Raw genomic sequence first — 57,671 nt, forward strand, 5'->3', positions numbered from 1 at the left:
TGACCCGTTCCACGTTGCTCAACTGCGCCAACAACTCGCGGCCGTGCAGGTGGGTGTTCATTTCCCGCCGCGCCGAACACGAGGTGTGCAGCGCCACTTTGACCGGCTCGCCGCTGTCCTTGAGCTGCACCTTGCAGACGAACAGCAGGAACTCGGCCAATTCATAGGTGCGGGCCGCGAGGGCCTGAACCTGTTTCAGCGTTTGCGGCTCGTCCTTGAACAAGTCGGCGTAATGCTCGCGGATCATCCCGGCGCACGAACCCGATGGCACCACCACCGGAAAATCCCCGGCAAACAGCGCCAGTTGCGAGCGCGCCACCGTGCGTGCCTGCTCGGTGTAACCCGAGGTGTAGGCCGGTTGTCCGCAGCAGCTCTGCCCTGGCGGGTAGTCGACCCGGATGCCTTCGCGTTCCAGCAAGTGGATCGCGTCCATCCCGGCTTCCGGGTAGAACAGGTCGACCACGCAGGTGCCGAACAGGTAGACCCGCGACGGTTTCTCGCTGGGGTATTGCCGGGGTTCGGGCAGTGGCGGTGCGACGCGAGTGGCGTTGGGCACAGCGTTGTAAAAAAGCTCGCTCATCAGGCGTGTCTCCGGGTGGGCCCGGTTATCCGTCTGTTGAGGCTGCCGAGTATAGAGCGCGTTGCTTTCAGCAGCCTTACAGACCGGGTTGTGAATTGCTGACGCCGGAATCACGAACCGGCGTCGGTTATTTCCATGCTTCTTGTAGGTTTCTTGCAGTTATCAGTGCACCAGCATGCCGGTGAACCAGTAGGCCTGGGCCAGGGTGATCAGGCCGACGATCGTGGCAAAGAATAGGCTGTGCTTGAGGGTGAAGCGGAACAGATCGGATTCCTTGCCCACTAGACCGGTCGCTGCGCAAGCCACGGCGATCGATTGTGGCGAAATCATCTTGCCGGTCACGCCGCCGCTGGTATTGGCCGCTACCAGCAAGGTGTCGTTGACGCCGATCTGGTGTGCGGTGGTCGCTTGCAGCGAACTGAACAGGGCGTTGGACGAGGTATCGGAACCGGTCAGGAACACGCCCAGCCAGCCGAGGAACGGCGAGAAGAACGGGAATGCCGCGCCGGTTGCCGCCAGCACCAGAGCCATGGTCGAAGACATGCCGGAATAGTTGGTAACGAAGGCAAACGCCAGCACCATGCCGATGGACAGGATTGGCCAGCGCAGTTCGTAGAAGGTCTCTTTCAAAGTGGTCAGACCAGTTTTGATATTGATCTTCAGCACCAGCATCGAGATCAGTGCGGAGAAGAAAATCGCTGTACCGGTCGCGGAAATCGGGTCGAGTTTGAACACGGCCGGAATCGCCGTCGGGGCGGCAACGATCGGTGCGGTTTTGATCACCAGTTGATCAAGGTGCGGGATCGCGAAGTTGAACACCCAGGCGTACATCGAACCGCCGGCGGCGAACATGGCCTTGAAAGGCTTGAGGGTCCAGATGGTCACCAGCACGGTGAGGATCAGGAACGGCGACCACGCCTTGAAAATTTCCCCGAGGCTGTAAGGCGAAGCGACGGTGGTGCGCTTCTGGCCGAAACCGCCGGCGCTGGCGGTTACCACCGAAGCAGAAACGGCACCGGCAATGTGCTGGCCGGCGGCACGTTTTGGCTGCCAGACCTTGAGGAACAGGGTCAGCGAAATCAGGCTGGCCAGGGCTGACGTGATGTCCGGCAGTTCCGGGCCGATGAAGTTCGAGGTGAAGTACTGGGTGACGGCAAAGCTCAAGCCTGCAACCAGCGCCGCCGGCCAGGTTTCACGCACACCGCGCAGGCCATCCATCATGAACACCAGCCAGAACGGCACGAACAACGACAGCAGTGGCAACTGGCGGCCGGTCATTGCGCCGATCTTGAACGCGTCGATACCGGTGACTTGCCCGGCCACGATGATCGGAATCCCCAATGCGCCGAACGCCACCGGTGCGGTGTTGGCAATCAGGCACAGGCCGGCGGCGTACAGCGGATTGAAGCCGAGTCCCACCAGCAGCGCAGCGGTAATCGCCACTGGCGCACCGAAACCGGCGGCACCTTCCAGGAATGCTCCGAAGCAGAAACCGATCAGCAGCACCTGCAGACGCTGGTCGTCAGTGATCGACAGTACCGAGCTGCGGATGACCTCGAACTGACCGCTCTTGACCGTGAGTTTGTACAGAAACACCGCCGCCACAATGATCCAGGCAATCGGCCACAGACCATAAGCGAAGCCGTAACCGGCGGCGGCGAACGCCATGTCGACCGGCATCTGGAACGCGAAGATCGCCACGGCGATGGCCAGTGCGAGCGTGATGCTGCCGGCCACATGACCTTTGAGGCGGAACACCGCCAGGGCGAGGAAGAAGAAAACGATGGGGATGACGGCCGCGAGTGCGGACACGCCGAGACTGCCGAGCGGGCTGTAGAGCTGTTGCCAGGTTTGCATATGGGGTGGCCCCTAATTGTTGTTGGTCAGGCACTGTCAGCGTACTTGGGTAATTGGTAAGACCAATTTACAAGTGCTGTCGGCTAGGGTAAAAGCCTTGATATCGGTGTGTCAATTTGCCGCCCTAAAACTTTTGTCGAACAACCGGACGGCAAGTCGGAGTGCACCGGTTGAATTGGCGTCATCTGGCAGGTGTCGGCGCAGCGTCGATAGGCCAGAATAGAGAGCCCGGCGAGCGGTCGGGATGGTGGAGAGTTGAGTGATGGGGTTTGATCAGATACGTCAGCGCCGTTTGTCTGACGACATTGTCGAGCGACTGGAAGGGATGATTCTCGAGGGCACGCTGAAGTCCGGCGAACGTCTGCCGGCCGAGCGGACTTTGGCGGAACAGTTCGGCGTTTCCCGGCCCTCGTTGCGCGAGGCGATTCAGAAACTGGCGGCCAAGGGTTTGCTGGTGAGCAAGCAGGGCGGCGGCAACTATGTTGTGGAAAGTCTCGGTTCAACCTTCAGCGATCCGCTGCTGCAATTGCTGGAAAGCAATCCCGAGGCGCAGCGCGATCTGCTGGAATTTCGCCACACGCTGGAGGCATCGTGCGCCTATTACGCGGCATTGCGCGCCACGGATGTGGATCGTGAGCGGTTGACGACTGCGTTCGAAGAATTACAGGACTGCTATTCGCGGCATGACGAAGTGAGCCGGGCGGAAGAGGGCGCGGCGGATGCGAAATTCCATCTTGCGATTGCCGAGGCCAGTCACAACGCGGTGTTGCTGCACACCATTCGCGGGCTGTTCGACCTGCTCAAGCGCAACGTGGTGACCAACATCGGTGGCATGTACAAACAGCGTGCGGAAACCCGCGACATGCTGATCACACAGCATCGGGAATTGTATCTGGCGATTATCGAGGGGCGCGCGGAACAGGCGCGTGAGGTATCCAGCCGACACATTCTTTATGTACAGGAAGTGCTGGAAGAGGTGCGACAGGAAGTACAGCGCATGGCTCGCGCCGAACGACGCAAGGGAATGTAGGCATGACCGTTCCCGCGGCGGGCGCGGGAACGGTCATTCAGGCAGAGGAATCAGTCTTCCTTGCCCTTGTTGCGCACCGCACGCTGCAACTCGCGACCAGCATCGCGTTCGCGTTCGGTATCACGCTTGTCGTATTCCTTCTTGCCCTTGCCCAGTGCGATCTCGCACTTGACCATGTGCTTGCTCCAGTACCAGGACAGGCACACGCAGGCGTAACCCTTTTGCTGCACGGCGGCGGCGAGCTTGTCCAGCTCGCGGCGGTTGAGCAGCAACTTGCGGGTACGCACCGGGTCGGCAATGACGTGGGTGCTGGCGGTCATCAGAGGCGTGATGTGGCTGCCGAGCAACCAGGCTTCGCCATCCTTGAGCAACACGTAACTGTCGACCAGTTGCAGTTTGCTTGCCCGCAGACTTTTTACTTCCCAGCCGGCCAGGACCAGACCAGCCTCGAACTTGTGCTCGATGAAGTAATCGTGTCGCGCCTTTTTGTTTTGCGCGATGGTCCCTGTTGGGTGTTTCTTCTGTTTAGCCATAGGGGCGGCATTATATGGAGATAAACGGCTGTCGGCTACGGTGATGCTGCGTGCTTGAGCAGGTTGTGTGAATCCCGGACAATGCGGCCTCTTTTTCTAACGCTTGGGCGTGATAAACGATGTCGACAGACAAGGTTTCTGTCCACGGCAGTTGGGCTAGCCGCTGGGTTTTCATTTTCGCCGCGACCGGCTCGGCCGTGGGACTGGGCAGCATCTGGAAGTTCCCCTACATGGTCGGGGTCTACGGTGGCGGCGCCTTCGTGCTGATGTTTCTGGCGTGCATCGCGCTGATCGGCATCCCGGTCATGCTCGCCGAGACCCTGATCGGCCGACGTGCCCGCCAGAGTCCGGCAAATGCCCTGAAGGCGCTGGCGCTGGAAGCCGGTCACTCGGGCAAATGGTCGTGGGGCGCATTCGCCGGGATGATCACGGCGTTGCTGATCCTGTCTTTCTACAGTGTGGTCGGCGGCTGGTCGCTGGATTACATCATTGATATGGGACGCGGCGACTTTCAGGGCGCGACGGCCGATCAAGTCGGGGCGTACTTCGGTAATGTCATCGCCGATCCGTGGCGCCTGACTCTCTGGCACACGGCCTTCATGCTGCTTTCGGCCGTGGTCATCGCCAAGGGCGTGGTCGCAGGGCTTGAGCGCAGCCTGCGGATCATGATGCCGCTGCTGTTCGTGATGGTGCTGGTGCTGCTGGGTTACAGCATGACCACCGGGCATTTCATGGAGGGCGTGCATTTCATGTTCGACTTCCATCCGGAGAAAGTCCTCGACGGCTTGCTGCCGGCCATGGGGCACGCGTTTTTCTCGCTGAGTGTGGGCGTGGGCTCGATCATGATCTACGGCGCCTACATGACCAAGGAAGCCTCGCTGTCCGGCACGGTCGTGGGTGTGGCGCTGCTCGATACTTTTGTTTCGCTGGTGGCCGGCCTGGCCTTGTTTCCGATTGTGTTCGCCGGTGGTTTGAACCCGAGCGAAGGCCCGGGGCTGATGTTCGTCAGCCTGCCATTTGCTTTCGGTAACGTGCTTTTCGGCCAGTTGATGGGCGTGGTGTTCTTCGTTTTGGTGGCCATTGCGGCCTGGAGCTCGGCGATTTCCCTGCTGGAGCCAATGGTCGCCTATCTGGTCGAGCGGACTAAAATCAGTCGTGCCTGGGTGACGTTCTGGTTGGCATTTACTTGCTGGTTCGTCGGCCTGGGTACGGTGTTTTCCTTCAATATCTGGAAGGAAGCCAAATTTTTCGTGAACGATGGCGGGGTGTTCCATCTCTACCAATGGGGTGCGGCCGGTGGTCTGGACTTCTTTGGGGTGATCGACTTCTTCACCTCGCGGATCATGTTGCCGCTCGGCGGGCTGTGCTTCGTGCTGTTTGCCGGTTGGGTGATGGGGCGTGAAGCGGTGCGTGACGAGTTGTCGATTCGCAGCCCGGTGCTGTTCGCCCTGTCTCTGTTCTTGATGCGCTATGTGGCGCCCATCGGCATTCTTGTAGTGTTTGCCACCCAGCTCTGGAAGTGACGCTTACATGACGACACATATTCAACGATCGGCACTGCTGCCTTACCCGGCGCAATTTCTCTACGACCTGGTCAATGACGTGGCGCGTTACCCCGAGTTTTTGCCGTGGTGCTCGTCTGCTGAGGTTCTGGAAAGCTCGCCTGAGCATATGCGCGCCAGTGTCGGCGTGGCCAAGGGTGGTCTCAGTCAGCATTTCGTGACGCGCAATACGCTGGTGCCGGGACAGTCGATTGAGATGAATCTTGAGGAGGGGCCGTTCAATCAGCTGCATGGCGTCTGGGTGTTCAAGGCGCTGAACGAGAAGGCCTGCAAGATCAGTCTGGATCTTTCTTTCGACTATGCCGGCCCGTTGGTCCGGGCGACGCTCGGTCCGTTGTTCAATCAGGCGGCCAATACATTGGTGGATGCGTTCTGCCAGCGCGCCAAGCAGATGCATGGTTGAGCCGGTGATCGAAATCGAAGTGGTGTATGCCGCCGTTGATCGTCAGGTTTTGCGGGTGGTCAGCGTCGTCGAAGGTGCGACGGTGCGGGCGGCGCTGATGGCTTCCGGGATTGATGCTGAATTTCCGGAGCTGGATCTGCAGAGCTGTCCCTTGGGGATCTTCGGCAAAGTGATCGCTGATCCGGATACTCGACAGGTTCAGGAGGGCGATCGCATCGAGATCTATCGACCGCTGTTGGCTGATCCGAAAGAAGTGCGCCGTCTGCGTGCCGCGAAAGCCGCCGAGGCCAAGGCGCGAAATCAGTAGGCTGGCCAAACGACAGGCAATAAAAAAACCCGGAATTTCCGGGTTTTTTTATTGCGTCGCAAATTATTGCGGCGAGGTATCCAGCGGTTCTGGCGTTGGAACCGGAACGGTTTCCACACCATCGACGTCCTTCTGGATCTGATCCAGCAGGGAGCCCGGCTTGGCTGGTTTTTCCGGTTTTGGCTGCTCGACGTTCTCGGCAGGAGCGGTCACGCTGGTTCCACTGTCCTTGCCGAGAATGGCTTCGTCACGGCTGACGCCTGGCATGAAGTCACCGGATAGGGCGGCAAGGCGGTCATTCGAGTCGAAAATGACACTCACGCGTTCCTGCTGGCGTTCACCGCCACCCGGTTGCAGGCTGTACAGATAATCCCAGCGGTTGGCATGGAACGTGTCGGCAAGCAGAGGGTTGCCCATGATAAACCGTACTTGCGGCCGGGTCATTCCCGGGCGTAACTGGTCTATCATGTCCTGCGTGACGACATTGCCCTGCTGGATGTCGATTTTGTAAACCCCGGGGAATGAACAACCGGCGAGTGCGAGCAGTCCCACAAAGGTGAAACTGGTTAGCAAGAGCTTGGTGTTTTGCATCGGTGGGCGACTTCCACTATCTTGGCTGGGACAACGTAAACGCCGATCATACCCGCATTAAGAGAAGCTGCGAAGCAGCATCGCGAGAAAGCTGACCATGGTTGAAAATAGCGAACTACGCAAAGCCGGCCTCAAAGTGACCCTGCCACGGGTCAAGATCCTGCAAATGCTCGACTCTACCGAGCAGCGTCACATGAGTGCCGAGGACGTCTACAAGGCGTTGATGGAAGCTGGCGAGGACGTCGGTCTGGCCACGGTTTACCGTGTACTGACCCAGTTCGAAGCGGCTGGCCTCGTGGTCCGTCACAACTTCGACGGCGGTCACGCGGTATTCGAATTGGCCGACAGTGGCCACCACGACCATATGGTCAACGTGGACTCCGGCGAGGTTGTCGAATTCGTCAGCCCGGAAATCGAGAAGCTTCAGAAGGCAATCGCCGAGGAGCATGGTTTTGATCTGGTGGATCACAACCTGGTGCTGTACGTACGCAAGAAAAAGTAAGCATGTCGCGCGAATTTCAGGTTCGCGAAACGAACGAAGGCGACCCGAGGGTCGCCTTCGTGCTTTCTGCGGTGCTTAAACCTTTGCGGTAACGACCATCTTTTTCGCGTGCGCCAAGGACTCTTTGGTTAGATCGATGCCGCCAAGCATTCGCGCGACTTCTTCTATACGGTCATTCTTGCTCAGCTTCGAAACGGCCGTGTGAGTGGCCTGTTCACCACGCACCTTGTGGACGAACAAATGCTGATGCCCCTGAGCCGCGACCTGCGGCAAGTGCGTGACCGTCAATACCTGCCCGCGATCACCGAGGCGGCGCAACAACTGGCCGACGATTTCGGCCGTCGGACCGCCAATGCCCACGTCCACTTCGTCGAACACCAGCGTCGGTACGCGAGAGGTCTGGGCGGTAATCACCTGGATGGCCAGGCTGATCCGTGACAGCTCACCACCGGACGCCACTTTGGCCAGGGCCTTCAAAGGCTGGCCCGGGTTGGCGCTGACCAGCAGCTCGACTTGCTCCAGGCCATTGGGTTGCAGTTCGCTGCTGTTGTTGGCGCGCAACTCTATAGTGAAGCGACCGCCGGGCATGCCCAAGCGCTGAATCTCCTGCTCCACAGCGCTGGCCAGGCTGCCGGCCGCCTGATGGCGCAGCTCGCTCAGTTCCCGAGCCTTTTCCTGATAGTGGCGGGCATAGGATGCGAGTTCTTCGGAGAGACGCTCGATGGATTCATCGTTGGCGTCCAGGGCTTCAATTTCATCGAGCAGCTTCTGCTGCATCTCCGCTACTTCCGTCGGCTGTATGCGGTGTTTGCGTGCCAACGTGTAGATGGAATCCAGACGTTCTTCCAGATATTGCAGGCGCGCCGGATCGGCATCGAAATTGTCGAGAAAGCGATTGAGTTCGCCGACGGCTTCTTCGACCTGGATCTGTGCACTGGTCAGCAGGCTGCTCGCCTCACCCAGTGCGCCGACCGAGTTGTTCACGCTCGACAGGCGATTGAGACTGGCCGTCAGGGCATTCAGCACATTGCCAGAATCGCTTTCACTGCATTGCTCGACCACTTGTCGGCAAATACCGAGCAGGGTTTCGGCGTTGGTCAGGTTCTTGTGTTCCTGCTCCAGTTCTTCCAGCTCATTTTCACCGAGGCCGAGGTTTTCCAGTTCTTCGAGCTGGTAGCTGAGCAACTGATGGCGTGCACGCTGTTCGTCGCCGGAGTTGGAAAGGCGTTCCAGCTCCTGGCGAGTCTGACGCCAGCGCTGGGCGGCCAGATGCACCTGGCGCGCCAGATCGGTGGCCCCGGCGTACTCGTCGAGCAGGCGTCGGTGGGTGTCGGTCTTGAGCAGGGATTGGTGTTCGTGCTGGCTGTGGATATCGATCAGCAACTCGCCGAGCGCCTTGAGATCGCCGAGCGGGCAGGGCGTGCCATTTATATAGCCGCGTGAGCGACCTTCGCAGGTGATGACCCGGCGCAGGATGCACGGGCCGTCGATTTCCAGGTCGCGCTCCGCCAGCCAGGCGCTGGCCTCGGGGATGTCGGCCAGATCGAAGGTCGCCAGAATATCGGCCTTGTCGGCGCCCGGTCGAACCACGCCGCTGTCGGCGCGATCGCCGAGCGTCAGGCCCAGGGCATCGAGCATGATCGACTTGCCGGCGCCGGTTTCCCCGGTAATCACGCTCATGCCGCGATCGAGTTCGAGATCGAGATGTTCAACGATGGCGTAGTTGTGTACGGACAGGTGCACCAGCATAAAGGCCGCTCCCAGGCTTCAGGTCTGGTTATTTATACAGTGTTTTGTTTCGGGCTGACAATGCCCTCACTCGGTTCGATGGGAATGATCCGATCAAATGCCTGTCGCGCCCTGGAATGACAATGCAGCACTTTTTTGTAGGGTTAATCGTTGTCAGCCCTTGAAGCCTGATTTTGCGGCCCCATATACCGGGGCAGAAGCGCGAATCGAACTCGCGGACGATATTGAAAGGAGAATTCTATGGCTGACGAACAGACAGTAGATACGCAAAATCCAGAAGCCAATCAGGCGCCCGAGGCTTCGGGTGATGACCTGGCGACCCGTGTACAAGTGCTCGAAGAGCAATTGGCCGCCGCGCAGGATCAATCGCTGCGCGTAGCTGCCGATCTGCAGAACGTCCGCCGCCGTGCCGAGCAGGATGTAGAAAAGGCGCACAAGTTTGCGCTGGAAAAATTCGCCGGCGACCTGCTGCCGATCGTCGACAGCCTGGAGCGCGGCCTTGAGCTGTCGAGCCCGGACGACGAAAGCATCCGTCCGATGCGCGAAGGCATCGAGCTGACCCTGAAAATGTTCCAGGACACCCTCAAGCGCTATCAGCTTGTAGCTGTCAGTCCGCAGGAAGGCGAGCCGTTCAACGCCGTGGAACATCAGGCAATGGCCATGCAGGAAAGTGCTGACCTGGAACCGAACAGCGTTCTGAAAGTATTCCAGAAGGGCTACCAGCTCAATGGCCGCCTGCTGCGTCCGGCGATGGTTGTGGTCAGCAAGGCGCCGGCACCGGTTTCGCCTTCGATTGACGAGAAGGCTTGAAATTAGCCGCAAGGCCCCCATTTAGAAGTCAAGCGTTTAAGTATTACCGCAGTTAGCCACCACTGCTGCGGCAACAAAATCCAAAGTTTCGGGAGAGTGAACATGGGCAAAATTATCGGTATCGACCTGGGGACTACCAACTCCTGCGTCTCCGTGCTGGAAAACGGCGTAGCCAAAGTTATTGAAAACGCCGAAGGCGCGCGTACCACGCCGTCGATCATCGCTTACGCCAACGACGGTGAAATCCTGGTGGGTCAGTCCGCCAAGCGTCAGGCTGTGACCAACCCGCACAACACACTGTTCGCGGTGAAGCGCCTGATCGGCCGCCGCTTCGACGAAGAAGTCGTGCAGAAAGACATCAAGCTGGTGCCTTACAAGATCGTCAAGGCCAACAATGGTGACGCTTGGGTTGAGGCCTCTGGCAAGCAGATGGCTCCGCCGCAAATCAGCGCCGAAGTCCTGAAGAAGATGAAGAAGACCGCCGAAGACTACCTCGGCGAAGCTGTGACCGAGGCGGTGATTACCGTTCCGGCCTACTTCAACGACAGCCAGCGTCAGGCGACCAAAGATGCTGGTCGCATCGCCGGTCTGGACGTAAAACGTATCATCAACGAACCAACCGCAGCTGCTCTGGCTTACGGCATGGACAAGGCCAAGGGCGATCACACCGTGATCGTTTATGACCTGGGTGGTGGTACCTTCGACGTTTCCGTGATCGAAATCGCTGAAGTTGACGGCGAGCACCAGTTCGAAGTACTGGCCACCAACGGTGATACCTTCCTGGGTGGTGAAGACTTCGACATGCGTCTGATCGACTACCTCGTCGACGAGTTCAAGAAAGAGTCCGGCATGGATCTGAAGAACGATCCTCTGGCGCTGCAGCGTCTGAAAGAAGCCGCTGAGAAAGCCAAGATCGAGCTGTCTTCTTCTCAGTCGACCGACGTCAACCTGCCGTACATCACAGCAGATGCGACTGGTCCTAAGCACCTGAACGTGAAGATCTCTCGTGCCAAGCTCGAGTCGCTGGTCGAAGATCTGGTGAACCGTACCATCGAGCCATGCCGCATCGCTCTGAAGGATGCCGGTATCGACGCCAGCAAAATTGACGACGTGATTCTGGTCGGTGGTCAGACTCGTATGCCACTGGTGCAGAAGGCAGTTACCGATTTCTTCGGTAAGGAAGCACGTAAAGACGTGAACCCGGACGAAGCCGTTGCCATGGGTGCAGCCATCCAGGGCGCCGTTCTGGCTGGTGACGTGAAAGACGTTCTGCTGCTCGACGTCAGCCCGCTGACCCTGGGTATCGAAACCATGGGTGGCGTGATGACCGCGCTGATCGAGAAAAACACCACGATTCCTACCAAGAAATCGCAAGTGTTCTCGACTGCCGACGACAACCAAGGCGCTGTGACCATTCACGTCCTGCAGGGCGAGCGCAAGCAAGCCGCACAGAACAAGTCTCTGGGCAAGTTCGACCTGGCCGACATTCCACCAGCTCCACGTGGCGTGCCGCAGATCGAAGTGACCTTCGACATTGACGCCAACGGCATCCTGCACGTAGGTGCGAAGGACAAGGCTACCGGCAAGACCCAGTCGATCGTGATCAAGGCCAACTCCGGTCTGTCCGACGAAGAAATCGAGCGCATGGTGCGTGATGCCGAGGCCAACGCCGAGGAAGACCGCAAGTTCGAAGAGCTGGCCGCTGCCCGTAACCAGGGTGATGCACTGGTTCACTCGACTCGCAAGATGATCGCTGATGCTGGCGACAAAGTGACTGCAGAAGAGAAGACTGCAATCGAAGCAGCCGTGGTTGCCCTGGAAGCTGCCGTAAAAGGCGACGACAAGGCTGCCATCGACGCCAAGGTTGAAGAGCTGTCGAAAGTCTCCGCACCGGTTGCCCAGAAGATGTACGCCGAACAGGCTCAGCCTGCCGAAGGCGCGGCGCAGCACGACGAGAAAGCTGAAAAGGCTGACGATGTCGTCGATGCCGAGTTCGAAGAAGTAAAAGACCACAAGTAAGTTGTTGGTCGCCCGGTTGACTGCCTTGCGGCGGTGACTGGTAGGATGTCGCCGCGCGGGAGCTTGCTCCCGCGTTGGCGTATCTGGAATACGCGAATTTTTACAGCATGCGACAAGCTTCGTGTGTTGGCGGTATGGCCGGGAATGCTCCTGCTTTTCGCGCTGCAAATACCGCATGAACCAAAGACCAGGATCGTTGAATTGACGTGAGTTGGGTCCGGGCCTGTATTGGGGCTCAACGAGTTTGGCGAAGCTCAGGAGGGGTTTGCCGAACGTCCTCAAGAGTATGAAGAACTTATGGCAAAGCGTGACTATTACGAAGTGTTGGGTGTTGAGCGCAGCTCAAGCGAAGCAGACCTGAAAAAGGCCTATCGCCGTTTGGCAATGAAGCACCACCCGGACCGTAATCCCGGTGACAAAGCGTCGGAAGATCTGTTCAAAGAGGCCAACGAAGCCTACGAAGTGCTCTCCGATTCAAGCAAGCGTGCAGCGTACGACCAGTACGGTCATGCCGGCGTCGACTCAAGCATGGGCGGCGGTGGTGCAGGCTTCGGCGGTCAGAACTTCTCCGACATCTTCGGTGATGTCTTCAGTGATTTCTTCGGTGGCGGTCGCGGCGGTTCCCGCGGTGGCGCACAGCGTGGCAGCGATTTGCGCTACACCCTGGAGCTGAACCTGGAAGAAGCGGTGCGCGGCACGACCGTGAATATCCGCGTTCCGACATTGGTCAACTGCAAGCCATGCGATGGTTCGGGCGCCAAGAAAGGCTCGTCGCCGTCGACTTGTCCGACTTGCGGCGGCATCGGCCAGGTGCGCATGCAGCAAGGCTTCTTCTCGGTGCAGCAGACCTGCCCGCGCTGCCATGGCCAGGGCAAGATCATTTCCGACCCGTGCGATTCCTGCCACGGCGACGGTCGCGTCGAAGAATACAAAACCCTCTCCGTCAAAGTGCCGGCCGGTGTCGACACGGGTGACCGCATCCGTCTGTCCGGCGAAGGCGAGGCGGGTACTCAGGGTGGTCCGACCGGCGACCTGTACGTCGTGATCAACGTCCGCGAACACGACATCTTCCAGCGTGACGGCAAGCACCTGTTCTGCGAAGTGCCGATCAGCTTCGTCGATGCAGCCCTGGGTGGCGAGCTGGAAATTCCGACCCTCGACGGTCGCGTCAAACTGAAGATTCCGGAAGGGACTCAGACCGGCAAGCAGTTCCGTGTACGCGGCAAGGGTGTTGCGCCGGTACGTGGCGGTGGTGCGGGCGATCTGATGTGCCGTGTGGCAGTCGAAACGCCGGTCAATCTGAATCGTCGTCAGCGTGAACTGCTGGAAGAGTTCCGCAGTTCCCTGGCGGACGACAACAGTCACTCCCCGAAAACCACCGGTTGGTTCGACGGTGTGAAACGCTTCTTCGGCGATCTGTAAGGAGTCGGCATGCGACGTATAGCTGTGATGGGCGCTGCCGGGCGCATGGGCAAGATTCTGGTCGAGGCGGTGCAGCAGCGCGCGCCGCTGACCGGTCTGACGGCTGCGATTGTCCGCCCTGGCAGTACGCTGATCGGTGTGGATGCCGGTGAGCTGGCTTCGCTCGGTCGAATCGGTGTGCCGCTCTCCGGGAATCTGGAGTCGGTGGCGGAAGAGTTCGATGTGTTGATCGACTTCACCCTGCCGGAAGTCATGCTGAAAAACCTGGCCTTCTGCCGCAAGGCCGGCAAGGCGATGGTGATCGGCACGACCGGGCTGGATGCTGCGCAGAAGCAGTTGCTGGCCGAGGCGGGCAAGGATATTCCGATTGTCTTCGCTGCCAATTTCAGTGTTGGCGTCAACCTGTCGTTGAAGCTGCTCGACATGGCAGCGCGGGTATTGGCGGAAGATGCGGACATCGAAATCATCGAAGCCCATCACCGCCACAAGATCGATGCGCCGTCGGGTACGGCCCTGCGCATGGGTGAGGTGATTGCCAATGCGCTGGACCGTGATCTGCAGAAGGTCGCGGTCTATGGTCGTGAAGGTCACACCGGTGCCCGTGCGCGTGAAACCATCGGTTTCGCCACTGTTCGAGGTGGTGATGTGGTGGGTGATCACACGGTGCTGTTTGCCTGTGAGGGCGAGCGCCTGGAAATCACGCACAAGGCTTCGAGTCGCATGACCTTCGCCAAAGGCGCGGTGCGTGCAGCGTTGTGGCTGGATGCTCGCGAGCCTGGTTTGTACGACATGCAGGACGTGCTTGACCTGCATTGAGATGTTCTGAAGCCGGCGCAAACGCCCTGTTTGTGCCGGTTTTGCTCCACCCGGCGACGCCCTGTCGCATTCTCCGGCCTTTCGGGCTCATTGGCGGTAGACCAAAAATCCCTTTTTCTGTAAGCTACAGCTTTAGTGTGTCCACTAAAAGCGCGCAGAATAATTCAGTGAAGAAGCGGGGTGACGTGTCCATACGTCACTCCGCTTTTTTACAACCTGCGATTGCCCTTTCATGCGTTATTTACGGGAGGTCTTCTTGACTAAGCCAGCCATACTCGCCCTTGCTGATGGCAGCATTTTTCGCGGCGAAGCCATTGGAGCCGACGGTCAGACCGTTGGTGAGGTGGTGTTCAACACCGCAATGACCGGCTATCAGGAAATCCTTACCGATCCTTCCTACGCCCAACAGATCGTTACCCTGACTTACCCCCACATCGGCAACACCGGTACCACGCCGGAAGACGCCGAGTCCGACCGCGTCTGGTCCGCTGGCCTGGTCATCCGTGACCTGCCCCTGGTAGCGAGCAACTGGCGTAACACGATGTCTCTGTCCGATTACCTGAAAGCCAACAATGTTGTGGCAATCGCTGGTATCGACACCCGCCGCCTGACCCGCATTCTGCGTGAAAAAGGCGCACAGAACGGCTGCATCATGGCCGGCGACAACATTTCCGAAGAAGCGGCCATCGCTGCGGCGCAAGGCTTCCCGGGCCTGAAGGGCATGGACCTGGCGAAAGTCGTCAGCACCAAGACCCAATACGAATGGCGCTCCACTGTCTGGGATCTGAAAACCGACAGCCACGCGACCATCGAAGCCTCCGAACTCCCTTATCACGTGGTTGCCTACGACTACGGCGTCAAGGTCAACATCCTGCGCATGCTGGTCGAGCGCGGCTGCCGAGTGACCGTTGTGCCGGCGCAAACCCCGGCTGCCGACGTACTGGCCTTGAAGCCGGACGGCGTGTTCCTGTCCAACGGCCCTGGCGATCCGGAGCCTTGCGACTACGCGATCAAGGCAATCAAGGAAGTGCTGGAAACCGAAATTCCGGTCTTCGGCATCTGCCTCGGTCACCAACTCCTGGCCCTGGCCTCTGGCGCCAAGACCCTGAAAATGGGTCACGGCCACCACGGTGCCAACCACCCGGTTCAGGATCTGGACACGGGCGTCGTGATGATCACCAGCCAGAACCACGGTTTCGCGGTTGACGAAGAAACCCTGCCAGCCAACGTCCGCGCGATCCACAAATCGCTGTTCGACGGCACCTTGCAAGGTATCGAGCGCACCGACAAGAGCGCGTTCAGCTTCCAGGGTCACCCTGAGGCGAGCCCGGGCCCGAACGATGTGGCCCCTCTGTTTGACCGCTTCATCAACGAGATGGCCAAGCGACGCTAAGCGCTCGCCTTGAGACTGTAGCGAGAAGCCTCTTGAGGGCGGCCCCGGAACCGGCGGCCCCCTCGGGACTTCAGAAATCGATCAAGACGGCTTGCCGACTGACCTGCGGATTTGAGTGACAAACCCATGCCAAAACGTACAGACATTAAAAGCATCCTGATTCTCGGCGCTGGCCCGATCGTTATCGGCCAGGCTTGCGAATTCGACTACTCCGGCGCCCAGGCTTGCAAAGCCCTGCGCGAAGAGGGTTACCGCGTCATCCTGGTGAACTCCAACCCGGCCACCATCATGACCGATCCGGACATGGCCGACGCCACCTACATCGAGCCGATCAAATGGCAGACCGTTGCCAAGATCATCGAAAAAGAGCGTCCGGATGCCGTGTTGCCAACCATGGGCGGCCAGACTGCTCTGAACTGCGCCCTGGATCTGGAGCGCGAAGGCGTTCTGGAGAAGTTCGGCGTAGAGATGATCGGGGCCAACGCCGACACCATCGACAAGGCTGAAGACCGTTCGCGTTTCGATAAGGCGATGAAAGCCATCGGCCTGGAATGCCCGCGTTCCGGTATCGCCCACAGCATGGAAGAAGCCAACGCAGTACTCGAGCGCCTGGGCTTCCCGTGCATCATCCGTCCGTCCTTTACCATGGGCGGCACCGGTGGCGGTATCGCTTACAACCGTGAAGAGTTCGAAGAAATCTGCGCCCGCGGTCTGGACCTGTCGCCGACCAAGGAGCTGCTGATCGACGAATCGCTGATCGGCTGGAAAGAGTATGAAATGGAAGTTGTCCGCGACAAAAAGGACAACTGCATCATCGTCTGCTCGATCGAAAACTTCGACCCGATGGGCGTGCACACTGGTGACTCGATCACTGTTGCCCCGGCCCAGACCCTGACCGACAAGGAATATCAGATTCTGCGTAACGCCTCGCTGGCGGTACTGCGCGAGATCGGCGTCGAGACCGGCGGTTCCAACGTTCAGTTCGGTATCTGCCCGGACACCGGCCGCATGGTCGTGATCGAAATGAACCCGCGCGTATCGCGCTCTTCGGCCCTGGCTTCGAAAGCCACCGGTTTCCCGATCGCCAAGGTTGCGGCCAAACTGGCAGTCGGCTACACCCTCGACGAGCTGTCGAACGACATCACCGGCGGCAAGACCCCGGCGTCGTTCGAACCGTCCATCGACTACGTCGTCACCAAGATGCCGCGCTTCGCTTTCGAGAAGTTCTCCAACGCTGATGCGCGTCTGACCACCCAAATGAAGTCCGTAGGCGAAGTCATGGCCATCGGCCGTACCTTCCAGGAATCCCTGCAGAAAGCCCTGCGCGGTCTGGAAGTGGGTGTTTGCGGTCTGGACGAGAAAGTCGACCTGAGCAACCCGGAAAGCATGAGCGTGCTCAAGCGCGAACTGACCGTGCCTGGCGCCGAGCGTATCTGGTACGTGGCGGACGCCTTCCGCGCCGGCATGACCGTCGAAGAAATCTTCGGCATGAACATGATCGATCCGTGGTTCCTGGTACAGATCGAAGATCTGATCAAGGACGAAGAGAAGGTCAAGACCCTTGGTCTGTCCGCTATCGACCGCGACCTGATGTTCAAGCTCAAGCGCAAAGGTTTCTCCGACCAGCGTCTGGCCAAGCTGTTGGGCGTCACCGAGAAGAACCTGCGTACTCACCGCCACAAGCTGGAAGTGTTCCCGGTCTACAAGCGCGTCGACACCTGCGCGGCCGAGTTCGCCACCGACACCGCCTACCTGTACTCGACTTACGAGGAAGAGTGCGAAGCCGCGCCGTCCGGTCGCGACAAAATCATCATCCTTGGCGGTGGCCCGAACCGTATCGGTCAGGGCATCGAGTTCGACTACTGCTGCGTACACGCGGCACTGGCGCTGCGCGATGACGGTTACGAGACCATCATGGTCAACTGCAACCCGGAAACCGTTTCCACTGACTACGACACTTCCGATCGTCTGTACTTCGAACCGGTCACTCTGGAAGACGTGCTGGAAATCTGCCGCGTCGAGAAGCCGAAAGGCGTGATCGTCCAGTACGGCGGCCAGACGCCTCTGAAACTGGCTCGTGCCCTGGAAGCGGCCGGCGTGCCGATCATCGGCACCAGCCCTGACGCCATCGACCGTGCCGAAGACCGTGAGCGCTTCCAGCAAATGGTCGAGCGTCTGAACCTGCGTCAGCCGCCAAACGCCACCGTGCGCAGCGAAGACGAAGCTGTTCGTGCTGCTGCGAAAATTGGTTACCCGCTGGTGGTGCGTCCGTCCTATGTGCTGGGCGGCCGGGCGATGGAAATCGTCTACAAGGAAGAAGAACTCAAGCGTTACCTGCGTGACGCGGTGCAAGTGTCGAACGACAGCCCGGTGCTGCTCGACCACTTCCTCAACTGCGCCATCGAGATGGACGTGGATGCGGTCTGCGACGGCAAGGACGTAGTGATCGGCGCGATCATGCAGCACATCGAACAGGCCGGCGTTCACTCCGGTGACTCGGCGTGCTCGCTGCCGCCGTACTCGCTGCCGGCGCACATCCAGGACGAGATGCGCGAACAGGTCAAGAAAATGGCCCTGGAACTGGGCGTGGTCGGCCTGATGAACGTTCAGTTGGCGCTGCAGGGTGAAGACATCTACGTCATCGAAGTCAACCCGCGTGCTTCTCGTACCGTTCCGTTCGTGTCGAAGTGCATCGGTGTTTCCCTGGCGATGATCGCGGCTCGCGTGATGGCTGGTAAAACCCTGAAGGAAATCGGTTTCACCAAGGAAATCATTCCGAACTTCTACAGTGTGAAAGAGGCGGTGTTCCCGTTCGCCAAGTTCCCTGGCGTTGACCCGATCCTCGGCCCTGAGATGAAATCCACCGGTGAAGTGATGGGCGTCGGTGACACCTTCGGCGAAGCCTTTGCCAAAGCCCAGATGGGTGCCAGCGAAGTGCTGCCGACCGGCGGTACCGCATTCATCAGCGTGCGCGACGATGACAAGCCACTGGTTGCAGGCGTGGCCCGTGATCTGATCAACTTGGGCTTCGAAGTCGTAGCCACTGCCGGCACTGCCAAGCTGATCGAAGCCGCAGGTCTGAAAGTGCGTCGCGTGAACAAGGTGACCGAGGGTCGTCCACACGTGGTCGACATGATCAAGAATGACGAAGTCACCCTGATCATCAACACCACCGAAGGTCGTCAGTCGATCGCCGATTCCTATTCCATTCGTCGTAACGCCTTGCAGCACAAAATCTACTGCACCACCACCATTGCTGCTGGCGAAGCTATCTGTGAAGCGCTGAAGTTCGGTCCTGAGAAGACCGTACGCCGCTTGCAGGATCTACACGCAGGATTGAAGGCATGAATAAATACCCAATGACCGTCCAGGGCTCCAAAGCCCTGGAAGAAGAGCATGCTCACCTGACCAAGGTCGTTCGTCCGAAGCTCAGCCAGGACATCGGTACGGCCCGCGAGTTGGGTGACTTGAAAGAAAACGCTGAATACCATGCCGCGCGCGAACAGCAAGGCATGGTCGAGGCGCGGATCCGTGACATCGAAGGTCGCCTGCAGAACGCGGTGATCATCGACGTGACGACCATTCCGCACACCGGCAAAGTGATTTTCGGCACCACCGTCGAAATCGCCAACGTCGAAACTGATGAAAGCGTCACTTACCAGATCGTGGGTGAGGATGAAGCGGACATCAAACTCGGCAAGATTTCCGTCGGCTCTCCGATCGCTCGCGCCTTGATTGCCAAGGAAGAGGGCGACACGGTCGTCGTGAAAACGCCGGGCGGCGATATCGAGTACGAGATTGTCGAAGTCCGTCACATCTGAGAGTGGGCGCCCGCTGCATGCGGGCGCGATGCTCTGGCAACTGGCCCAGATGTTGTGGGTTGGTGGCTTGTGGCTGGTTCATCTCAGTCTGCGACCGGTGCTGGGTCAAATCGGCCTGGCACCGCTGTTGATCGATGAAGTTGCAAGTACGTTTGAAGTGGCGGTGGTGGGTTTCGCCGTCGCGTGCGTGATATTTCAGGCTTTGGTGCTGGTACAGGCCGAAGGCCTTGCCAGTCTATGGCGGGATTTTCGCGGACAGGTGTTGCTGATGGCGTTGTATGCGTGTGCGATGTTTGTCGCAGTGCGTGTCGGCTGGCCGGATGCGCAGCGCTGGCAGGAGTTCAGCTTTCTTGTACTGGGTTTCTCCGGGTTGGTGCTGGTTTTGCAGTCGGTGCCGGGATGGAGTGGCAGGGTGCGCGAAGCACACCCTTGACCCTGGCCATCACTTGAAGCGATGGACGTTCGACAGCTGCTTGTTGACGCTGAAGTTCTTGCGGTAAATCAGTGCCATCTTGCCGATGACTTGAACCAGATCGGCTTTGCCGACCTTGCACAGCTCTGCAATGGACGCCAGGCGCGCCTCACGATCGAGGATGTTGAGCTTGATCTTGATCAGCTCGTGATCCGCCAATGCGCGTTCGAGTTCGGCTAAAACACCCTCAGTCAAACCGTTGTCAGCCACAGTCAGAACTGGTTTCAGGTGGTGGCCAATGGATTTGTACTGTTTCTTCTGCTCGGGAGTGAGCGGCATAATCTGACCCTTTCGTCTGGATTCTGTAAAATGGCGGCCATTTTACCCGAGGGCTCGTGGATCCGCCCAATTAATCACGACCCTAATCAACGAGGTGCCCAATGGCGCGTTCCAAGACAAGCCTTGGTTGGCTGAAAAGACATGTCAATGACCCCTATGTGAAGCAGGCGCAGAAGGACGGTTACCGTTCGCGTGCGAGTTACAAGCTTCTGGAGGTCCAGGAAAAATACAAACTGATCCGGCCCGGCATGAGCGTTGTCGACCTGGGCGCCGCGCCCGGCGGCTGGTCGCAGGTCACCAGTCGGTTGATCGGTGGTCAGGGGCGTCTGATCGCTTCGGACATCCTGGAAATGGACAGCATTCCGGATGTGACCTTCATTCAGGGGGATTTCACTCAGGATGAAGTCCTTGCTCAAATCCTTGAGGCGGTGGGTAATTCACAGGTGGACCTTGTGATTTCCGATATGGCCCCCAATATGAGTGGTACGCCCGCCGTAGATATGCCGAAAGCCATGTTTCTTTGCGAACTGGCGCTTGACCTGGCGGAGCGGATTCTCAAGCCGGGCGGTAATTTCCTGATCAAGATTTTTCAGGGTGAAGGGTTCGATACTTATCTGAAGGACGCTCGTCGGAAATTCGACAAGGTCCAGATGATTAAACCGGACTCTTCCCGCGACAGTTCCCGCGAGCAATATATGCTGGCTTGGGGCTATCGCGGTCACAGTGAGTAAAACGAGGTTTTTTGCCGGGGTGATAGGTTTTTCGTATTTCGCCCCGCGTGCATAAGCGAATATTGTGTAGAAAGTGTTTCACAAAGGGTTACAGACGGCGCCTGCCAGAGCTGTAGGTAATGTAGTAAGTTAGGCCGGTGAATATCATGCGAAGCGCGCGCCAGTAGCGGAGCTTGCTTCAGAGGGTAGTTAATTGAACGATATGGCAAAGAATCTGATCCTGTGGTTGATCATCGCGGCTGTCCTGGTGACGGTGATGAACAACTTCTCCAGCCCTAACGAGCCGCAGACCCTCAACTATTCCGACTTCATCCAGCAGGTCAAGGATGGCAAGGTCGAGCGCGTGGCCGTCGACGGCTACGTGATTACCGGCAAACGCAACGATGGCGATAGCTTCAAGACCATTCGTCCGGCAATCCAGGACAATGGCCTGATCGGCGATCTCGTCGACAACCACGTTGTGGTCGAAGGCAAGCAGCCTGAGCAGCAAAGTATCTGGACCCAGCTCCTGGTAGCCAGCTTCCCGATCCTGGTGATCATCGCGGTGTTCATGTTCTTCATGCGCCAGATGCAGGGCGGCGCGGGCGGCAAGGGCGGGCCGATGAGCTTTGGAAAGAGCAAGGCGCGTCTGCTGTCCGAAGATCAGGTGAAAACCACTCTGGCTGACGTTGCCGGTTGCGACGAAGCGAAGGAAGAAGTTGGTGAGCTGGTTGAATTCCTTCGTGATCCGGGCAAGTTCCAGCGCCTGGGCGGCCGCATTCCTCGTGGCGTGCTGATGGTCGGTCCTCCGGGTACCGGTAAAACCTTGCTGGCCAAGGCGATTGCCGGCGAAGCCAAAGTGCCGTTCTTTACCATTTCCGGTTCCGACTTCGTCGAAATGTTCGTCGGTGTTGGTGCCAGCCGTGTTCGTGACATGTTCGAACAGGCCAAGAAACACGCTCCGTGCATTATCTTCATCGACGAGATCGACGCCGTTGGTCGCCATCGTGGCGCCGGCATGGGCGGCGGTCACGATGAGCGCGAGCAGACTCTCAACCAGTTGCTGGTGGAGATGGATGGCTTCGAAATGAATGACGGCATTATCGTCATCGCTGCGACCAACCGTCCTGACGTGCTCGACCCTGCATTGCTGCGTCCTGGTCGTTTCGACCGTCAAGTTGTGGTCGGTCTGCCGGACATACGTGGTCGTGAGCAGATCCTCAAGGTTCACATGCGTAAAGTGCCAATGGGTGACGATGTCGCTCCGGCCGTTATTGCGCGTGGTACTCCGGGCTTCTCCGGTGCCGATCTGGCGAATCTGGTCAACGAGGCTTCGCTGTTTGCTGCTCGCGCCGGCAAGCGCATCGTCGAGATGAAAGAATTCGAACTGGCCAAAGACAAAATCATGATGGGCGCCGAGCGCAAATCCATGGTCATGTCCGAGAAGGAAAAGCAGAACACTGCTTATCACGAAGCAGGCCATGCCATTGTTGGTCGTGTCGTGCCCGAGCATGATCCGGTCTACAAGGTATCGATCATCCCGCGCGGTCGTGCGCTGGGTGTGACCATGTTCCTGCCGGAAGAAGATCGTTACAGCCTGTCCAAGCGTGCGCTGATCAGTCAGATCTGCTCGTTGTACGGCGGCCGAATTGCCGAAGAAATGACTTTGGGCTTCGATGGTGTGACCACGGGTGCTTCCAACGACATCATGCGCGCGAGTCAGATTGCGCGGAACATGGTGACTAAATGGGGTCTGTCGGAAAAGCTCGGTCCGTTGATGTATGCCGAAGAAGAGGGTGAAGTATTCCTCGGTCGCGGTGGTGGGGGTCAGAATGCCAGCTTCTCCGGTGAGACAGCCAAGCTGATCGACTCCGAAGTGCGCAGCATCATCGACCAGTGCTACGGCACGGCCAAGCAAATTCTCACGGACAACCGCGACAAGCTCGATGCCATGGCGGATGCCCTGATGAAGTACGAAACGATCGATGCCGAACAGATCGACGACATCATGGCCGGACGTACACCTCGCGAGCCTCGCGACTGGTCGGGCGGCACCGGTACTGGCACGCCTCCTGTCATTCAGGGTGAGCGTCCGGAAACACCGATTGGCGGTCCTGCTGCCGACGTTTAAGGTTTGAAATGACTTCTGTACAGTCCCTGACCCGGTTGCCTTGCGGCAACCGGGTTCTTGATTTGGCCCGGACTCATGTCATGGGCATTCTCAATGTCACTCCCGATTCCTTTTCCGACGGTGGCCGATACAGCCAGCTCGACGCGGCCTTGCGTCATGCCGAAGCCATGGTTGCGGCGGGTGCGACGCTGATCGATGTGGGCGGCGAGTCGACCCGGCCAGGCGCGCGGGCGGTTTCTCCCTTGGAGGAGCTGGAGCGTGTCGCGCCCGTTGTCGAGCTGATCAATCGCGAACTGGATGTGGTCATATCCGTCGATACATCTACTCCGGCGGTCATGCGCGAAACGGCTCGCTTGGGTGCCGGCTTGATCAACGACGTTCGTTCGCTACGGCGCGATGGCGCACTTGATGCGGCGGCCGCCACGGGATTGCCCGTGTGCCTGATGCATATGCTCGGCGAGCCTGGTGATATGCAGGACGATCCGCGTTATCAGGATGTCACCCGTGAGGTAGGTGAGTTTCTTGCTGAGCGCATGGTTCAGTGTGAGAGGGCAGGAATTCCCGCCGAGCGGATCATTCTCGATCCGGGCTTCGGCTTCGCCAAAACCCTGCAGCACAATCTAAGCTTGTTCAGGCATATGGAGGCCCTGCATGCGCTGAGGCGGCCTCTGTTGGTGGGTGTTTCACGCAAAAGCATGATCGGTCATGCATTGAATCGCCCTGTGGGTGAGCGTCTTTACGGTGGTCTGGCTTTGGCCGCACTGGCATCAGTGAAAGGTGCGCGTATATTGCGCGTCCATGATGTGGCGGAAACGGTGGACGTGGTGCGAATGCTCGCGGCCGTGGAATCAGCCGAATAAGAATGATGGAGCACTTATGAGCAAGAAATACTTTGGTACTGACGGTATTCGTGGTCGTGTCGGGGAATACCCGATCACTCCTGACTTCATGCTCAAGCTCGGCTGGGCTGCCGGTATGGCATTTCGCAAGATGGGTGCCTGCAAGGTGCTGGTCGGCAAGGACACGCGGATTTCCGGCTACATGTTTGAATCGGCCCTTGAGGCTGGCCTGACATCTGCGGGCGCCGATGTCATGCTGCTCGGCCCGATGCCGACTCCGGCCATCGCCTATTTGTCGCGTACATTCCAGGCTGAGGCCGGGATCGTGATCAGTGCATCGCACAATCCGCATGACGATAACGGCATCAAGTTCTTCTCCGGAAAGGGCACCAAGCTGCCCGATGAGCTGGAGTTGATGATTGAAGAGTTGCTCGATACACCAATGACCGTTGTCGAGTCGAGCAAGATCGGCAAGGTGTCGCGAATCAATGATGCGTCCGGCCGCTATATCGAATTCTGCAAGAGCTCCGTGCCGACTGGTACCAGTTTTTCCGGGCTGAAGATCGTCATCGACTGCGCACACGGTGCTACCTATAAAGTGGCGCCGAGTGTTTTTCGTGAGCTGGGCGCCGAGGTCGTCGTTTTGTCGGCGCAGCCTAACGGCCTGAACATCAATGACAACTGCGGCTCCACGCATATGGGGCAATTGCAGGCGGCGGTGTTGTCCGAACATGCGGATCTGGGTATCGCCTTCGATGGCGATGGTGACCGGGTGCTGATGGTCGACCACACGGGTGCGATTGTTGATGGTGACGAACTGTTGTACATCATTGCGCGCGATCTTCATGAGCGCGACAAGTTGCAAGGCGGTGTAGTCGGTACCTTGATGAGTAACCTTGGACTTGAGCTCGCGCTCGCGGATTTGGGTATTCCTTTTGTGCGCGCCAATGTCGGTGACCGCTATGTGATCGCCGAACTGCTGGAGCGTAACTGGCTGGTCGGTGGAGAAAACTCGGGGCATGTCGTGTGCTTCAACCACACCACCACGGGTGATGCGATCATCGCGGCCTTGCAAGTGCTGATGGCGCTGAAGACGCGTAACGAGGGGCTTGCTCAAACTCGCCAGGCATTGCGCAAATGTCCGCAGGTGCTGATCAACGTGCGTTTCGGTGGGGGCGAAAGCCCGTTGGAGCACCCGGCTGTCAAGGAAGCGAGTGCGCGCGTGACCCAGGCGATGGCGGGTCGTGGTCGCGTGCTTTTGCGCAAGTCCGGAACAGAGCCTCTGGTGCGGGTGATGGTCGAAGGCGAGGACGAAACTCAGGTTCGTGACTATGCCGAAGAGCTGGCAAAACTGGTAACTGAAGTTTCTGCCTGATTCGGCTTGCCAGCCATGATTGTGTTGGGTAACATCTGCGCCCACTTTGACCGACGAGGTACAGCATGCGTCGCCCTATGGTAGCTGGTAACTGGAAGATGCACGGTACCCGCGCCAGCGTCGCTGAGCTGATCAACGGCCTTCGTCATCTGGCCTTGCCAAGCGGTGTTGATGTCGCGGTGTTCCCGCCTTGCTTGCATATCAATCAGGTGATTGATGGCTTGAAAGGCAAATCGATTTCGGTCGGTGCGCAGAACTCTGCGGTGGAATCCATGCAAGGTGCGTTGACAGGCGAGATTGCGCCGAGTCAGTTGGTGGATGCAGGTTGTTCCCTGGTGCTTGTCGGGCACTCCGAACGCCGCCAGATAATGGGCGAGCAAGACGGAATGCTGAATCGCAAGTTCGCAGCGGCACAGGCATGTGGCTTGATTCCGGTATTGTGTGTGGGGGAGACCCTGGAGCAGCGTGAGGCCGGAAAAACTCTTGAGATTGTCGGGCGTCAGCTGGGCAGTATCATAGAAGAGCTGGGTGTCGGTGCTTTTGCCAACGCAGTGATCGCTTACGAGCCGGTCTGGGCGATTGGTACCGGGCTGACTGCGACGCCGCAACAGGCTCAAGATGTGCATAAAGCCATTCGTGAGCAGTTGGCGGCAGAGAATTCTGAAGTGGCACGAGGTGTGCGGCTTCTATACGGCGGCAGCGTGAAGGCGGCCAATGCGGTCGAACTGTTCGGCATGCCGGATATCGATGGGGGGCTCATTGGTGGAGCTTCCCTGAATGCAGATGAGTTCGGTGCGATCTGTCGCGCCGCGGGAAACTGAAAAAATGCTGGAAACAGTCGTAGTCGTTTTTCATCTGCTGGGTGCGTTGGGCGTAGTTGCTCTGGTTTTGCTGCAGCAGGGTAAAGGTGCGGACGCTGGCGCGTCTTTCGGAGCAGGTGCTTCAAATACTGTGTTCGGAAGCCAAGGTTCCTCTACCTTTCTTAGTAAGTTTACTGCTATACTTGCCGCCGGTTTCTTCATAACCAGCTTGGGGTTAGGTTACTTTGCTAAAGAGAAGGCTCATCAGCTGACTCAAGCAGGTTTGCCAAACCCGGCAGTATTGGAAGTTCCAAAGCAGCAACCGGCTTCTGATGATGTCCCGGTGCTTCAAGAGCAAAAGTCGGCTACCCCAGCGACTGACGTACCTCCAGCTCAAGAGCAGAAGTAAGAAGGGTTTCAAACGTAGTATTGCCGAGGTGGTGGAATTGGTAGACACGCAACCTTGAGGTGGTTGTGCCCATAGGGTGTAGGGGTTCGAGTCCCCTTCTCGGTACCAATTAGTCAGGAGAGCCCGCTGTTGCGGGCTTTCTTGCAGGTGGAAGGTTACATTGACCCTAAAGGGGATCGGTCGTATACTTCCGCCCCAGCTTTGTCGCGGGGTGGAGCAGTCTGGTAGCTCGTCGGGCTCATAACCCGAAGGTCGTCGGTTCAAATCCGGCCCCCGCAACCAGTTTAAGGAGCCCCTTTTAAGGGGCTTTTTGTTAGCTGGACACTTTCAACGCCGCTGTTCGACGGCGTTTCAAGGATGGGCGTTTCGCCCATTTTTTTATTTTGCATAGCATGCACATACATGCACGAGGGGGTTCAGGTGTCGAGCAAGCTAGAAGAGTTGCAGGCCTTGCTGGCCCCGGTGGTCGTGGCCCTAGGCTATGAATGCTGGGGTATTGAGTTTTCGGCTCAAGGTCGCCACTCAATGTTGCGCGTTTATATCGATAAGGAAGGCGGCGTACTGGTGGACGATTGCGCCATCGTCAGCCGTCAGATCAGCGGTGTGCTGGATGTTGAAGATCCGATCTCCGTTGAATACACCCTTGAAGTTTCCTCGCCAGGCATGGAACGCCCGCTGTTCACTCTTGAGCAGTTTGCCAAATATGTCGGTGAACAAGTGAAGATCAAGCTGCGCTCGCCTTTTGAAGGTCGACGCAACTTTCAGGGCCTTCTGCGCGGTGTAGAAGAACAGGACGTCGTGGTGCAGGTAGATGACCATGAATTCCTGTTGCCGATCGATATGATCGACAAGGCCAACATTATTCCCAGTTTTGACTGAGACGCGGATCCCGCGGATCCAATGGCTTGCGAAAGGCGAGGCGTACGATGAGCAAAGAAGTACTGCTGGTTGTTGAGTCGGTATCCAATGAAAAGGGTGTACCGGCAAGCGTAATTTTTGAAGCGCTGGAGCTGGCTCTGGCCACTGCTACCAAAAAGCGTTTTGAAGACGAAGTTGATCTGCGTGTGGAAATCAACCGCCACACCGGTTCTTACGAAACTTTCCGTCGCTGGACGGTCGTCGATGAGGATGATCTCGATGATCCGGCCATCGAAACCTGGCCGAGCAAGGTTGCTGAAACGCACCCTGGCGCCAAGGTTGGCGACGTCGTTGAAGAAAAGATCGAGTCCATCGAGTTCGGCCGCATCGCTGCACAGACTGCCAAGCAGGTCATCGTGCAGAAAGTTCGTGAAGCCGAGCGCGCTCAAGTGGTTGACGCTTATCGCGAGCGCCTGGGAGAAATCATCTCCGGCACCGTGAAAAAAGTGACCCGCGACAACGTGATCGTCGACCTGGGTAATAACGCTGAAGCGTTGCTGGCCCGTGAAGACATCATTTCTCGCGAAACCTTCCGGGTCGGCGTGCGTCTGCGTGCGCTGCTCAAGGAAATCCGCACCGAGAACCGCGGCCCTCAGCTGATCCTGTCGCGTACCGCGCCGGAAATGCTGATCGAACTGTTCCGTATCGAAGTGCCGGAAATCGCTGAAGGCCTGATCGAAGTCATGGCCGCATCCCGTGATCCGGGTTCGCGTGCCAAGATCGCTGTCCGCTCCAAGGACAAGCGCATCGATCCGCAAGGCGCGTGCATCGGTATGCGCGGTTCGCGCGTCCAGGCCGTGTCGGGCGAGTTGGGTGGCGAGCGTGTCGACATCGTCCTGTGGGACGACAACCCGGCCCAGTTCGTGATCAATGCCATGTCGCCGGCAGAAGTGGCGGCCATCATCGTTGACGAAGATGCCCATGCCATGGACATCGCTGTTGGCGCAGACAATCTGGCTCAGGCCATCGGTCGTGGTGGTCAGAACGTGCGTCTGGCGAGCCAGCTGACTGGCTGGACCCTGAACGTGATGACCGAATCGGACATCCAGGCTAAGCAACAAGCAGAAACCGGCGACATCCTGCGCAACTTCATCGACGAGCTGGAAGTCGACGAAGAGCTGGCTCAGGTGCTGGTGGACGAAGGCTTCACCAGCCTGGAAGAGATTGCCTACGTACCGTTGGAAGAAATGCTCAACATCGACGGCTTTGACGAAGACATAGTCAACGAGCTTCGCGCTCGTGCCAAGGATCGCTTGTTGACCAAAGCCATCGCTACTGAGGAAAAGCTGGCAGACGCCCATCCGGCCGAAGACCTGCTCTCGCTTGAGGGTATGGACAAGGATTTGGCGATGGAACTGGCGGTGCGCGGCGTAATTACCCGCGAAGACCTGGCCGAGCAGTCTATTGACGATCTGCTCGACATCGACGGCATTGACGATGATCGTGCCGGCAAGTTGATCATGGCCGCCCGAGCCCACTGGTTCGAGTAATTAGGCGCGGCCTGAGGAGAGAAGTGCATGACGCAAGTCACGGTGAAACAACTGGCCGATGAGGTCAAAACACCGGTAGAGCGCCTGTTGCAGCAGATGCGTGAGGCAGGTCTGCCGCACACCGCCGCCGAAGAAAATGTGACTGACAGTGAGAAGCAATCCCTGCTGACCCACTTGAAGAGCAGCCACAAGGCGAAAGTGGAAGAACCACGCAAGATCACGCTGCAGCGTAAAACCACCAGCACCCTGCGTGTGGCTGGCAGCAAAAGCATCAGCGTTGAAGTCCGCAAGAAGAAAGTTTTCGTACAGCGTAGCGCGGAAGAAATCGAAGCCGAGCGCAAGCGTGAACTGGATGAACGTCGCGCGGTAGAGAATGCTGCCCGTCAGAAGGCTGAAGAAGAAGCCCGTGTGCGCGCCGAAGAAGAAGCGCGTCGCCAGCCCGCTGCGCCGTCCGCTCCTGCTGAAGCCGTCGCTGCACCTGCGCCAGTGGCCGAACCAGTGCGCGAAGCTGCGCCGGTTGTGGCTGCTGCGCCAGCTGCCGACACTCGCAAGCGTGACGAACAGCGCCGTCCGGACAAACCACGCGCCGACGACAACAATCGTCGTGGCGGTGGTGATGGCGAGCGCAAGAACGCTCCGCATCGCGCATCGGTCAAGGAAAAGGCGCCGGCTCCACGCGTGGCGCCACGTACTACCGACGAAGAAAGCGATGGCTTCCGTCGCGGCGGTCGCGGCAAGTCCAAGCTGAAAAAACGCAACGCTCACGGTTTCCAGAGCCCTACGGGCCCTGTCGTGCGTGAGGTGAAGATCGGCGAAACCATCACTGTTGGCGATCTCGCTCAGCAGATGTCGGTCAAGGCTGCCGAAATCATCAAGTTCATGTTCAAACTGGGTACTCCAGCGACCATCAACCAGGTGCTTGATCAGGAAACTGCTCAACTGGTAGCCGAAGAACTGGGCCACAAAGTGACCCTGGTCAGCGACACCGCCCTGGAAGATTCCCTGGCCGAGTCCCTGAAGTTCGAAGGTGAAGCGGTTCCGCGTGCGCCGGTCGTAACCGTAATGGGTCACGTTGACCACGGTAAGACCTCGCTGCTCGACTACATCCGTCGTGCCAAGGTAGCTGCTGGCGAAGCCGGCGGTATCACCCAGCACATCGGTGCATACCACGTTGAGACCGAACGCGGCATGGTCACCTTCCTCGACACCCCGGGTCACGCCGCGTTTACCGCAATGCGTGCTCGTGGTGCGAAGGCGACCGACATCGTGATCCTGGTGGTTGCGGCGGACGACGGCGTGATGCCACAAACCATCGAAGCTGTTCAGCATGCTCAGGCGGCTGGCGTTCCGCTGGTAGTCGCAGTGAACAAGATCGACAAGCCGGGCGCTGATCTCGATCGCATCCGCAGCGAGCTGTCGGTCCACGGTGTGACCTCCGAAGACTGGGGTGGCGACACTCCATTCGTTCCGGTCTCGGCGAAAATGGGTACCGGCGTCGACGAACTGCTTGAAGCGGTATTGCTGCAAGCCGAAGTTCTCGAGCTGACCGCCACTCCATCGGCTCCTGGCCGTGGCGTCGTGGTTGAATCGCGTCTGGACAAGGGCCGTGGTCCGGTAGCGACTGTTCTGGTTCAGGACGGTACGCTGCGTCAAGGCGACATGGTGCTGGTTGGCTCGAACTATGGTCGCGTGCGCGCCATGCTCGACGAGAACGGCAAGCCGATCAAGGAAGCGGGCCCGGCCATTCCGGTTGAGATCCTCGGCCTGGACGGTACGCCTGATGCGGGCGACGAGATGAGCGTGGTTGCCGACGAGAAGAAAGCCCGTGAAGTGGCTCTGTTCCGTCAAGGCAAGTTCCGCGAAGTCAAACTGGCTCGCGCTCACGCCGGCAAGCTGGAAAACATCTTCGAAAGCATGGGTCAGGAAGAGAAGAAGACGCTCAACATCGTCCTCAAATCCGACGTCCGTGGTTCGCTGGAAGCCTTGCAGGGCGCTCTGAACGGTCTGGGCAACGACGAAGTGCAAGTGCGCGTGGTCGGTGGCGGCGTCGGTGGTATCACCGAATCCGATGCCAACCTGGCACTGGCTTCCAACGCTGTACTGTTCGGCTTCAACGTGCGTGCCGATGCCGGTGCACGGAAGATCGTCGAGCAGGAAGGTCTGGACATGCGTTACTACAACGTGATCTACGACATCATCGAAGACGTCAAGAAAGCCCTGACCGGTATGCTTGGCAGCGATGTTCGCGAGAACATCCTCGGTGTGGCCGAAGTCCGTGACGTGTTCCGTTCGCCGAAGTTTGGCGCGATCGCTGGTTGCATGGTGATCGAAGGTGTTGTGCACCGTAACCGTCCGATCCGTGTACTGCGTGAAGACATCGTGATCTTCGAAGGCGAGCTGGAATCCCTGCGCCGCTTCAAGGATGACGCTTCCGAAGTACGTGCCGGCATGGAATGCGGTATCGGCGTGAAGAGCTACAACGACGTCAAGGTCGGCGACAAGATCGAAGTCTTCGAGAAGGTTCAGGTTGCTCGCAGCCTCTGACTCGCGCACTTCAAGGGCCACGTCGGGCCGTCGCATGAAAATGCGCGGCACGGCGTCAGGACTCTAAACGCAACGCCCGGTCTGGCTTTTAGTCAGGCCGGGCGTTTGCCGCTTTCAGACCTTGCGGGTTTCACCGCGGGGCAGTAACAGGTAACAAAATCATGGCAAAAGAATACAGCCGTACCCAACGTATCGGCGATCAGATGCAGCGTGAGCTGGCCCAACTGATCCGTCGTGAAGTCAAAGATCCGCGTGTCGGCCTGGTCACCATTACCGCTGTAGATGTCAGCCGTGATGTTGGTCACGCGAAGATCTTCATCACCGTGATGGGGCAGGACAACGCCGAAGACATCGCGCAAAGCATCAAGGTGCTCAATGCTGCCGCCGGTTTCCTGCGCATGCAGCTGGCCCGTGAAATGAAGCTGCGCAGCGTGCCTCAATTGCATTTCCACTACGACGAAAGTGTCGCACGTGGTGCGCACCTGTCGGCTCTGATCGAGCGCGCGGTGGCCGAAGACAGTCAGCACGAAACTGCTGCACCCGAAGACACCAAGGAGTAACTCGGTGGCTCAGGTCAAACGTATCCGTCGTAACGTCAGCGGCATCATCTTGCTCGACAAGCCGTTGGGGTTCACCTCCAACGCCGCGTTGCAGAAGGTTCGCTGGTTGCTCAACGCCGAGAAGGCCGGTCACACCGGCAGTCTCGATCCCCTGGCCACCGGCGTTCTGCCACTGTGCTTTGGCGAGGCGACCAAGTTCTCGCAATACCTGCTCGATTCCGACAAGGGTTACGAAACCCTGGCGCAACTGGGCAAGACCACCACCACGGCAGACGCCGAAGGCGAGGTTTTGCAGGAGCGTGCGGTGACCGTTTGTCAGGCCGACATTGAAGCGGTCCTGCCGAAATTTCGCGGTCAAATCAGCCAGATACCGCCGATGTACTCGGCTCTCAAGCGTGATGGCCAGCCGCTGTACAAGCTGGCCCGTGCAGGCGAAGTAGTGGAGCGCGAACCGCGTTCTGTTACTATTGCGCGCTTGGAATTGCTGGCCTTCGAAGGCGATACTGCGCGACTCGCGGTGGATTGCAGCAAGGGCACCTATATTCGCACTCTGGTGGAGGATATCGGTGAGCAACTCGGTTGTGGTGCGTACGTCGCTGAACTGCGTCGTACCCAGGCCGGGCCTTTCACCCTGGCGCAGACCGTGACCCTCGAAGAGCTGGAAGCGGTACATGCCGAAGGCGGCAACGAAGCGGTCGACCGCTTCCTGATGCCATCGGACAGCGGCCTGCAGGATTGGCCGTTGCTGCAGTTCTCGGAAGCGAGCGCGTTCTACTGGCTCAACGGCCAGCCGGTACGTGCCCCGGATGCTCCGAAGTTCGGCATGGTGCGGGTACAGGATCACAACGGTCGCTTCATCGGTATCGGTGAAGTGAGCGAAGACGGGCGTATCGCGCCGCGTCGACTGATTCGGTCAGAATGACCGGAAACCGGTCTGTGTAACAGCAGGCCGGCGAGTGTGGCTGTCAACAGGCACGGTCACTACTCATTTATAGATACAGGGATTTGTCCCTGGCCTGTTGAAACTGTTTTTTAAACAGTTTCCTGATAAAAGGATTGCCTCATGGCTCTCGACGTTCAAGAAAAAGCTCAAATCGTTGCCGACTACCAGCAAGCTGTTGGTGATACTGGTTCGCCAGAAGTGCAAGTTGCACTGCTGACCGCCAACATCAACAAACTGCAAGGTCACTTCAAGGCCAACGGTAAAGACCACCACTCCCGTCGTGGTCTGATCCGCATGGTTAACCAGCGTCGCAAGCTGCTGGACTACCTGAAAGGCAAGGACCTGAGCCGTTACAGCGCTCTGATCGCTCGCCTGGGTCTGCGTCGCTAATCAGCGATTGCGCTATGAGGTTGGTTGTCTGTCAGACGTCAGCGGGTTTCCGCCGGCGTCCGGCAGGCTCCCAGCCTCAAGTTTTATCTGAACTACCGTTTTACCCGGACAATCCGCGGGCCGATTCCCGACGTTGCCCAAGAATTTCGCAAGAAACCAGTTCCCCCAAGAGCCACAAAGAAGGTAGGACACCGTGAACCCGGTAATCAAAAAATTCCAGTTCGGTCAGTCGACCGTTACCCTCGAGACTGGCCGTATCGCCCGTCAGGCCTCCGGCGCAGTATTGGTCACCGTTGACGACGACGTCAGCGTATTGGTGACCGTAGTCGGTGCCAAGCAAGCTGATCCGGGCAAGGGCTTCTTCCCCCTGTCCGTTCACTACCAGGAAAAGACTTACGCTGCCGGTAAGATCCCTGGCGGTTTCTTCAAGCGTGAAGGCCGTCCTTCCGAGAAAGAAACCCTGACTTCCCGACTGATCGACCGTCCGATCCGTCCGCTGTTCCCGGAAGGTTTCATGAACGAAGTGCAGGTTGTCTGCACCGTCGTTTCCACCAGCAAAAAGACCGATCCGGACATCGCTGCGATGATCGGTACCTCGGCTGCCCTGGCGATCTCCGGCATTCCGTTCGATGGCCCGATCGGCGCCGCTCGCGTGGCTTTCCACGAAAGCACCGGCTACCTGCTGAACCCGACTTACGAGCAGCAAGCTGCTTCGAGCCTGGACATGGTCGTTGCCGGTACTTCGGACGCCGTGCTGATGGTTGAATCGGAAGCCAAAGAGCTGACCGAAGACCAGATGCTGGGCGCAGTACTGTTTGCTCACGACGAGTTCCAGGTCGTCATCAACGCCGTTAAAGAACTGGCTGCCGAAGCGGCCAAGCCAACCTGGACCTGGGCACCTGCCCCAGAAGCCACCGAGCTGCTGGCTGCTATCCGTTCCGAGTTCGGCGAAGCGATCTCCCAGGCTTACACCATCACCATCAAGGCCGACCGTTACGCGCGTCTGGGCGAGCTGCGTGACCAGGTCGTCGCCAAGCTCTCCGGCGAAGAAGGCCAGCCTTCGGCTGCCGACGTCAAAGCGGCTTTCGGCGAAATCGAATACCGCACCGTTCGCGAAAACATCGTAAACGGCAAGCCACGTATCGACGGTCGCGACACCCGCACCGTACGCCCGCTGAACATCGAAGTCGGCGTTCTGCCGAAGACTCACGGTTCGGCACTGTTCACCCGTGGCGAAACCCAGGCTCTGGTCGTCGCGACGCTGGGCACCGCCCGTGACGCGCAACTGCTGGACACTCTGGAAGGCGAGAAAAAAGACCCGTTCATGCTGCACTACAACTTCCCTCCGTTCTCGGTGGGCGAGTGTGGTCGCATGGGTGGCGCCGGTCGTCGTGAAATCGGTCACGGCCGTCTGGCCCGTCGCTCGGTTTCGGCCATGCTGCCAGCCGCTGACGTGTTCCCGTACACCATCCGTGTGGTTTCGGAAATCACCGAATCCAACGGTTCGAGCTCGATGGCTTCCGTTTGCGGCGCTTCCCTGGCCCTGATGGATGCTGGTGTTCCGATGAAGGCACCGGTTGCCGGTATCGCCATGGGTCTGGTTAAAGAAGGCGAGAAGTTCGCCGTCCTGACCGACATCCTGGGTGACGAAGACCACCTGGGCGACATGGACTTCAAAGTAGCCGGTACCGCCAAAGGTGTGACCGCGCTGCAGATGGACATCAAGATCAAGGGCATCACCGAAGAGATCATGGAAATCGCTCTGGGCCAAGCCCTGGAAGCGCGCCTGAACATCCTCGGCCAGATGAACCAGATCATCGGCCAGTCGCGTACCGAACTGTCGGCCAACGCTCCGACCATGATCGCGATGAAGATCGACACCGACAAGATCCGTGACGTTATCGGTAAAGGTGGCGCGACCATCCGTGCGATCTGCGAAGAAACCAAGGCTTCGATCGACATCGAAGACGACGGTTCGATCAAGATCTTCGGCGAAACCAAGGAAGCGGCTGAAGCAGCACGTCAGCGCGTTCTGGGTATCACCGCTGAGGCCGAGATCGGCAAGATCTACGTCGGCAAGGTTGAGCGCATCGTCGACTTCGGCGCATTCGTCAACATCCTGCCAGGCAAGGACGGTCTGGTTCACATCTCGATGCTGAGCGACGCTCGCGTAGAGAAAGTAACCGACATCCTGAAAGAAGGCCAGGAAGTGGAAGTGCTGGTACTGGACGTGGACAACCGCGGCCGTATCAAGCTGTCCATCAAAGACGTGGCAGCTGCCAAGGCTTCGGGCGTTTAATCACCCCGCAGCCCTAGCGCAATGAAAATGCCCCGCCGTGAAAACGGCGGGGCATTTTTTTGTCCGTGAAATATCGAGTCATTCGGCAAAGTTGCCGACCTGCAAGACCAGTGCTAGGTTTAGCCCACCGCCCGTGTAGCTCAGCCGGTAGAGCAGCGCACTCGTAACGCGAAGGTCGCAGGTTCGATTCCTGTCTCGGGCACCACCTCTCCGTTATCCTTTTAAACCGGCATTTATGTTCCACAGGTCAACTTTTTGTGGGAGAGATGTAAAGAGCCGTGTAATTCGTCATGCAAACGTCCTATATTCGGTGCCTGCATGAGCATCGCCCAGCAGTTTTCAGATGATCCCGAATGGTTCCGAAGGCCGGACAGTCCGCGTCAGAGAGATCCTTGATGATCCAGATCCATCCTCCATTCCCATGATCAGCGAGAACGCCATGACCGAATTAACTCAAGAGCAACGTCACGAAGAAGCGCTTAGAAAATACATCCTGGATGTTCCGGATCTGAAGGAAGAGATCAAGGACCTGAGTCCCGATGAACAGAAGGATCAGATCCAGTGGGCGTTCGAAGACGAAGCCGAAGCCCAGGGGCTGCAGCCTTGGGAGTTGACCCTCAAGTACACCAGCACGCCAGAGGAGTTCGAGGCCAAGCGCCTGGAACTGCACAAGGAGGCGGCCGAAGTATTGGGTGTCGATTGGGAAGAGTACTGCGAGATGAACAATCTGGTGGTCTGAAACAAGAACGCCAGCCTCGAAACGGCTGGCGTTTTTTATTGCCCGACTGCCTCAGATGCTCAGGCGCATCGACAGGTCCACGGCCTTCACATCCTTGGTCATCGCGCCGATCGAGATGTAATCCACCCCGGTCTGTGCGATCGGCAGCAACGTGCTTTCGTTGATGCCGCCACTGGCTTCCAGTTTTGCCTTGCCAGCGTTCAGGCGCACGGCTTCGCGCATGTCATCGAGGCTCAATTCGTCGAGCATGATGATGTCGGCACCGGCGGCCAGCGCTTCTTTCAGTTCCTCCAGACTTTCCACTTCGATTTCCACCGGTTTGCCCGGTGCAATCTTGTGCGCGGCGGCAATGGCCTGCGGGATGCCACCGCTGGCGGCGATGTGGTTTTCCTTGATCAGGAACGCATCGTAGAGGCCGATGCGGTGGTTGTGGCAGCCACCGCAGGTGACCGCGTATTTCTGCGCCAGGCGCAGGCCCGGCAGGGTCTTGCGGGTGTCGAGCAGTTTCACTGACGTCTCGGCGACGAAGTCCGCCAGGTACTGCGCGCGGGTCGCCACGCCCGACAGCAATTGCAGGAAGTTCAGCGCGCTGCGCTCACCGGTCAGCAGCGAGCGTGCAGGGCCTTCCAGATGAAACAGCGGCTGATTTGGCGAAACCCGTTCCCCATCGCGCACCTGCCAATGCACCGCCACCCGGGGATCGAGCTGGCGGAACACTGCATCGACCCAGGCCGTGCCACTGATGACGGCGGCGTCGCGGGTGATGATAGTGGCTTTGGCCAGGCGTTCGGCCGGGATCAGTTGCGCGGTGATGTCGCCGCTGCCGATGTCTTCGAGCAACGCACGGCGCACGTTGGCTTCGATTTCGGCGGTCAAATCGGCGAGACGTAGATTCGGCATAACGGGCTCCACAAACTAAGTGGCCCGATTATAGGGGCATGGCGTCGGCCAACCCAAGGCGAGAACGGCGACGCAGCGCTGCATCCGGTCGATTTTGTTGAGCAAACCGGATTTCGGCGTGGTCACTGCAAGGTGTCGGCGTATAGGGGAAACCCTGACGGCTCTGGCGCCGGGGACATCTTTTGCAAGATAATCCGCCTTGCATTTGACGCCATGACTTTGACGTCGGCGAATCACCGTTTCAGGAGGCTTGGATGCACAACGACGGGAATGTAGTGCCTCTGCACAAGGCCACTACCGATCAGGCGACTCACTCGCCGCTCGCCCGCCTGCCTGTGATTCTGCTTCAGGTTCGTGACAAGGCTGCCCAGCGCCTGCGCAACGGTTTGCAGGAGTTGTTCGATAACGCCGACGACACCCTGTTCGAAATGGCCGACCGGGCACGTAATGACGTCGAACAGAACATCTTTTTCGAGGCCATGCGTGACCTGCGCCTCAAGCGCAAGCACATCGAGCGCGGTTTTCTCGAGCAGTTCTTCGAAGCCTTTATCGGCCTCACTCAATTCGATCCCGCGCCTACCGTCCTTTCTCACGCCTTGCAGCATGAGGAAACCACCATGCGCACCGATGACATGGAGCGTAAAGTCGCGGTGGAGACCATGGTCGGCCGCGTACTGAATCGCGACGGTTTCGCCCTCGACCAACTGACTGCGCGATTCAATGCGCTGTTGGGCAAGACTCTGGACGATCAATACAACCCTCTGGGTCCGGCGATGCTTTGCGAATACTTCCTGCAAGCCGGGCGCAATCTGGGGGTGGAGATCAAGGTCAAACTGATCCTGCTCAAACTGTTCGAGCGCTATGTGCTGGCCGACACAGATCAACTTTACGCCGAAGCCAACCAACTGCTGAGCGCCACGGGCGTGTTGCCCGAGCTCAAACCGGCACCGGCCCGTCGCGCCATCGATCAGGCTGTGGCAAGCGTGCGGAGCGAATTCGAAGTCATCGACAAAACCCAGGCCGATGCGGGCGTGCAGGAGGTCTTCACCGCGTTGCAGGAGTTGCTGCTGCACGTGCGCGGCACGGTTGCGCCGACCCTGGAACCCAGCGCTCCCGCCCAGCCGATTTCCACTCGGGACCTGCTGCGCCTGCTCTCGCACTTGCAGCAATACGTGCCGGCGCTGGCGGTGCAGGACGATTTCGATCTGCGCCATCAGCTCGAACAGTTGCTGACCCGGGTCAGCGTGCGCAGCGGCAAATCGCGAATTGTCGGCGGGGCTGACGAAGACGTGATCAATCTGGTGGCCATGGTCTTCGACTGCATCCTCGATGATCGCAATCTGCCGGATTCGCTCAAGGCGTTGATCGCGCGGTTGCAGATCCCGATGTTGAAGGTCGCGGTGATCGACAAAAGCTTCTTCAGCCGCAGCAGCCACCCGGCCCGCCGCTTGCTCAATGAAATCGCCGAAGCGGCGATGGGCTGGGGGGAGTGCGACGGTAATGCGCGCGACAGCCTGTACCTGCGCATCGAACAAGTGGTGCAGCGCCTGCTGACGGATTTTGTCGATGATCCGGCGATTTTTTCCGAGTTGCTGGCAGACTTCCTCGCGTTCACCAGTGACGAACGCCGTCGCAGCGAACTGCTTGAACAGCGTTTGCGCGATGCCGAAGAGGGCCGGGCGAAAACCGAACTGGCCCGCCAGCGGGTCGAGCAGGCGCTGAATCAGGCGTTGCTGGGCAAAGTCTTGCCACCGTCGGTGGTGACATTCGTGCAGGACGCCTGGAGCAAAGTGTTGCTGCTGACCTGCCTCAAGCACGGCGATCAGTCCGCTGAATGGCACGCCGACGTGCAGACCATGGAGCAATTGATCTGGAGCGTGCAGCGTCACGACGACGCCGAAGCGGGTCTGCGCCTGCTGGCGCTGGTGCCGGGGTTGCTCAAGTCATTGCGCGACGGCCTGAGCACTTCGGCCTTCGATCCGTTTGCCACCAGCGGCTTTTTCAGCGAACTGGAAGCGCTGCATGTACGCCTGCTCGATCCGTCCAGCGAACCGGATCAGACCACACTGCCGGAAATGATCGAAGTATCGCAGACGATTGTCTTGCAGATGGCCGACGACGGCCTGCAGCCACGCACGCCGGCGCGTTTGCCGGCAGACGATGCAGGTTTGCGCCAGGTCGATCAGCTGCGCCTGGGCAGTTGGGTGGCGTTCGAGGAAGATGAAGAACACACCCTGCGCTGCAAACTGGCGGCGATCATCGAAGCCACCGGCAAATACGTGTTTGTGGACCGTACCGGGATGAAAGTGCTGGAGCGCGATCGCACGGAACTGGCCCTGGCGTTTCGTCGCGGCGCGGTGCGGGCGCTGGATGACACCTTGCTGTTCGACCGGGCGCTGGAATCGGTGCTCGGCAATCTGCGGCGGCTCAATCGCGGCAAGTGATCGCGCGCCGGGGCCCGATCACGGCATACTGGTCGCCAACACAGTCGGCGTTGAAGGAATCGGTATGCAGTTGGATCCCGCAAGCGGGTGGTGTCACGGGGTGCAGGTCTGCCCTTCGCCCAACTTCAATGAACGCCCGGCGGGCGAAGTCTCCCTGTTGGTCATCCACAACATCAGCCTGCCACCGGCGCAGTTCGCCACCGGCAAGGTGCAGGAATTTTTCCAGAATCGTCTGGATGTCACGGAACATCCCTACTTTGCCGGGATCGCCGACCTGCGTGTATCTGCGCATTTTCTGATCGAACGTGACGGCAAGGTCACCCAGTTTGTCTCCTGTCTTGAGCGTGCCTGGCATGCCGGTGTTTCGGTGTTCGAAGGACGCGAAACCTGTAACGATTTTTCACTGGGCATCGAGCTGGAAGGTACCGATGATCTGCCGTTCACCGATGCGCAGTACCAGGCGTTGACCGTGCTGACCCGGCAGATACAGGCGGCGTTCCCGGCGATTACTGTCGAGCGCATCTGCGGGCACAGCGACATCGCCCCCGGACGCAAGACCGACCCCGGACCCGCATTCGACTGGGCACGCTACCGCGCCGCCCTGGCACAAGAGGAAGGACAATGAGTTTTCTGGTGTTACTGCTGGCGGTCTGGATCGAGAAGTTCTCGGCCCTGCGCCAACGGGTTCAACGCGATGGCGGATGGATCCGCGAACTGCACAAGCTTGAAAGCGGCGGGCTGGCCAGACAGCCGTGGCTGGTGCTGACCGTCCTGGTGCTGTTGCCGGTGGCGCTGCTGGGGTTGCTGCTGGTGGTGCTGGACCCGGTGGCCTACGGTCTGCTGGCCTTGCCGGTGCATTTGCTGGTGGTGATTTACAGCCTGGGGCGCGGAGATCTGCTCGGCGAACTGGGGCCGTTTCGCGACGCCTGGCGTCGTGAGGATCTGCAGGCCGCCGCCCATGTGGCCAAGCGTGATCTGAACATCTGCGCCGAAAGCGGCGAACAATTGCTGGAGCAAGTGCAACAGCATCTGTTGTGGCAGGCCTATCAGAGTTTCTTCGCGGTGATTTTCTGGTACTTCCTGCTCGGTCCGGTCGCGGCACTGAGCTATCGCTTGCTGGCGCTGGCGGAAGAAAACGCCCGGAACCCGGCGGTAGCCGAACGGGCCGGGCAACTGCGTCACGCCTTCGACTGGGTGCCGGTGCGCCTGTTGGCGGCGAGTCTTGCCCTGGTCGGCAATTTCGTCGCGGTCAGCCGGGTGATGCTGCACGAATTGCTGAACTGGAACATCAGCGCCGCCCAGCTCATCAACAAGGTCGGGCTGGTTGCCGGGGAAATTCCGCCGGCCGCCGTCGGCCCCGAAGGCATCAACACCCTCGACTGTCTGTGGGAACTGCTGCTGCGGGCCGCGGTGCTGTGGTATGCCTGCTTTGCCCTGTGGACGGTACTCGCGTAGGCCGTTACTGCGACGAGGGGGGCAATCCCCCTCGTTAACCTTAAGTTACAAAACCTCCCTTCGATTTGAGCTATACAGAGATAGCGCCGATAGTGGCTATCTGCTGTCGCCCCGCGCCTGCCAATAAAAACAAGAAAAACCAAGGGAGACTTCCAGTGAAGAGCTTGCTCTATCCCGCCGTCTCGCTGATGAACCGCTTGAGCTTCGGCATGAAGTTCAGCCTGATCAGCGTGCTGTTCCTGGTGCCAATGCTGGTGACCAACTTCTATCTGGTGCGCGATTCCTATCGCGAATTCCAGGGCACCCGGGTTGAGCTGCAGAGCCTCGACCTGCTGGGCAGCAGCCTGACCCTGCGTCGGGATCTGGAAACTCTCAACAATCTGGTGCAGATCAACGTCACCCTCGGCCAGTCCGGCAAGGCCGGTAATGTCGAGGCGCAGATCACCAGTCTTGAGCAAAACGTCCTGGCACGCCTGCAAGGGTTGACGCCCATGACCGAGGATCCGGAGCAGATCAAGTTCTTCGAGACCAAGCGCGATGAAATGATCGCTGCGTTCAAGAACGAGCAAGCGGAAAACTCCCTGCAAAGCAAAAGTGCGCTGATCGGCAAATTGCTGGGCAATGCGCAGATTTTCAGCCAGATCGTGGCCAGTCAGGCCGGTTTGAGCCGTGACAACCAGAGCGACATTCGCCAGCTCAGCGAGCTGGTCACCGCGATCACGCCGGCCGTTACCCAGGCCTTGGGCGAAGGTCGGGCGATGGGCTCATATTCCTTGGGCCAGGGCTTTCTCAACAGCTCGTCGAGCACCCGCTTTGACGAGCTGCTGGTGCAGATCGAAAAACTGCAGGCCGAGTACGGTCTGAAATTGCAGGACGCACTGGGTTCGAGCAAAGCCGCCCGAGATTCTCTGAGCGCGCCGGCCGATGCCAGCAAGGCGTCGCTGAAACAGGCCGGCACACTGATCGAGGAGCAAGTGGTGATGGCCGAAACGCTCGACGCCCCGTGGCAGGGGTTTTATGACCAGGTCACCGGGCTGATGGACCAGACCTATCAGCTAAACGACGCCACCCTGAAATTCCTCGACACCCAATTGCAGCAGCGCCTGGGGCAAAACCGCACGCACATGGTGCTGCAAGCCGTGGCGTTGTCGGTGGTGTTCGTGCTGATTTTCTATCTCTACGGCGGCTTCTACGCCTCCACCCGCGCCACCCTGAAAAACCTCGGCGCCATGATGGACAAAGTGGCGGCGGGCGACATGACGGTGAATTTCCACGCCAACAGCCGCGATGAGCTCGGCGAGTTGGGCGAGGTGTTCAACGGTACGGTGCGCAAAATCCATGACCTGATCGAACGGGTCGGCCACACCGTTGGCGAGGTCGAGCGACAGGCGGGGCAAGTGGAAAATGTTTCGGCGCAAAGCAATCAGGCGGTCGCCGGGCAACGTACGCAAATCGAGCAAGTGGCTACCGCAATGAACCAGATGTCGGCGACATCGCTGGAGGTGGCACGCAGTGCCGCGGCAGCGGTCAGCAGCGCCCACAGCGTGAACGACGAAACCATTAGCGGTCGCGGTCTGGTGGAATCGCAGCAGGGCAGCATCGCGGCACTGGCGAGCGAAATCGATCAATCGGTGCTGGTGATCAACCAGTTGGCCAGCGACAGCCAGTCGATCAGCCGCGTTCTGGAAGTGATCAAGAGCATCGCCGAACAGACCAACCTGCTGGCGCTCAACGCCGCGATCGAGGCTGCGCGGGCCGGTGAGCAGGGGCGCGGTTTTGCCGTGGTCGCTGACGAAGTCCGCACGCTGGCCAAACGCACTCAGCAATCGACCGAAGAAATCGAGCAGATGATCGCCAAACTCCATGGCGGCGTCGGCGCGGCGGTGAAGGCCATGGGCGTCAGCCATCAGATGGCCAACGGCACGGTGGGGCAGTCGGAAAAAGTCCAGCAGGCGCTGGAAAACATCCTCGGCGCTGTCGGCATGATCGTCGACCAGAACCAGCAGATCGCCGCCGCCGTCGAGCAGCAGACCGCCGTGGCCCATGACATTGACCAGAACATCGTCGAGATCAACCGTGCCGGCGAGCGCACCGCAGAAGGCGCGCATCAGACTGAAGATGCCAGCCGTGCGTTGTCGGCGCAGGTGGTCGAGTTGAAGCAATTGATCAGCGCGTTCCGGGTTTGAATCGACCTGCCTTCTCTGAGGCAGGTTTTTTCGGAATGGCTTGTAGTACTTGTTTGCTTACATCTGTAAGACAAATCCTGTTTTCCTCCGGGCGCTGGTTTTTCGTCTTCAATGAACCAAGCTCAGTTCTTTGACCACTTGGAGGAGATGCACATGTCTGTCGCAACCCTGGGCGTCCAGGGCCGCTGCGCCCACTGCCAGACCACGCTGGTGCTCAAACCCTGGCAACTGAATGCCATATCCATCCACGAACCATTCACCTGTGCGCATTGCCAGAAAAACCTGGAGCTGCGCTGCCCGAAGCAGATCAAACGCTTGCGTTCGCTCGATTCACTTGGCCTGCTGCGCGCCAGTGCGCTCGTGACCGTGTGCACCGCGCTGCTGGTGGCCCTGGTGATGGAATGGGTAGGGCTGCTCAGCGTCACCGAGCAGTTGAACGCGTCGCTGATCACGATTTTCGTGTACTTCGCGGTGATTCGTTACGCCCGGCGGCGTCAGCACCTGACCCTGATTCTCGACGCGGCCAAGGCCCACGCCGACTGACTACCAGCCGAACACGTCGCAGCTGTTGGCGGTACTGGCGGCGGCGAGTTGTGGCGCACTGGTGTTCATCAATGCGGCCAGTGAGTCGCAGATTGCCGGCAGGTGCGCCGGCGTATTGCGAATGCCGGGGTACATGGCAGGCGCCATGTCCGGGGAGTCGGTTTCCAGCACCACCGAGTCCAGCGGCAAGTCGGCCAGCACCCGGTGCATGCGCAATGCCTGCGGCCAGGTCGGTGCACCGCCGAGGCCGAGTTTGAAACCGAGCTTGATGTATTCCCGCGCTTCTTCACGACTGCCGGCGAAGGCGTGGATGATCCCGGCGCGCTTGAGCTTGAAGCGCTTGAGCGTGGCAATCACTGCCGCATGGCTGCGCCGTACGTGGATCAATGCCGGCAGTTCGAAATCCGCCGCCAGTTGCAACTGTGCCTCGAACAGCGCCTGCTGGCGTTCGCGGTCGAGGGTTTCGATGAAATAATCCAGGCCGATTTCGCCGACTGCGCACAGCTGCCGATGACCTTTTAGCCGAGTCAGCCAGTCGCCCAGTGCCAGCAAATCTTCAGGCCGGTGCTGATCGAGATAGACCGGGTGCAATCCGAACGCCGCGTACAGATCGGCATCGCTTTGCACCAGATCCCACACCCGCTGCCAATTCCCCTCGTAAACCCCGAGCACCACCATTCGCCGCACCCCGAGGGCGCGGCTTTCGTTCAGCAGCGCCGCGCGGTCGGCGTCGAAGTCGGGGAAGTCCAGATGGGTGTGGCTGTCGATCAGCTCCACGGCTCAGTCCCGGTGAATACGCTGCTTGAAGGTACGGGCGATGGCCTGCACTCCGGGCTGGTAATCCGATTGCTCGACCGCCGCCAGTGCCAGTTCCAGTGCCTTGTCGGCGATCAACTGGTGCTGCTGGGCCATGGCGTTGACCGGCAGCGGCAAGAAGTCCAGCAACTGGGTGTCGCCAAACGTGCCGAGGCGCAGCGGGCGGGATTTGAGCGGGAAGTCGTGCAGCGCGTCGAACACGCCTTGCAGCAGAACGTAGGAGGTGGTCACCAGCGCATCCGGCAAATGCCCGAGGCGTTGCAGGAGTTCTTCCATCAACTGCTTGCCGCACTCGCGGCTGAAAGACTCGGCGTGCTCGACCAGCACTTCGCCCTTGAACCCGGCCAAGGCTTGCTTGAACCCGGCCGCACGCTCCTGGCTGATGCTCAGTTCCGGACGGGCACCCAGCAGCACGATCTGTTTCGGCTGCGGGTCGAGCAGGCTTTCGGTCAGGTGCAGGCTGGCTTCGCGGTCATCGCTGACCACCGAGCAGAAGTGTTCGGCATCCATCACCCGGTCAATGGCAATGATCGGCAAACCCTTGGCCTGCAACTGGCGATAGCTGTCGTCACCGGCCGGCAGGCAACTGGCGACGATCAACGCATCGCAGCGCCGGGCGCGGAACAGTTGCAGCAGTTGCCGCTCGCTGTCCGGCGCATCGTCGGAGCTGGCGATCAGCAATTGATAGCCGCGTGCCCGGGCGCCTTGCTCCAGCAGTTTGGCGATCCGCGCGTAACTGGGGTTTTCCAGATCCGGCAGGATAAAACCCAGGGTCCGGGTGTGCCGACTGCGCAGCCCGGCCGCCTGTGGATTGGGGGTAAAGCCGTGCAGATCGACCACCGCCCGCACCCGCTCGACGGTGGCGTTGCTGATGCGTTGCTGTTCGGCCTTGCCGTTGATGACGTAGCTGGCGGTGGTCACGGACACTCCGGCCAACCGCGCGATATCACTGAGTTTCAACCCGGGATTTCCTTGTTTTTTCGAGCTTGCCGCGACATTTTCGCCAATCCTACCCGATTCAGGCAGGCGACTATTGTCGCAGCGCATCCGACAAGTTGGACTTCAAGGATGGGACATTATCGAGTAACGTGCCGATCAATCTAGATTAAACGTTTCAGCAAGCGTATTTTCTACGTTTTAGACGCCTTTGGCCGGTTCTGCCGTGAAACCGCCAAAACTGCCTCCTGAAAAGGATGGCCTACAGCGCCTAAGCTGCAACCATTCAAAACAATACCTGGCATTGAACAGTGCCAAAAAGGAGATCGCATGCTCGAGCTCACTGTAGAGCAGATATCCATGGGCCAGTCGGCTGTGGATAAACCCGCCGCTTTGCAATTGCTGGCCAGTCATCTGGTCGCCGATGGACTTGTTGCCGACGGATACCTGGCCGGGCTGCAGGCCCGGGAGGCTCAGGGCTCGACCTTCCTCGGCCAAGGCATTGCGATCCCCCACGGTACGCCCGAAACCCGCGATCAGGTGTTCGCCACCGGCGTACGCCTGATGCAGTTTCCCGACGGCGTGGATTGGGGCGACGGCCAGATCGTTTATCTGGCCATCGGCATCGCCGCCAAATCCGACGAACACCTGCGCCTGCTGCAATTGCTGACCCGCGCCCTCGGCGAGACCGATCTTGGTCAGGCCCTGCGTCGTGCGAGTTCGCCTGAAGCACTGCTGAAACTGCTGCAAGGTGCGCCGCAAGAGCTGGCGCTGGATGCGCAGATGATCGGCCTCGGGGTCTCCGCCGACGATTTCGAAGAACTGGTCTGGCGCGGGGCGCGTCTGCTGCGCCAGGCCGATTGCGTGAGCAACGGTTTCGCCGGCGTGTTGCAGCAAGTTGAAGCGCTGCCGCTGGGCGATGGCCTGTGGTGGCTGCACAGCGAGCAGACCGTGAAGCGTCCGGGCCTGGCCTTCGTCACGCCGGACAAACCGATGCGCTACCTCGGCCAGCCCCTCAGCGGGCTGTTCTGTCTGGCCAGCCTGGGTGAAGCGCATCAGGCGTTGCTTGAGCGTTTGTGCGCGTTGCTGATCGAAGGTCGCGGCCATGAACTGGGCCGCGCCACCAGCAGCCGCAAAGTCCTCGAAGTGCTTGGTGGTGAGTTGCCGGCCGACTGGCCGAGCGCGCGAATTGCGCTGGCCAACGCCCATGGCCTGCACGCGCGACCGGCGAAAATCCTCGCGCAACTGGCGAAAAGTTTTGACGGTGAAATCCGTGTGCGCATTGTCGACGGTCAGGACAGCGCCGTGTCGGTGAAGAGCCTGAGCAAACTGCTGAGCCTTGGCGCCCGTCGCGGTCAGGTACTGGAAATCATTGCCGAACCGAACATCGCTGCCGATGCGCTGCCGGCCTTGCTGAGCGCTATTGAAGAAGGCCTCGGCGAAGAAGTCGAACCGTTGCCTGCAGTCAGTCAACAGCGCGAAGTGATTACGGACATTGCAGAAGTTCTGACCGCCCCGGCATCCGGCAGCCTGCTGCAAGCGATCCCCGCGGCCCCCGGCATCGCCATCGGCCCGGCGCACATTCAGGTCCAGCAAATCATCGATTACCCGTTGCGCGGCGAGTCCGCCGCTATCGAACGCGAGCGTCTAAAGCATGCGCTGGCCGACGTGCGCCAGGACATTCAGGGCCTGATCGAACGCAGCAAGGCCAAGGCGATCCGCGAGATTTTCATCACCCACCAGGAAATGCTCGACGACCCGGAACTCACCGACGAAGTCGACACCCGCCTCAAGCAGGGCGAAAGCGCCGAAGCAGCCTGGATGGCTGTGATCGAAGCTGCCGCTAAACAACAGGAAGCGTTGCAGGACGCGTTGCTCGCCGAACGTGCTGCCGACCTGCGCGACATCGGTCGTCGGGTGCTGGCGCAACTGTGTGGCGTGCAGACGCCCGCCGAGCCGGAGCAACCGTACATTCTGGTGATGGATGAGGTCGGCCCGTCCGACGTGGCGCGTCTGGATCCGGCGCGGGTCGCGGGGATTCTCACCGCCCGTGGTGGCGCCACCGCTCACAGCGCCATCGTGGCTCGCGCGCTGGGCATTCCGGCGCTGGTCGGCGCGGGTGCTGCAGTGTTGCTGCTGAAGCCGGGCACGCCGTTGCTGCTCGACGGCCAGCGCGGTCGCCTGCACGTCGATGCGGATGCCGTGACCCTGCAACGCGCCAGCGAAGAACGCGACACCCGCGAACAACGCCTGAAAGCCGCCGCCGAACAACGCCACCAACCGGCGCACACCAGCGACGGTCACGCCGTTGAAGTGTTCGCCAATATCGGCGAAAGCGCCGGTGTGATCAGCGCGGTGGAGCAAGGCGCCGAAGGCATCGGCCTGCTGCGCACCGAGCTGATTTTCATGGCTCATCCACAGGCGCCGGACGAGGCGACTCAGGAAGCCGAATACCGCCGCGTCCTCGATGGCCTTGCCGGTCGGCCGCTGGTGGTGCGCACCCTCGATGTCGGCGGCGACAAACCGCTGCCGTACTGGCCGATCGCCAAGGAAGAAAACCCGTTCCTCGGCGTGCGCGGGATTCGCCTGACCTTGCAGCGTCCGCAGATCATGGAAGCGCAGTTGCGCGCCTTGCTGCGTTCGGCAGACAACCGTCCGTTGCGGATCATGTTCCCGATGGTCGGCAGCGTCGAAGAGTGGCGCCAGGCCCGCGACATGACCGAACGCCTGCGTCTGGAAATTCCGGTTGCCGACCTGCAACTCGGAATCATGATCGAAGTGCCGTCCGCCGCGTTGCTGGCGCCGGTGCTGGCCAAAGAAGTCGACTTCTTCAGCGTCGGCACCAACGACCTGACCCAGTACACGCTGGCGATCGACCGTGGTCATCCGACCCTGTCCGCCCAGGCTGACGGTCTGCATCCGGCGGTACTGCAACTGATCGACATCACCGTGCGCGCGGCCCATGCCCATGGCAAATGGGTCGGTGTGTGCGGCGAGCTGGCGGCGGATCCGCTGGCGGTACCGGTGCTGGTCGGCCTCGGTGTGGATGAACTGAGCGTCTCCGGGCGCAGCATCGCCGAGGTCAAGGCACGCATCCGCGAACTCAGCCTGACCCAGGCACAAACTCTTGCTCAACAAGCCCTGGCCGTGGGCAGCGCCAACGAAGTGCGCGCATTAGTGGAGGCCCTGTAATGGCCAAGATTCTTACCCTGACCCTCAACCCGGCGCTGGACCTCACGGTGCAGTTGCCACGCCTTGAGGCCGGTCAGGTCAACCGCAGCGACGCGATGCACACCCACGCCGCCGGCAAGGGCGTCAACGTCGCGCAAGTGCTGGCCGACCTCGGTCATCAACTGACGGTCAGCGGCTTTCTCGGCGAGGACAATCTGCAAGCATTCGAAAACCTGTTCGCCAGGCGCGGTTTCACCGATGCGTTTATCCGGGTGCCCGGCGAGACCCGCAGCAACATCAAGGTCGCGGAACAGGACGGCCGCATCACTGACATCAACGGCCCGGGCCCGGTGGTCGGCGTGGTGGCGCAACAGGCATTGCTGGATCGTCTGGTGCAGATCGCGCCGGGGCATGACGCGGTGGTGGTGGCCGGTAGTCTGCCGCGCGGCGTCAGTGCGCAGTGGTTGCGCGAACTGGTGGAGCGCTTGAAGGCGTTGGGCCTGAAAGTCGCCCTGGACACCAGCGGCGAAGCTTTGCGCGAGGCGCTCAAGGCCGGTCCGTGGCTGATCAAACCGAATACCGAAGAGCTGGCCGATGCGCTGGGCTGTGAGGTGGTGTCCCGCGCGTCTCAGGCCGAGGCAGCCAATCGGCTGCATGCTCAGGGTATCGAGCATGTGGTGATTTCCCACGGCGCCGAAGGTGTGAACTGGTTCAGTGTCGGCTCGGCGCTGTATGCGACACCGCCGAAGGTCAGCGTCGCCAGCACGGTCGGTGCCGGTGATTCGTTGCTGGCGGGCATGCTTCACGGTCTGCTCAGCGCCGACACGCCGGAACAAACCCTGCGCACGGCCACCGCCATTGCGGCGCAGGCGGTGACCCAGATCGGTTTCGGTATTCACGATGCTGCGCAACTGACGCAGCTCGAACAGGGCGTGCGCGTGCGCCCCCTGACAGAACAATAAGAGGGTTTGTCATGAAATTAGCCATTGTCACGGCCTGCCCGAACGGCATGGTCACCAGTGTGCTGTGCGCCCGGTTGCTGGATGCCGCGGCCCAGCGTCAGGGCTGGAGCACCAGCGTCGAAGTGGTGGATGCGGCGCACCCGGAACGTGAGTTGTCGGCGGCCACCATCGAGGCCGCCGAGTGGGTGTTGCTGGTGGCCACCGGACCTGTGGACATGACCCGGTTCATCGGCAAGAAAGTCTTTCGGATCGCGCCGGCGCAAGCCCTGCAGGATGTCGAAGGCGTGCTGCGGCGCGGCGCCGTCGAGGCCGAGGTTTACGTCGCTGCCGAAACGCCGCCCGTGGTTGCCAGCGCCCAAGCGCCGCGCCTGGTCGCTGTCACGGCATGCCCGACCGGCGTCGCCCACACCTTCATGGCCGCCGAAGCCTTGCAGCAAGCCGCCAAGCGTCTGGGCTACGACCTGCAAGTCGAAACCCAGGGCTCGGTCGGCGCGCGAAACCCGCTGAGCGCAGCGGCGATTGCCGAGGCTGACGTGGTGCTGCTGGCGGCAGACATTGAGGTCGCCACCGAGCGTTTCGCCGGCAAGAAAATCTACCGCTGCGGCACCGGGATAGCGTTGAAGCAGTCCGAAGCCACGCTGAAAAAAGCGTTGGCCGAAGGCAAGCAGGAAAGTGCTGCGAGCGACGGCAAAGCCCCGGCCAAACAGGAGAAAAGCGGCGTCTACAAACACCTGCTGACCGGTGTGTCGTTCATGCTGCCGATGGTGGTGGCGGGCGGTCTGATGATCGCTTTGTCGTTCGTGTTCGGCATCACCGCCTTCAAGGAAGAAGGCACGCTGGCGGCGGCGCTGATGCAGATCGGTGGCGAGACCGCGTTCAAATTGATGGTGCCGCTGCTGGCCGGTTACATCGCCTGGTCGATTGCCGACCGTCCCGGACTCGCGCCGGGGATGATCGGCGGTTTGCTGGCGAGCACCCTGGGCGCCGGTTTCATCGGCGGGATCGCTGCCGGGTTTATCGCGGGCTACGCGGCCAAGGCGATCAGTCGCTATGTGGCGTTGCCGCAAAGTCTGGAAGCGCTGAAACCGATTCTGATCATCCCGTTGTTCGCCAGCCTGTTCACCGGGCTGGTGATGATTTACGTGGTCGGCAAACCGGTGGCGGGGATGCTCGCGGCGCTGACGCATTTCCTCGACAGCATGGGCACCACCAACGCGATCCTGCTCGGTGTGTTGCTGGGTGGGATGATGTGCGTCGACCTCGGCGGGCCGATCAACAAGGCTGCCTACGCGTTCTCGGTGGGGCTGCTGGCCTCGCAGAGTTATGCACCGATGGCCGCGACCATGGCCGCCGGCATGGTGCCGCCGATCGGTCTGGGCATCGCCACGTTCATCGCCCGACGCAAGTTCGCCCAGACTGAACGCGAGGCCGGTAAAGCGGCGCTGGTGCTCGGGTTGTGCTTCATTTCCGAAGGGGCGATTCCGTTTGCCGCGAAAGACCCGTTGCGGGTGATTCCGGCAAGCATTGCCGGCGGTGCGCTGACCGGTGCTCTGTCGATGTACTTCGGCTGCAAGCTGATGGCGCCCCACGGTGGACTGTTCGTGCTGGCGATTCCGAATGCGATCAACCATGCGCTGCTGTACCTGCTGGCGATTGTCGCGGGCAGTCTGCTGACGGCGTTGGTGTATGCGCTGGTCAAGCGGCCGGAGGCTGTGGAACTTGCGCTGGAGCCCGCGAAGGCCTGAGGTGTCACACCCCTTTCATCTAGCGGTGCTTAAGTTTTCCTTTTTTCAGGGAGAACACCATGAGCGATTTCAATCCCGGTCGCCGGCGCGTGATGCAAGCCGTCGGCGCCGGACTGCTGATGCCGGGGCTGGCGCCGGCGGTCATCGCGTCGGTCAAGGATCGACCGCAACTCACTGATGGCGTGCAATCCGGCGACTTGCAGGGCGACCGCGCGATGATCTGGAGCCGAGCCGACCGCCCGGCGCGGATGGTGGTGGAGTGGGACACCCGTAGCCAGTTCCGCCACCCGCGCCGTGTCGTCTCGGCGCTGGCCGATGCCCGCAGCGATTTCACCGCCCGCGTCGAACTCTCGGGCTTGCCCGCCGATCAGGCGATTTTCTACCGCGTGTATTTCAAGGATGCCCGCACCGGCGTCGCCAGCGAACCGTGGCTTGGCCATTTGCGCAGTGCGCCGACAGCGCGGCGCAATCTCCGTTTCGTCTGGAGCGGTGACACCGTCGGCCAGGGCTTCGGCATCAACCCCGATATTGGCGGCATGCGCATTTATGAAGCGATGCGCCTGCGCCTGCCGGACTTCTTTATCCACAGCGGCGACACCATCTACGCCGACGGCCCGGTGCCGGCGCAACTGACCACCGAGGGTGGCCGGATCTGGCGCAACCTCACCACCGAAGCCAAGAGCAAAGTCGCCCAGACCCTCGACGACTATCGCGGCAATTACCGCTACAACCTGCTGGATGAAAACGTCCGTCGCTTCAACGCCGAAGTGCCGCAGATCTGGCAGTGGGACGACCATGAAGTGGTCAACAACTGGTCGCCGGGCAAGCAGCTCGACGAGCGTTATCAGGAAAAAAATATCCACACCCTGGTCGGCCGTGCGCGTCAGGCCTGGCTCGAATATTCGCCGATGCGTTTGCAGGCGGCCGATGGCGGCGGGCGGATCTATCGCAAGCTGAGTTACGGGCCGATGCTCGATGTGTTCGTGCTCGATATGCGCAGTTATCGCGGCGCCAACGACGACAATCTCGGGGCGGAAAAACCGTTCTTGGGGCGCGAGCAACTGAACTGGCTCAAACGCGGATTGAAAGCCTCGAAGGCTCAGTGGAAAGTCATCGCCGCTGACATGCCGATCGGTCTTGGCGTGCCGGATGGCGAGGTCAGCCCCGGTGTTGCGCGCTGGGAAGCGGTGGCCAACGGCGACCCCGGTCCGGCGCAGGGGCGTGAGCTGGAAATCGCCGAGCTGCTGGGCTTTTTGCGCGCGCAACAAGTACGCAATTTCGTGTTCCTGACAGCGGACGTGCATTACTGCGCGGCGCATCACTACCATCCGGATCGCGCGGCGTTCCAGGATTTTGAACCGTTCTGGGAGTTTGTCGCGGGGCCCTTGAACGCCGGCAGTTTCGGGCCCAATCCGCTGGACAAGACCTTTGGCCCTGAAGTGGTGTTCCAGAAAGCGCCACCGACGCAAAACGCTTCGCCGTTTGCCGGATTCCAGTTTTTTGGCGAGGTGAATATCGAAGGGCAGAGCGGGGAGATGAGCGTGGTGTTGCGGGATCTGGAGGGGGTTGCGGTGTTTGAGCAAAAACTGCAACCGACTTGAGTTCACCGCAAACAATTTGTGGGAGCGAGCTTGGTCCGGGCGGCGATCCGACGATAGCGGTGTAACAGACAACGAATGTGTTGAATGTAAAACCGTCATCGTCGGATCGCCGCCCGGACCAAGCTCGCTCCCACAGTTACTGTGTGTGGTCAGTAAACGTCGCGGCGATAGCGACCCTGTTCGATCAGGTGTTCGACCTCTTCGGCGCCCAGCACTTCATTGAGCACCTGATCCACGCCTGACGCCATGCCTTGCAGGCTGCCGCAGATGTAGATCACGGCACCGTCCGCCAGCCATTTTTTCAACTCGTCGGCCGATTCGCGCAGGCGATCCTGCACGTAAATCTTCTCGGCCTGATCCCGCGAGAACGCCAGATCGAGACGTTCCAGATCGCCGTTGATCAACCACTCTTCCAGCTCCGCACGGCAGAGGAAATCGTGCTCGCGATTGCGCTCGCCAAACAGCAGCCAGTGACGCTGTTGGTTGTCGGCAATCCGCGCCTTGAGCAGGCTGCGCAAACCGGCAAGGCCGGTGCCGTTGCCCAGCAGGATCATCGGCACCGGAGCGTTCGGCAGATGGAAACCGCTGTTGCGGCGCACGCGCAGACTGATGCTGCCGCCGACCGGAGCATGCTCGGTCAGCCAGCCGGAACCAATGCCGAGACGACCGTCGGCATGCTGTTCCTGACGCACGATCAGCTCCAGCACGCCGTCGGCGGCAATCGAGGCGATCGAGTATTCGCGCATGGCCAGCGGCACCATTGCATCGACCAGTGCCTGAGCATGCAGGCCCACCAGATGGGCGCGGTGCTCGGGCAGTTGGCGGGTGGCGAGGGCGACCTCCAGCGACTCTTCCAGGCCGTTGACTTTGACGCTGGTTTCACCACGGATGCCGAGACCGTCGAGAAAGTGCTCGATGGCCCACGGGCAGTTGCGCGGCAGCACTTCCACCAGATCGCCGGCCAGCCAGCTTCGGGAGGTCGGTGCGGTCAAGCCGAGCAGGAAGACGGGGGCGCCGTTGCTGTCCGGGTTCATCAGTTCTCGACGTACCAGCGTCCAGTTTTCGTAGCTCGGCGCCTGCCAGGTGTCGACCGGCGCTTGTCCGGTGATTTGGCCCAGCTGTGTCTGCCAGTGACGCAGCGCGTAAGGATCACCGCTGTCGACTTCCACCGGGGCGAACAAGGTCTTGCCGCCGTGCTCGCCCAGCCATTGATGCAGGCGCCGGGCGAAACCGCAGAAGTGCTGATACTGACGGTCGCCGAGACCGAGTACGGCGTAGTTGAGGCTGTCGAGGGTCGAGGCGTTCTTCAACACCTTGCGCTCGAAACCGCGAGCGCTGTCCGGCGCTTCGCCGTCGCCGAAGGTGCTGACTACGAACAGCGCGTTGTTCGATTCGCGCAGATCCTGCTCGCTGACATTGGCCAGCGGCTGCACCTTCACCGGCAATCCGGCCGCCTGCAACTGACCGGCGGTCTGCCAGGCGAGTTGCTCGGCAAAACCGCTCTGGCTGGCAAAGCCGATCAGCCACGCCGGCGTGTCGCCGGCCGGTTGGTCGAGGCCTTTGCGGGCATCCTTGATCTGCTTTTTCTTGCGCCTACGATCGAGGTACAACAACCATCCGGTGATGAAAAACAGCGGCATCAACACCGCCGCGACGGTCACGATGATCCGCCCGACCAGGCCGAAATAGCTGCCGACATGCAGCGCGTAAATGCTGGTCAGCAATTGCGCCTTGAAACTCTTGTCGGCGTAGCGATCCACACGTTTGACGACGCCGGTGGCCGGGTCGAGGGTGATCTGGTTCAGCGCGCGGTCATGGGGCGAGCTGTCGAGCAGATAGAACACGGTCGCCGGTTGGCCGGCCACGGGCGGCATACGGATGTTGTAGGAGGCGAGGCCTGGACCTGCGGCGCTGTAGATGCTGATCCACATGGCGGCGTAATCGGCAGTCGGCGCCGGCCCTTCGGGGGCCGGGCCGCGACCGCCGCGCACGCGCTCGTTTTGCGGCGCGTCGGAAAGCAACCTGGTCAGGCCTTTGTTGTACCACTCGTAGGACCAGGACAGTCCGGTCAGTGCCAGCAGCAGGTAAACCAGCATGCACCAGGTGCCGAACACCGAATGCAGATCCCAATTGAAGCTGCGGCCCTTTTTCTTCCAGTCGAGGGTCAGCCAGACGCGCCAGCTGTTCCACTGGCGCGGCCAGCGCAGGTACAGGCCGGACAGGCAGAAAAACAGCAGCATCAGGGTGCAGGCGCCGGTGATGTTGCGGCCCGTATCGCCCATGGCGAGGAACCGGTGCAGTTGCAGCATCAGGCCGAAGAAATCCTGACCGGTGGCGTTGCCCTTGAACTCGGCGGTGTAGGGATCGAAGTAGCGCATCTCGCCACGGCGCTCACCTTTGGGCGGGGTGAACCAGACGCGGCCGGCGCTGCCGCTTTCGGTCTCGACGGAGAGCATCGAGACTTTCTTGCCCGAGGCCGCTTCGATCCGCGCCACCAGATCGGCGGGCGGCAGGACGCCGGCGACCTGTTTCTCCACCTGCAACACGGAGGGGTTGAGGGCTTTGAGTATTTCGTCCTGAAACGAATAGGCAGCGCCGGTAATGCCCATCAGGGCCAGCACCAGCCCGGCAGTGATGCCAAAAAACCAGTGCAACTGGAACAGGGTTTTCTTCAACACGTCGCTTGCCTTGTCCGTTCGGAATGGTGTTCACGGCGTGCATTATGCCGTGGCTTATCGAGAAACGTTCTTTATTACGCACAAAAGCCCCGCTCAAATGAATGAACGGGGCTCGATACTTCCCACTTCGATCAGAAGTGGAAGTTGGTACTCAGCAATGCCGTACGGCCCGCCGCCTGGTTGGCGAAGTGAGTCGAGAAGGCCTTGTCGTAGTAGGTCTCGTTGGTCAAGTTCTGCACGTTCAGTTGCAGGTCGACATTCTTGCTCAGCTTGTACGCAGCCATCGCGTCGTAGCGAACGTAGGAGTCGACCATGGTGGTATTGGCCACGTTGCCGAACACATCATCCACATAAAACGCACCGCCACCGATGGTCAGCTTCGGCGTGACCTGGTAAGTGGTCCACAGGCTGGCGCTGTTTTTCGGCGTGTTAGGCAGCTCGTTACCGTTGTTGGCCTTGTTGGCCGGCAGGTCACCACCGTCAACCTGTTCGCTGTCCATGTAGGCGTAACCGGCGAACACTTGCCACTTGTCGGTGATCTTGCCGCTGGCGGACAACTCGATACCTTGTACACGCGTCTTGCCGGCGTTTTCGTACGAGGTGGTATCCACCTGGACACGCGCGTTTTCTTTCTCGGTGCGGAAGATGTCGGCGGTCAGCGACAGGCGATCGTTCAGCAAATCCCACTTGGTACCGATTTCGTAGTTCTTGGTGGTTTCCGGCTCCATGTCGCTCTTGAGCAGGTTGCCGTTACGATCCGGCGTGCCGCCCAGCGGGTTGCCTTCCTGACCTTCACCCAGGGTGTTGCCCGGCGGTGTGGCGGAGGTGGCGTAGGACGCATAGATGCTGCCGTTCTCGGCCGGTTTGTAGACGATGCCGAACTGACCGGTGACGAACTCGCTGGTGTCCGAACCCTTGGAGGTGGTGCGGCCAGCGTTGTTGTAGGTGTTGTAGCCCGTTTCGAAGTGGTCGTAACGCAGGCCCATGTTCACCAGCCATTGCCGGGACAGTTCCAGAGTGTCGAATACGTACAGCGCGTAGGTATCGGACTGGGTATCGGTGCCGGCGTAGTTGCGCGAGATCGCGCCGTTCCACGGATCGTTCGGGTTCGGGTTCGACAGCGAGGTGCAGTTGTAGCCGCTGGCAGCGCCGATCAGGCCCGGGTTGCAGTTGGTGGTCACGGCCGAAGTGCGCGGCGTGGTGTCGGTGTTGACGTTGTACGAGGATTTGCTGCTTTCCTCACGGGTGTATTCGACACCGGTGGAGAAGCTGTTCTTGAAGCCGGCGAGGTAGAAGTCGCCGAACAGATCGGTCTGGTTGGTGGTGGTCTCGGTGTTGCTCACGCGAGTGTTCGCACGACGCCAGACGCTGCCGTTGTTGACGTTGCCCTTGCTGTCGTCCGGCTGGGTCAGGATGTAATCCTGCATGCTGGTGCCGTGACGCAGGGTGTTCTTGATCGTCAGCGAGTCGCTCAGGTCATGCTCGATGGCGAAGGTCGCGGTATCGGTGCGGCCTTTGCGGAAGTCGCGGTCCAGACCGTAGAAGTTGCTGTGATCGCCACCGGCGTACGGCTTGTCCGGATTGGACTTGGTACGCGCCGCCGAGCCGCCGGCAGGAATCGTGTAAGGGATGCCCGAGTCCGGCGTGTCATTGCTTTCGAGATGGTAGTAGTCGAGGTTGACGCGGGTGTCGGTGCCCAGGCCGAAGGCCAGGGACGGCGCGATGCCCCAGCGGTCGTAGTCGACCTTGTCGCGACCGGCGACGTTGCTCTCGTGGCTCATCAGGTTCAGACGGCCGGCAGCGGTGTCGCTGAACTGGTAGTTGCCATCCAGGGTGTAACGCTGGGTCTGGTCGGAGCCCCAGGTGAAACCACCGTCGAACGAGTTGCCCAGGTGCGCTTTCTTGCTCACCAGGTTGATGCTGCCGCCTGCCGCGCCGCGA

General features: G+C 59.9%; 47 protein-coding genes and 3 tRNA genes (2 of these 50 cut by a window edge). 39 read left to right on the forward strand and 11 right to left on the reverse strand.

The window, feature by feature from the left end; genetic code table 11:
- Together AC1MDC_RS23370 and AC1MDC_RS23375 are read right to left on the reverse strand one after the other, a co-directional pair.
- Positions 1–580: the 5' portion of a (Fe-S)-binding protein gene (locus tag AC1MDC_RS23370; protein WP_480393766.1), read on the reverse strand. It extends 245 nt beyond the left edge of the window; only the first 580 of its 825 coding nucleotides appear in the window; the start codon lies at positions 578–580; its stop codon lies beyond the left edge, outside the window.
- 162 nt (positions 581–742) lie between these two features.
- Entirely contained in the window at positions 743–2,437 is a 1,695-nt protein-coding gene (locus AC1MDC_RS23375; RefSeq protein ID WP_227234420.1) for a lactate permease LctP family transporter, read from the reverse strand.
- 262 nt (positions 2,438–2,699) lie between these two features.
- Between AC1MDC_RS23375 and AC1MDC_RS23380 the strand changes: the two genes are divergently transcribed.
- Positions 2,700–3,467 carry an FCD domain-containing protein gene (locus tag AC1MDC_RS23380; protein WP_085698378.1) on the forward strand — a complete coding sequence of 256 codons (768 nt, stop codon included), beginning with the start codon at positions 2,700–2,702 and terminating at the stop codon, positions 3,465–3,467.
- Positions 3,468–3,517: 50 nt separating this feature from the next.
- Here AC1MDC_RS23380 and smpB read toward each other — a convergent pair whose 3' ends face one another.
- Positions 3,518–4,000, reverse strand: coding sequence for an SsrA-binding protein SmpB (smpB, locus tag AC1MDC_RS23385; RefSeq protein WP_007953781.1), 483 nt, complete (start codon positions 3,998–4,000; stop codon positions 3,518–3,520).
- A gap of 119 nt (positions 4,001–4,119) precedes the next feature.
- On the opposite strand from smpB, the gene AC1MDC_RS23390 reads away from it, so the two are divergent.
- The 3 genes from AC1MDC_RS23390 to AC1MDC_RS23400 are packed head-to-tail and all read left to right on the forward strand — an operon-like array spanning position 4,120 to position 6,272.
- Positions 4,120–5,523: a sodium-dependent transporter gene (locus AC1MDC_RS23390; protein ID WP_085698379.1), complete on the forward strand. Its 1,404-nt coding sequence runs from the start codon at positions 4,120–4,122 to the stop codon at positions 5,521–5,523.
- 7 nt (positions 5,524–5,530) lie between these two features.
- A complete protein-coding gene (locus AC1MDC_RS23395) occupies positions 5,531–5,965 on the forward strand; it encodes a type II toxin-antitoxin system RatA family toxin (RefSeq protein ID WP_003221509.1) in 435 nt (144 codons plus the stop codon).
- Positions 5,958–6,272 (forward strand): RnfH family protein, encoded by a 315-nt coding sequence (locus AC1MDC_RS23400; RefSeq protein WP_085698381.1) that lies wholly within the window; start codon positions 5,958–5,960, stop codon positions 6,270–6,272. The genes AC1MDC_RS23395 and AC1MDC_RS23400 overlap by 8 nt, the downstream gene beginning before the upstream one ends.
- A gap of 63 nt (positions 6,273–6,335) precedes the next feature.
- Here the strand turns inward: AC1MDC_RS23400 and AC1MDC_RS23405 are convergent, their stop codons facing one another.
- Positions 6,336–6,863, reverse strand: coding sequence for an outer membrane protein assembly factor BamE (locus tag AC1MDC_RS23405; protein WP_085685591.1), 528 nt, complete (start codon positions 6,861–6,863; stop codon positions 6,336–6,338).
- Between the two features lie 97 nt (positions 6,864–6,960).
- Between AC1MDC_RS23405 and fur the strand changes: the two genes are divergently transcribed.
- The gene (gene fur / locus AC1MDC_RS23410) at positions 6,961–7,365 is read left to right on the forward strand and encodes a ferric iron uptake transcriptional regulator (RefSeq protein ID WP_085685593.1); all 405 of its coding nucleotides are present in this window, start codon (positions 6,961–6,963) and stop codon (positions 7,363–7,365) included.
- A 75-nt stretch (positions 7,366–7,440) separates the two neighbouring features.
- Here the strand turns inward: fur and recN are convergent, their stop codons facing one another.
- On the reverse strand, positions 7,441–9,114 hold the full coding sequence (recN, locus tag AC1MDC_RS23415) for a DNA repair protein RecN (protein WP_085702435.1): 1,674 nt from the start codon (positions 9,112–9,114) through the stop codon (positions 7,441–7,443).
- A 240-nt stretch (positions 9,115–9,354) separates the two neighbouring features.
- Between recN and grpE the strand changes: the two genes are divergently transcribed.
- From grpE to AC1MDC_RS23455, 8 genes are all read left to right on the forward strand, one after another.
- Positions 9,355–9,924 carry a nucleotide exchange factor GrpE gene (gene grpE / locus AC1MDC_RS23420; protein WP_085685597.1) on the forward strand — a complete coding sequence of 190 codons (570 nt, stop codon included), beginning with the start codon at positions 9,355–9,357 and terminating at the stop codon, positions 9,922–9,924.
- Positions 9,925–10,026: 102 nt separating this feature from the next.
- A complete protein-coding gene (gene dnaK / locus AC1MDC_RS23425; RefSeq protein WP_085698383.1) occupies positions 10,027–11,943 on the forward strand; it encodes a molecular chaperone DnaK in 1,917 nt (638 codons plus the stop codon).
- A 297-nt stretch (positions 11,944–12,240) separates the two neighbouring features.
- On the forward strand, positions 12,241–13,365 hold the full coding sequence (dnaJ, locus tag AC1MDC_RS23430; RefSeq protein ID WP_085698384.1) for a molecular chaperone DnaJ: 1,125 nt from the start codon (positions 12,241–12,243) through the stop codon (positions 13,363–13,365).
- A gap of 9 nt (positions 13,366–13,374) precedes the next feature.
- On the forward strand, positions 13,375–14,181 hold the full coding sequence (dapB, locus tag AC1MDC_RS23435; RefSeq protein ID WP_085698385.1) for a 4-hydroxy-tetrahydrodipicolinate reductase: 807 nt from the start codon (positions 13,375–13,377) through the stop codon (positions 14,179–14,181).
- A gap of 256 nt (positions 14,182–14,437) precedes the next feature.
- Positions 14,438–15,574 (forward strand): glutamine-hydrolyzing carbamoyl-phosphate synthase small subunit, encoded by a 1,137-nt coding sequence (carA, locus tag AC1MDC_RS23440; protein ID WP_007953761.1) that lies wholly within the window; start codon positions 14,438–14,440, stop codon positions 15,572–15,574.
- A gap of 126 nt (positions 15,575–15,700) precedes the next feature.
- Positions 15,701–18,922: a carbamoyl-phosphate synthase large subunit gene (gene carB / locus AC1MDC_RS23445; protein WP_085698386.1), complete on the forward strand. Its 3,222-nt coding sequence runs from the start codon at positions 15,701–15,703 to the stop codon at positions 18,920–18,922.
- Positions 18,919–19,395, forward strand: coding sequence for a transcription elongation factor GreA (gene greA / locus AC1MDC_RS23450; RefSeq protein WP_007953757.1), 477 nt, complete (start codon positions 18,919–18,921; stop codon positions 19,393–19,395). The genes carB and greA overlap by 4 nt, the downstream gene beginning before the upstream one ends.
- A 28-nt stretch (positions 19,396–19,423) precedes the next feature.
- Entirely contained in the window at positions 19,424–19,828 is a 405-nt protein-coding gene (locus AC1MDC_RS23455; protein WP_480393767.1) for an MFS transporter, read from the forward strand.
- A gap of 9 nt (positions 19,829–19,837) precedes the next feature.
- Here the strand turns inward: AC1MDC_RS23455 and AC1MDC_RS23460 are convergent, their stop codons facing one another.
- On the reverse strand, positions 19,838–20,146 hold the full coding sequence (locus AC1MDC_RS23460) for a YhbY family RNA-binding protein (RefSeq protein ID WP_085698388.1): 309 nt from the start codon (positions 20,144–20,146) through the stop codon (positions 19,838–19,840).
- A gap of 101 nt (positions 20,147–20,247) precedes the next feature.
- On the opposite strand from AC1MDC_RS23460, the gene rlmE reads away from it, so the two are divergent.
- The 17 genes from rlmE (at position 20,248) to AC1MDC_RS23545 (ending at position 36,293) form a co-directional block, all read left to right on the forward strand.
- A complete protein-coding gene (gene rlmE, locus AC1MDC_RS23465) occupies positions 20,248–20,877 on the forward strand; it encodes a 23S rRNA (uridine(2552)-2'-O)-methyltransferase RlmE (protein WP_085698389.1) in 630 nt (209 codons plus the stop codon).
- 202 nt (positions 20,878–21,079) lie between these two features.
- On the forward strand, positions 21,080–22,987 hold the full coding sequence (gene ftsH / locus AC1MDC_RS23470; RefSeq protein ID WP_011332403.1) for an ATP-dependent zinc metalloprotease FtsH: 1,908 nt from the start codon (positions 21,080–21,082) through the stop codon (positions 22,985–22,987).
- Positions 22,988–22,995: 8 nt separating this feature from the next.
- On the forward strand, positions 22,996–23,847 hold the full coding sequence (gene folP / locus AC1MDC_RS23475; RefSeq protein ID WP_085698390.1) for a dihydropteroate synthase: 852 nt from the start codon (positions 22,996–22,998) through the stop codon (positions 23,845–23,847).
- 16 nt (positions 23,848–23,863) lie between these two features.
- The gene (gene glmM / locus AC1MDC_RS23480; RefSeq protein ID WP_480393768.1) at positions 23,864–25,201 is read left to right on the forward strand and encodes a phosphoglucosamine mutase; all 1,338 of its coding nucleotides are present in this window, start codon (positions 23,864–23,866) and stop codon (positions 25,199–25,201) included.
- Between the two features lie 65 nt (positions 25,202–25,266).
- Positions 25,267–26,022, forward strand: a complete 756-nt coding sequence (gene tpiA / locus AC1MDC_RS23485) for a triose-phosphate isomerase (protein ID WP_480393769.1) — start codon at positions 25,267–25,269, stop codon at positions 26,020–26,022.
- Between the two features lie 4 nt (positions 26,023–26,026).
- Positions 26,027–26,410, forward strand: a complete 384-nt coding sequence (gene secG / locus AC1MDC_RS23490; RefSeq protein WP_011332406.1) for a preprotein translocase subunit SecG — start codon at positions 26,027–26,029, stop codon at positions 26,408–26,410.
- Between the two features lie 22 nt (positions 26,411–26,432).
- A tRNA-Leu gene (locus AC1MDC_RS23495) sits at positions 26,433–26,518 on the forward strand.
- A 97-nt stretch (positions 26,519–26,615) separates the two neighbouring features.
- A tRNA-Met gene (locus AC1MDC_RS23500) sits at positions 26,616–26,692 on the forward strand.
- A gap of 138 nt (positions 26,693–26,830) precedes the next feature.
- On the forward strand, positions 26,831–27,289 hold the full coding sequence (gene rimP / locus AC1MDC_RS23505; RefSeq protein ID WP_039769696.1) for a ribosome maturation factor RimP: 459 nt from the start codon (positions 26,831–26,833) through the stop codon (positions 27,287–27,289).
- A gap of 47 nt (positions 27,290–27,336) precedes the next feature.
- On the forward strand, positions 27,337–28,818 hold the full coding sequence (nusA, locus tag AC1MDC_RS23510; RefSeq protein WP_480393770.1) for a transcription termination factor NusA: 1,482 nt from the start codon (positions 27,337–27,339) through the stop codon (positions 28,816–28,818).
- Positions 28,819–28,845: 27 nt separating this feature from the next.
- Positions 28,846–31,362: a translation initiation factor IF-2 gene (gene infB / locus AC1MDC_RS23515; RefSeq protein ID WP_085698394.1), complete on the forward strand. Its 2,517-nt coding sequence runs from the start codon at positions 28,846–28,848 to the stop codon at positions 31,360–31,362.
- Between the two features lie 161 nt (positions 31,363–31,523).
- Positions 31,524–31,922, forward strand: coding sequence for a 30S ribosome-binding factor RbfA (rbfA, locus tag AC1MDC_RS23520; protein WP_085698395.1), 399 nt, complete (start codon positions 31,524–31,526; stop codon positions 31,920–31,922).
- A gap of 4 nt (positions 31,923–31,926) precedes the next feature.
- Complete coding sequence (truB, locus tag AC1MDC_RS23525) at positions 31,927–32,844, forward strand: tRNA pseudouridine(55) synthase TruB (protein ID WP_480393771.1); 918 nt, start codon at positions 31,927–31,929, stop codon at positions 32,842–32,844.
- A gap of 141 nt (positions 32,845–32,985) precedes the next feature.
- Positions 32,986–33,255, forward strand: a complete 270-nt coding sequence (rpsO, locus tag AC1MDC_RS23530; RefSeq protein ID WP_085698397.1) for a 30S ribosomal protein S15 — start codon at positions 32,986–32,988, stop codon at positions 33,253–33,255.
- 193 nt (positions 33,256–33,448) lie between these two features.
- Complete coding sequence (gene pnp, locus AC1MDC_RS23535; RefSeq protein ID WP_011332410.1) at positions 33,449–35,554, forward strand: polyribonucleotide nucleotidyltransferase; 2,106 nt, start codon at positions 33,449–33,451, stop codon at positions 35,552–35,554.
- Positions 35,555–35,683: 129 nt separating this feature from the next.
- Positions 35,684–35,759 (forward strand) — tRNA-Thr (locus AC1MDC_RS23540).
- 234 nt (positions 35,760–35,993) lie between these two features.
- Positions 35,994–36,293: a DUF6388 family protein gene (locus AC1MDC_RS23545; RefSeq protein WP_085698564.1), complete on the forward strand. Its 300-nt coding sequence runs from the start codon at positions 35,994–35,996 to the stop codon at positions 36,291–36,293.
- Positions 36,294–36,344: 51 nt separating this feature from the next.
- Here AC1MDC_RS23545 and nadC read toward each other — a convergent pair whose 3' ends face one another.
- The gene (gene nadC, locus AC1MDC_RS23550) at positions 36,345–37,193 is read right to left on the reverse strand and encodes a carboxylating nicotinate-nucleotide diphosphorylase (RefSeq protein ID WP_011332412.1); all 849 of its coding nucleotides are present in this window, start codon (positions 37,191–37,193) and stop codon (positions 36,345–36,347) included.
- Positions 37,194–37,447: 254 nt separating this feature from the next.
- Between nadC and AC1MDC_RS23555 the strand changes: the two genes are divergently transcribed.
- The 5 genes from AC1MDC_RS23555 to AC1MDC_RS23575 all read left to right on the forward strand — a co-directional run bounded on the left by AC1MDC_RS23555 (position 37,448) and on the right by AC1MDC_RS23575 (position 43,821).
- Positions 37,448–39,637 (forward strand): DUF1631 domain-containing protein, encoded by a 2,190-nt coding sequence (locus tag AC1MDC_RS23555; protein WP_480393772.1) that lies wholly within the window; start codon positions 37,448–37,450, stop codon positions 39,635–39,637.
- A gap of 64 nt (positions 39,638–39,701) precedes the next feature.
- Entirely contained in the window at positions 39,702–40,262 is a 561-nt protein-coding gene (gene ampD / locus AC1MDC_RS23560; RefSeq protein ID WP_085698399.1) for a 1,6-anhydro-N-acetylmuramyl-L-alanine amidase AmpD, read from the forward strand.
- On the forward strand, positions 40,259–41,092 hold the full coding sequence (ampE, locus tag AC1MDC_RS23565) for a regulatory signaling modulator protein AmpE (RefSeq protein WP_480393773.1): 834 nt from the start codon (positions 40,259–40,261) through the stop codon (positions 41,090–41,092). Before ampD ends, ampE begins: the two co-directional genes overlap by 4 nt.
- A gap of 155 nt (positions 41,093–41,247) precedes the next feature.
- Positions 41,248–43,278 carry a methyl-accepting chemotaxis protein gene (locus AC1MDC_RS23570; protein WP_480393774.1) on the forward strand — a complete coding sequence of 677 codons (2,031 nt, stop codon included), beginning with the start codon at positions 41,248–41,250 and terminating at the stop codon, positions 43,276–43,278.
- 153 nt (positions 43,279–43,431) lie between these two features.
- Positions 43,432–43,821 (forward strand): hypothetical protein, encoded by a 390-nt coding sequence (locus tag AC1MDC_RS23575; protein ID WP_085698402.1) that lies wholly within the window; start codon positions 43,432–43,434, stop codon positions 43,819–43,821.
- Here AC1MDC_RS23575 and AC1MDC_RS23580 read toward each other — a convergent pair whose 3' ends face one another.
- Together AC1MDC_RS23580 and cra are read right to left on the reverse strand one after the other, a co-directional pair.
- On the reverse strand, positions 43,822–44,598 hold the full coding sequence (locus AC1MDC_RS23580) for a TatD family hydrolase (protein ID WP_085702441.1): 777 nt from the start codon (positions 44,596–44,598) through the stop codon (positions 43,822–43,824). It lies immediately after the preceding gene.
- Positions 44,599–44,601: 3 nt separating this feature from the next.
- Entirely contained in the window at positions 44,602–45,597 is a 996-nt protein-coding gene (gene cra, locus AC1MDC_RS23585; RefSeq protein ID WP_085698404.1) for a catabolite repressor/activator, read from the reverse strand.
- Between the two features lie 306 nt (positions 45,598–45,903).
- Here cra and ptsP point away from each other — a divergent pair, with 306 nt between their 5' ends.
- Genes ptsP through AC1MDC_RS23605 form a run of 4 tightly spaced genes read left to right on the forward strand, consistent with a single transcriptional unit; the run spans position 45,904 to position 53,052 of the window.
- Positions 45,904–48,765, forward strand: a complete 2,862-nt coding sequence (ptsP, locus tag AC1MDC_RS23590) for a phosphoenolpyruvate--protein phosphotransferase (RefSeq protein WP_480393775.1) — start codon at positions 45,904–45,906, stop codon at positions 48,763–48,765.
- On the forward strand, positions 48,765–49,706 hold the full coding sequence (pfkB, locus tag AC1MDC_RS23595) for a 1-phosphofructokinase (protein ID WP_085698406.1): 942 nt from the start codon (positions 48,765–48,767) through the stop codon (positions 49,704–49,706). Before ptsP ends, pfkB begins: the two co-directional genes overlap by 1 nt.
- An 11-nt stretch (positions 49,707–49,717) precedes the next feature.
- On the forward strand, positions 49,718–51,451 hold the full coding sequence (locus AC1MDC_RS23600; protein WP_480393776.1) for a PTS fructose-like transporter subunit IIB: 1,734 nt from the start codon (positions 49,718–49,720) through the stop codon (positions 51,449–51,451).
- A 59-nt stretch (positions 51,452–51,510) separates the two neighbouring features.
- Positions 51,511–53,052, forward strand: a complete 1,542-nt coding sequence (locus tag AC1MDC_RS23605; RefSeq protein WP_480393777.1) for an alkaline phosphatase D family protein — start codon at positions 51,511–51,513, stop codon at positions 53,050–53,052.
- A gap of 149 nt (positions 53,053–53,201) precedes the next feature.
- On the opposite strand, the gene AC1MDC_RS23610 is transcribed toward AC1MDC_RS23605, so the two are convergent.
- A complete protein-coding gene (locus tag AC1MDC_RS23610; RefSeq protein WP_480393778.1) occupies positions 53,202–55,730 on the reverse strand; it encodes a PepSY domain-containing protein in 2,529 nt (842 codons plus the stop codon).
- A gap of 131 nt (positions 55,731–55,861) precedes the next feature.
- Positions 55,862–57,671, reverse strand: the 3' portion of a protein-coding gene (locus AC1MDC_RS23615; protein WP_085702447.1) for a TonB-dependent receptor. The gene runs 512 nt beyond the window's last position; only the last 1,810 of its 2,322 coding nucleotides appear in the window; its start codon lies beyond the right edge, outside the window — the gene reads right to left on this strand; the stop codon is at positions 55,862–55,864.

This window comes from Pseudomonas sp. 1, from assembly GCF_056626735.1.

Bases quoted from the DNA above. Each gene is read 5' to 3' on its own strand.
- AC1MDC_RS23375 (WP_227234420.1), bottom strand. From the start codon at position 2,437: ATGCAAACCTGGCAACAGCTCTACAGCCCGCTCGGCAGTCTCGGCGTG.
- AC1MDC_RS23380 (WP_085698378.1), top strand. From the start codon at position 2,700: ATGGGGTTTGATCAGATACGTCAGCGCCGTTTGTCTGACGACATTGTC.
- smpB (WP_007953781.1), bottom strand. From the start codon at position 4,000: ATGGCTAAACAGAAGAAACACCCAACAGGGACCATCGCGCAAAACAAA.
- AC1MDC_RS23390 (WP_085698379.1), top strand. From the start codon at position 4,120: ATGTCGACAGACAAGGTTTCTGTCCACGGCAGTTGGGCTAGCCGCTGG.
- AC1MDC_RS23395 (WP_003221509.1), top strand. From the start codon at position 5,531: ATGACGACACATATTCAACGATCGGCACTGCTGCCTTACCCGGCGCAA.
- AC1MDC_RS23400 (WP_085698381.1), top strand. From the start codon at position 5,958: ATGGTTGAGCCGGTGATCGAAATCGAAGTGGTGTATGCCGCCGTTGAT.
- AC1MDC_RS23405 (WP_085685591.1), bottom strand. From the start codon at position 6,863: ATGCAAAACACCAAGCTCTTGCTAACCAGTTTCACCTTTGTGGGACTG.
- fur (WP_085685593.1), top strand. From the start codon at position 6,961: ATGGTTGAAAATAGCGAACTACGCAAAGCCGGCCTCAAAGTGACCCTG.
- recN (WP_085702435.1), bottom strand. From the start codon at position 9,114: ATGCTGGTGCACCTGTCCGTACACAACTACGCCATCGTTGAACATCTC.
- grpE (WP_085685597.1), top strand. From the start codon at position 9,355: ATGGCTGACGAACAGACAGTAGATACGCAAAATCCAGAAGCCAATCAG.
- dnaK (WP_085698383.1), top strand. From the start codon at position 10,027: ATGGGCAAAATTATCGGTATCGACCTGGGGACTACCAACTCCTGCGTC.
- dnaJ (WP_085698384.1), top strand. From the start codon at position 12,241: ATGGCAAAGCGTGACTATTACGAAGTGTTGGGTGTTGAGCGCAGCTCA.
- dapB (WP_085698385.1), top strand. From the start codon at position 13,375: ATGCGACGTATAGCTGTGATGGGCGCTGCCGGGCGCATGGGCAAGATT.
- carB (WP_085698386.1), top strand. From the start codon at position 15,701: ATGCCAAAACGTACAGACATTAAAAGCATCCTGATTCTCGGCGCTGGC.
- greA (WP_007953757.1), top strand. From the start codon at position 18,919: ATGAATAAATACCCAATGACCGTCCAGGGCTCCAAAGCCCTGGAAGAA.
- AC1MDC_RS23455 (WP_480393767.1), top strand. From the start codon at position 19,424: ATGCTCTGGCAACTGGCCCAGATGTTGTGGGTTGGTGGCTTGTGGCTG.
- AC1MDC_RS23460 (WP_085698388.1), bottom strand. From the start codon at position 20,146: ATGCCGCTCACTCCCGAGCAGAAGAAACAGTACAAATCCATTGGCCAC.
- rlmE (WP_085698389.1), top strand. From the start codon at position 20,248: ATGGCGCGTTCCAAGACAAGCCTTGGTTGGCTGAAAAGACATGTCAAT.
- ftsH (WP_011332403.1), top strand. From the start codon at position 21,080: ATGGCAAAGAATCTGATCCTGTGGTTGATCATCGCGGCTGTCCTGGTG.
- folP (WP_085698390.1), top strand. From the start codon at position 22,996: ATGACTTCTGTACAGTCCCTGACCCGGTTGCCTTGCGGCAACCGGGTT.
- glmM (WP_480393768.1), top strand. From the start codon at position 23,864: ATGAGCAAGAAATACTTTGGTACTGACGGTATTCGTGGTCGTGTCGGG.
- tpiA (WP_480393769.1), top strand. From the start codon at position 25,267: ATGCGTCGCCCTATGGTAGCTGGTAACTGGAAGATGCACGGTACCCGC.
- secG (WP_011332406.1), top strand. From the start codon at position 26,027: ATGCTGGAAACAGTCGTAGTCGTTTTTCATCTGCTGGGTGCGTTGGGC.
- nusA (WP_480393770.1), top strand. From the start codon at position 27,337: ATGAGCAAAGAAGTACTGCTGGTTGTTGAGTCGGTATCCAATGAAAAG.
- infB (WP_085698394.1), top strand. From the start codon at position 28,846: ATGACGCAAGTCACGGTGAAACAACTGGCCGATGAGGTCAAAACACCG.
- rbfA (WP_085698395.1), top strand. From the start codon at position 31,524: ATGGCAAAAGAATACAGCCGTACCCAACGTATCGGCGATCAGATGCAG.
- rpsO (WP_085698397.1), top strand. From the start codon at position 32,986: ATGGCTCTCGACGTTCAAGAAAAAGCTCAAATCGTTGCCGACTACCAG.
- AC1MDC_RS23545 (WP_085698564.1), top strand. From the start codon at position 35,994: ATGACCGAATTAACTCAAGAGCAACGTCACGAAGAAGCGCTTAGAAAA.
- nadC (WP_011332412.1), bottom strand. From the start codon at position 37,193: ATGCCGAATCTACGTCTCGCCGATTTGACCGCCGAAATCGAAGCCAAC.
- AC1MDC_RS23555 (WP_480393772.1), top strand. From the start codon at position 37,448: ATGCACAACGACGGGAATGTAGTGCCTCTGCACAAGGCCACTACCGAT.
- ampD (WP_085698399.1), top strand. From the start codon at position 39,702: ATGCAGTTGGATCCCGCAAGCGGGTGGTGTCACGGGGTGCAGGTCTGC.
- ampE (WP_480393773.1), top strand. From the start codon at position 40,259: ATGAGTTTTCTGGTGTTACTGCTGGCGGTCTGGATCGAGAAGTTCTCG.
- AC1MDC_RS23575 (WP_085698402.1), top strand. From the start codon at position 43,432: ATGTCTGTCGCAACCCTGGGCGTCCAGGGCCGCTGCGCCCACTGCCAG.
- ptsP (WP_480393775.1), top strand. From the start codon at position 45,904: ATGCTCGAGCTCACTGTAGAGCAGATATCCATGGGCCAGTCGGCTGTG.
- pfkB (WP_085698406.1), top strand. From the start codon at position 48,765: ATGGCCAAGATTCTTACCCTGACCCTCAACCCGGCGCTGGACCTCACG.
- AC1MDC_RS23600 (WP_480393776.1), top strand. From the start codon at position 49,718: ATGAAATTAGCCATTGTCACGGCCTGCCCGAACGGCATGGTCACCAGT.
- AC1MDC_RS23605 (WP_480393777.1), top strand. From the start codon at position 51,511: ATGAGCGATTTCAATCCCGGTCGCCGGCGCGTGATGCAAGCCGTCGGC.